This window comes from Bacillus spongiae (genome assembly GCF_037120725.1).
In the GTDB taxonomy this organism is placed as follows: domain Bacteria; phylum Bacillota; class Bacilli; order Bacillales; family Bacillaceae_K; genus Bacillus_CI; species Bacillus_CI spongiae.
Genome location: NZ_JBBAXC010000011.1, coordinates 62,757 through 120,427, shown reverse-complemented (window position 1 = coordinate 120,427; position 57,671 = coordinate 62,757). Strand labels below are relative to the sequence as shown.

Sequence of the window (57,671 nt, the reverse complement as noted above, 5' to 3'; positions counted from 1 at the left end):
GGAAGAAAAGCAATGGTTGAAGGTGAAATTATCGCTCCATCACCCATTCCCTTTCATGATAATATGCAAACACCAAAAGAAATGAGTTTGGAGGATATTTATTCAACGATCTCCGCTTTTAAAGAAGGAGCTCTTCGGGCGAAAAAAGCCCATTATGATGTAATTGAAATTCATGCCGCCCACGGATATTTAATTAATGAATTTTTATCTCCTCTAACGAATCATCGAACAGATGAATTCGGAGGCTCTCCTGAAGGAAGATACCTTTTTTTACGCAAAATAATTGAAGCCGTAAAAGAAGTATGGGAAGGACCCATATTCGTTCGTGTTTCGGCTCATGATTACCATCCAGATGGATTGCAGGCAGAAGACTACATAAACATAGGGGCCTGGATGAAGGAGCAAGGAGTAAGCGTAATTGACGTAAGTTCAGGAGCAGTCGTTCCCGCGAAAATCCCAGTATTCCCTGGTTATCAAGTCAAACTATCTGAAACAATTAAGCATGGAGCTGACGTTAAAACGGGAGCAGTCGGGCTGATCACAAATGGGTGGCAAGCAGAAGAAATCCTTCAAAATGATCGAGCTGACTTAATCTTTATTGGGAGAGAATTGTTAAGGGATCCATACTGGCCAAGAAGCGCAGCTAAGGACCTTGATGTTGAAATCGACGCACCTAAGCCATACGAACGAGGTTGGTGACGTTAATTAAAGTAGAGTAATTGTAGTGAAACGGCGAACTAAATCGAGTTCGCCGTTTCACTTTTTTGAACTTTTGCCCCGATTGCAGTGAGGGGTGGAAAAACTAAAGTAAAACAAGTTCCTTCTCCTAGTTGACTTTGAACGTATACTCTTCCTTTCATCAGTTGAAGGATTCGATATGTCACCATCATTCCTAATCCCGTACCATTCTGATCTTTAGTCGTAAAATAGGGCTCTCCAATACGTTGAATCTGGTCCGCGCTCATCCCTACTCCAGTATCACTGATAGAAATGACTACTCCTTTACTAGTTTGCTTTGCTTTGATCCTCAATACCCCACCACTAGGCATCGCTTCAATACTATTCTTCACAATATTTAAGAGCGCCTGTCTGAAAAGCTTTTCATCACCTAATACTTGAATATCGGAAAGGTCCGTTTGAATGTTTACGCTATTCATATTCGCCATCGGGGAAATAATTTCTAGCAATTTCTCGATATCCTTCTTTATATTTAAAGGGACAAAATGATGTAATGTTGGCTTTGCGAAAGTTAAAAAGCCATTAATAATACTTTCAGCTCTCTCTAGTTCAGCTAAAGACAACTCAAAATATTGTAGACGCGTTGCGTCCACTTCCGTTTCCTCAAGTAATTGTAAAAAGCCTTTCGTCGTTGTTAAAGGGTTGCGAATTTCATGACTGACGCTTGCAGCCATACTACTAACCATTTCTAATTTTTTGGCGTGTATAATTTTATCATTTACAATAAAGTGCTTGACCATAAATTCAATGATTAAGATCGTTAACAGCGCACAAGAAGCACTGAATATTATTCCAAAAAACATGAGATTCAAAGGAATATGAAAATTCCAAACTAGATAGGACACTATATAAACAAATAATGGTGACACAGAAACAAATATACTACCAACCAGTATTCGTTTTTTACTTGAATACAATATAAATCGATTCGACAACATTCCCGCAAAAATAAGGAATACACCAGTTGTAATAAACGTACTCATTATTCCATCTCCCTCAATAAAGGAGCGAGCCGTAACCGTTACAATATACAACCCTATACTAACTAGAGGACCGCCATATAATCCTCCTAAAATCATTGGAACCATTCGAAGGTCAAATTGAAAGTTAGATGTTAGTGAGATAGGAAAAAAGATGCAGAATAAAATGGAAAGGGAAGAACCGAAGAAAATAAAGATTCTTCTTTTCGGAAGACTAGAAAATAAGAGGACATTACGATCAAGAAGGAGTAAACTGGTTACCGTTACAATTAAAATAAATAGATAATTTAATAGTAATATTTGTAGCATAGACTCAACACTCATACAATTCCCCCTAAACCGCCGACTAATAATATCCTATAAACAAAATAACACATTTAAAAATAGTTTAATAGAAATGTTACAAGAACACAATTAGAAAATTTAGAAAATTTAATTTTTAGTTACATTTTCCTACATCCCCCCACAAAAATAAAATACCTATTTTAACAAACATTCAGTAAAAAAGACTGTGACGAAAGAAGATGGCTCCCATTCTTCTTTCGTCACAACTTTAATACCGTATACCTTTACTCTGTCTGTAAAGGAACCTTTACCTCCAAAAAATCAGAGGCAATCACACAATTGTCAAATAGCTGCTTTGCTTCTGCCTCTAATTGACGACCGTCCTCCTCTGTATAACGAGAGCTAATATGAGTGAGCAAAAGCAGCTTCGCGTTGGATTTTTTTGCGATATCAACAGCTTGAGAAATCGTTGAATGATAATACTCCCAAGCCATCTCTTCATTCCCATCTGCAAATGTAGCTTCATGAACGAGAACATCTGCATCTTCTGCTAATTGAAGGGCTGCAGTACATGGTCTTGTATCACCCAATATCGTTACAACCCTTCCCTTTTGACTGTCACCTAAATAATCAACCCCGTTGATGACGGACCCATTTTCTAAAACCACTTTTTTTCCTTCTTTAAGCTCACGGTAATACGGTCCAGGCATCATGCCTTGCTCTTTTAGTTTTTCTACAAGCAACGGTCCTGGTCGCTCTTTTTCTTGAATGCGATAACCATACGAGTCAATGCCATGGTCTAGCTTTTTGGCTTCGACAATAAAATCCTTATCTTCAAATAGAATGCCTTCTTCGATTTCCATTATATTTAAAGGGTATTGTAAATGCGTTTTGCTAACGGAGAGTGTCACCGTTATAAATTCTTTCAATCCTTTCGGTCCATAAACGGTGACTCCTTCTTTTCCTCCTTGGAAAGAGCGACTCCCGAGTAGCCCCGGCAATCCATAGATATGGTCACCATGTAAGTGAGTAATAAATATCTTTTCAATTCTTCTGGGTTTTAAACGAGTATGTAATATTTGATGCTGTGTCGCTTCTCCACAATCAAAAAGCCAAACAGCCCCGCGCTCTTGAAGAAGCTTTAAAGCTACAGCAGACACATTTCTCAACTTGGCTGGCACTCCTGCTCCTGTTCCTAAAAAAAGTAGTTCCATCTTTCTCACTCCTTCCTCGTCATCATACCATACCTTTTGATTTTTAACGTTTATCCCTACCTATTTTATAGCGTAATCTCCTCTACTATCAAAGATATCCATTCACATCTTCAATTTTCAATAGAACTAGAGAAAAACCACCTACTATATTTATGGAAAGCAATGCTAGAAACTCCGTGCCATACATGAATGCTTCTGCAGATCGTTATACTTCTCCTGCATTATATACACTACTTTCACACATATTATGAATGACTGGCCTACTAAATCAAGTAATACCGATAGGAGATCATATTATCTTTAAAATACTCTTCCGTACGAAATACGAGCATCTACAATTTTACACCTCGGTCATGACCCTTTCTCCTTTCACTATACTTCCTTTAGAATTCATAAAGGTCTGTTGCATATTGGTTGCATAGTACGTTCAAAATGGCTAAAATATTGAATCAGTAAAGTGATTTTATATAAGAAAAGTGCTATCCTATTTAAGGAGCGCAGATGTAATGAATGAATAAAAAGTGAGGTCCTAATTGTGAACAATAACGGTACACCTGCTAGTCTCATTATGATATTTGGTGCAACAGGAGACTTAGCCAAACGAAAGCTATTCCCTTCGTTATTTCATTTATTTAGAAAAGGTAGAATTTCTAAGAAATTTGCGGTCGTTGGCGTCGCACGAAGAGACTGGACACATGAAACGTTTCAATCACATGTGAGAGACTCTGTTTTAACATCGATTGGTCAAAGCGAAGATATTGAGGAATTTATTTCTCATTTCTACTATCAACCACATGATGTTTCGAACTCTGAATCATACATAAAGTTAAAAGAATTAGCTGACCAATTAGATACGAAATATGAACTTCAAGGAAATCGAATTTTCTATTTAGCTATGGCGCCTGAATTTTTTGGGACGATTACAGACCATTTAAAATCAGAAGGATTAAAGGACACAAATGGCTTCCATCGTTTAGTCATCGAAAAACCATTTGGACATAACTTACCTTCTGCCGAAAAGCTAAATACTCAAATTCGTGAAGCATTTATTGAAGATGACATCTATCGAATTGACCATTATTTAGGAAAAGATATGGTTCAAAATATAGAAGTTATTCGATTTGCCAATGCATTATTCGAACCACTTTGGAACAACCGCTATATTTCTAATATTCAAGTTACTTCTAGCGAAACACTAGGAGTAGAAGAACGTGGAAGATATTATGAAAAAAGTGGTGCATTACGAGATATGGTTCAAAACCATATGCTACAAATGGTTGCTCTTCTTGCTATGGAACCCCCAATACGTTTAACGACAGATGAAGTCCGTAGTGAAAAAGTAAAAGTGTTCCGTGCTCTTCGACCAATTGAAGGAGAAGAGATTGAAGACTACTTTGTTCGTGGACAATACGATAAAGGGAGCATCACCGAAGGGGATTTAACAGGATACCGAGATGAAGTCAATGTAGACCCAGAATCAAATACGGAAACGTATGTGGCTGGGAAACTAATGATTGATAATTTCCGCTGGGCTGGCGTACCTTTCTACATTCGTACTGGAAAACGTATGTCCTCTAAAGCCACAAAAATTGTCGTACAATTTAAAGACATTCCAATGAACTTGTATTACAATCCAGAAGAACCACTCGCTCCAAATTTACTAGTCATTCATATTCAACCAGAAGAAGGGATTACCCTTCACTTAAATGCAAAACATTCTGGCGATAAATTGAAAACAAAGACAGTAAAATTAAGCTATTCTAATACAGGTATTCATGGCATGAACACGCCAGAAGCATATGAAAAACTTCTTCATGATTGTATGCTAGGTGATGCAACAAACTTTACTCATTGGGATGAAGTAAAGCTTTCTTGGAGCTTTGTAGATAAAATTTCTGAATACTGGGAAAGAACGGAAGAAAAAAGCTTTCCTAACTATGCTTCAGGCTCTATGGGGCCTAAAGCAGCTGATGATTTACTAGAAAAAGACAACTTCTTCTGGTGGCCTATCCATAACCTAGAAGTAGATAAATGTTAAGGGAGAAAGGAACGAAAACAATGAAAATTTATGATATTACAGCACCAATTTATACTGGCATGCCAGTATGGAAGAACTACCCTAAAAAACAACCAGCTATTTCTACAGAAACTAACGGTCATGTGACGGAATCTCGTATTTCACTAGACGTACACACAGGAACACATGTCGATGCACCGTTACACATGATTAATGATGGTGAAACGATTGAAACGATTGGGATTGAAGAATTGGTTCGAAATATAAAAGTGTTAGATTTGACAAAAGCAGAAGGTAAAATCTCAAAACAAGATATCTCCTCATTAAATATAGAAAAAGATGATTTTATATTATTAAAAACGAAAAATTCTTTTGACAAAGAGTTTAACGTTGAATTTATTTATGTTGCAGAAGATGCTGCTCAATTTCTTGTTGAAAAAGGCATTTCTGGAGTAGGAATTGACTCTCTTGGCATCGAGCGTGCACAAGACGGCCACCCTACTCATCGAACATTAATGAGCAATAATATTATCATCGTTGAAGGACTACAGTTAGAAGATATCGAAGCAGGCGAATATTTTATGGTTGCTGCTCCTTTAAAAATCCAAGGAACAGATGCATCACCAGCGCGAATTTTACTAATGGACAAGATGTAAACGGTAAATGAACCTGCACGAGACTCGAACACACACAGTGACTGTCACTGTGTGTGTTTTTTGTATAAGTCGATTCCTTTCTTTTCAAGGATTCAGTACCTAAAAATTCTATTTTCAGATTAATTATTCTTTCCCTCAATACATTTTCACCATTATTATGCTTATTTAATATTTGCTATAACAAAAAATGCATATATTTAATAGAAGAATGCTTTCCTTCTATATATATGTGAAAAGCTACTCCCCCCTTTGTGGAATTGAAATAATGTTACACTGTTTTATGTTACCCTTTAGTCTAAAGGCTATTTTTCAGTTAGAACTATAAGGTCGAAAAAAGAACGGATAATTAATAAAAAGCCCTATTGTGGAGTAACGAAAATCACTTGTATGCTAATATAAGGAAGTTACTAGAACTATTCAGCATTATAGAAGGACTTGTTGTGAAATCGCACAAGAACTCTAAGGAGTGTTAATGAATGTTAGAAAAAAATAAAAGCATTACATATTCAGGCGAAAGAATAATTGATGCTCTAAAAGAGGTAGAGCTTATTTTAATTTCATTACATAAGATGGGTTCTTACTTCGGTGAGAAATTTTTAGAAGATGGAGAAGCACAGCATAGAGCTGAATACGAAAAAGAAACAACACACTTTATTGATGATTGGAAAGTGGCGAATAGACTAGCTACAATTAGAACGATATTATCAGAGAAATTTGATGATACACTTGGAGAAGATGATATGGATGATATTGAAAGGGCTATGGAAGGTATCAAATATTGATCTAAAACCAATGATAAACCGTAAATTAAGTACTAGGGACGTTAATAGAAAATCATATGACAAGTTCTTTCAACTTAAAAATTGATCCAAACTTTTATAAAGAGTTTAATCCATTCAATCAAAGTGGATTCTTTTTTGTTAGTGGGACAATAGTTAAATGTAAATAAAGCCGCGCCTAAAAAAGCTACACAAAATCAGTTTTTACTGAATTCGTGTAGCTTAAATTGACACCTAAGGAGAACAAAATGAACTTATTTCTCCATCCATTCAGTATGGAAAATCCCTTCTTTATCAACACGCTGATACGTATGGGCACCAAAGTAATCTCGTTGAGCTTGAATTAGATTCGCTGGTAACGTTTCAGCACGGTAGCTATCAAAGTAAGCCAATGCTGCTGAGAAAGATGGTACAGGAACACCATTTTGAATTGCGACGGCAATCACTTCGCGAAGGGCTGATTGATAGTTCTCAACGACACCTTTAAAGTATGGATCAAGCAATAAATTCGGTAGGTCAGCATCTCGATCATATGCTTCTTTAATCTTTTGTAGAAATTGGGCACGAATGATACAGCCTCCTCGGAAGATCATCGCAATCTCTCCGTAGCTTATATCCCAACCATGATCATCTGATGCTGCCTTCATTTGGGCAAAGCCTTGGGCATAGGAACAAATTTTACTCATGTAAAGTGCTTTTCTAATGGATTCAATGACAGCTTGCTTATCCCCCTGGAAGTTTTCCGCTTTAGGACCTTTCAACACTTGACTCGCTTTTACGCGCTCCTCTTTTATTGCAGATATAAATCTTGCAAAAACAGATTCTGTAATGATTGGGAGAGAAACCCCTAGGTCTAGAGCACTTTGACTTGTCCACTTTCCAGTTCCTTTTTGACCAGCTTTATCAAGGATCACATCAACAAGTGGCTTACCCGTTTCCTCATCTACTTTGGTGAAAATATCGGCGGTAATTTCGATTAAATAGGAGTCCAACTCTCCTTTATTCCAGTCTGAGAATACTTCATGAAGTTCCTCAGCTGATAAACCTAAAACATGTTTCATTATAGAATAGGATTCAGCAATTAATTGCATATCACCATACTCAATTCCGTTATGTACCATCTTCACATAATGCCCGGCACCATCAGGACCTATGTAGGTCGTACACGGCTCCCCATTCACTTTGGCTGCGATATCTTTTAATATAGGAGCAACTAAATCATATGCTTCTTTTTGACCACCTGGCATGATTGATGGACCTGTTAGTGCCCCTTCTTCTCCACCAGAAACACCTGTTCCTATAAAATGAAAGCCTAGTTCACTTAGCTTTTTATTTCGTCTAATTGTATCTTCAAAAAAGGTGTTTCCACCATCAATAATTATATCTCCTTTATCCAAGTGTGGAATAAGTTGTTCAATCGTCGCATCCGTCGCTCCTCCAGCTTTAACCATAAGAAGAATTTTTCTTGGTGTTTCTAAAGACTGAACAAATTCCTCGATACTATAAGTTGGGTGAATATTTTTCCCGTTTGATTCAAGCATCATTTGCTCGGTCTTTTCATTGGAACGATTGTATACAGATACTGAATACCCTCTACTTTCAATATTCCATGCTAAGTTTTTTCCCATTACTGCTAAACCGATGACACCGATTTGTTGTGTAGCCATTTAAAAACATTCCCTTCGTGAATAAAGATTGTTCAATGATGAACATGATTCTTATACTGTAACAAGGTTCAAACCAAGTTTCAAATAATACGCTGTGAAATGATCTACTTTCCTATTATGACCAGAGCTATTAATTATCTCTCAAAAAATCTTTATTAAAACTTGTTCCCTCTTCCTTTGATGTTGTTTCTTTATCACGAATTTTCATACCTTTTTGGACAATGTCGTTTCCAAATTTATTTCGCAAGTCATCCATCGCCTTAAAAAGGGGTTCAGCCTTTGCCTCTTTTTCATATGAAAATAAATCTAACTGTTTAATCGCTCCTTCTTTCTCTACTAAATCATTCGTTGTAATCCCTAGTAATCGAACAGCATTTCCATTCCAATGCTGTAAAAACAACTCTTTAGCAGCAGCAAGGATTTCCTCTTTCTTAGACAAATAATTTGTTTGCTTTTTACTCCTCGTTATCGATTCGCGATTTTTAAAACGAATTATAATGGTTATCGATTGCGCAACGAGGTCTTTCGATTGAAGACGGCTTGCCACTTTTCCTGCCAATTGATTTAAATGATGTAAAAGCTCTTGCTGATTACTAACGTCCCTCGGTAATGTCATAGAGTTCCCAACTGATTTAAAATCATTTATCGAATCTGGATCAACTGTTCGTTCATCCTCTCCGTTAGCACGTTTCTTTAAGCGCGGACCATTTATCCCTAATAATCCCTTAAGTTTAATATCATCCGCTTTAGCCATTTGTTTAATCGTCTCAATGTTAATCGTTTTTAATTTTTTTGCTGTCTTTTCACCCACACCATGCATTTCTTGCACTGGAAGGGGCCATAATTTCACAGGGATATCTCGTTTTCGTAGCACCGTAATACCTAACGGCTTTTTCATATCAGAAGCCATTTTCGCTAAAAACTTATTAGGAGCAATTCCAATACTACATGGTAAATCCAGCTGATCTTGCAGCCTCTTTTGAATCGAGTTAGCAATCTCAAGGGGGCTCCCTAATTCAAAGCTTTCTGTTATATCCATATAGCCTTCATCGATGGACACTGGTTCAACAAGTTTTGTATATTGTCGAAGTACATCGAACATAGCTTTCGAGGCTTTTTGGTAACGGTCAAAATTAGGACGTAAAAGAATCAAGTCAGGACAACGTTTTTGTGCCTCCCAAACAGACATCGTCGTTTTAACACCGAGTCTTCTTGCCTCATAGCTACACGTTACAATGATTCCTCTTCTTTCTTCAGGGTCCCCTGCTATTGCAATTGGCTTACCTTTTAAGGTAGGATCATATGCCATTTCAACAGAAGCATAAAAACTATTCATATCAACATGAAGAATAACCCTTCCGCTTTTCGGATAATATTGCTTCATCTTCTTTCTCACCTTATCTATCGTATATAATGGTAAATAGAAAAAGCATGTCTCATTCAGAGCATGCCCTTACACCTTTACAGTTTCTTCTAAATAAGCTTCGATTTCTTTCATTCCACCTAAGCTTTGTACCAAAATGTCGGCATCAACAAAGGTAATTAAACGATCTTCTAGATGCACAATTCCTGTAAAATACTTTGTTTGGGAATAAGCTAGTAAGCTGACTTGCTTAATTTGGTCTTTTAAAATATCAATGATTTCTTTTGCCTCTTTAACCATCACGCCAAAAGAGAAAAGTCCCTCTGTCTGTATAACAATGATTCGTGCATCTTCCACCTTTGCAGGTGACCCATACAGAATCTGCTCAAAATCAAGCACAGGGACCAACTCATTTCGAATATCAACCATTCCACGTACATAGGCTGGTAAATGTGGGATAGGATTGATAGTGGTTACTTTCTCAATTGACATGACATGCTCAATCGGAAAAGCGTACTCTTCACTCCCTGATTGAAAAACGACAATTTTTTGATCTTCACTCATGAGTAACCCTCCTATTATGACTTTCATTATTGCCTTCCTTTTCTATTATAAGAATACCATATTTTTCATCACATTGAATAAAAAATAGGAAGCGCTATGATCAGCCGATAAGCAATCGGAGCTTGCAACGCCCCTATTTTCTGGTAGTGCTTTGCATTCATTTTAGTAAGTATCAAACTAACTTATCTTAATCTTCTTCTACTTCCTCAATAAACATATCATACTGAATTACATTAGAAATATTACTTTGTGCTACTTGTTCATGATAATTCCAATCTTCATCAATATAAGAGATATCATCAATATTCCCATTATATACTTCTTCTTTATCTGCCTCCGCTAACTTTTCAAGTGCTTCTTCCTCTGTTTCTGCGTTAACTTCAACTTTTAAAACCGCAATGTACGGCAATTCAATATAATATTTTTTCATATTGTTCTTCTCCTCCATTCATTTAGTGAATCTTTGTAGATTTCTTTCCTTAATCACAAAATGAAAATTTACTAAGCGAATTCATTTCATCAGTTTTTTAGTCAATCTAAAATTACGTTTCCGTTCATTTGTTAAAGAGTTGCACTTTAATCGATATCACCTCGTTCAAATAAAGTTTCGGATAAATGTATTGGTAGAAATAGTTCTTACGTTCTTTCAAGAAGTTGGTTGAATACAGTAAGACTTTGCTGTTGAGGATTATAAGCGATTTAAAATCGGAGTTTGTATGATACGCATTGTGATTTTTTTGCTACAGAACTGAAATAATCATCCTATCCGTAAATGAAGGTCAAAAGTATTAATAAGATCCCATTTTCATTAGGCTGGCATACATCACCCCTCCAATACTTTTTAATAAGGTACATCATAATAGCTCTTCAGCCTCTATGCCATGATGTGAAATAAATTATATATAAAATCTAGATTTAGTTCTAATGGCAACCTCCTATGGATGTTTATGATTAAGGAAAGAACCTTCAGTTTATTGAAAAAAACTGCAAAAAAATGCTTAATTACGTATAAAAATGAAGCTTTACATGCTAGGAGATAGTAGATATAATAGGGACATTCAAAATATGAGTGACAAAGATTTACCGAAAGCCGACTATGTGGGTCTTACATGTAAGGCACCTTTTAACCGCTTCGCTTTCATTTACTCCAAACCATATCATTTTGTTTTAGGTACTCCCGTTTTGGTATGATTGATCTCTAATTACCTTAATAAATGTTTCTAATCTGTTAACTGCTGATCATCCCCCATTTCGCTATACATTCACATTCCTCATCAATATTTCATAGCAGTCACACAATTGCAGTATTTATTAATAGATTTATCTATGTATCGAGGTAAGTAACGATATAATTGCGCCTCATGAATTACTTTTTTTGCTTGCTCTAAAAACAATAAAACAGCATCGGCATATACCGATACTGTTTTGTAGTATCATTTGATACGATTATTTAGATTGTTTTTGAAAGGTTTTCAGCGCCTCTCCCTCAAGGAAAGCCAAATACTACTTTACACTAAGCACTAGTCACTTCTTCAACAATAGAAACAACCATCTCAGCAAGCTTTACTAATTCTTGAACAGGCATTCTTTCATTTGTTGTATGAATTTCTTCATATCCTACTGCTAAGTTTACAGTCGGAATCCCGAAGCCTGCAATGACGTTTGCATCGCTTCCGCCTCCACTTGTTTGAAGACTGCTTGGACGTCCAATTTTTTCAGCAGCCTTTTTCGCCACTTCCACTACTTCATCGCCGTCTGCAAATTTAAAACCTGGATACATGATGTCAACTTCAACAGAAGCACTTCCCCCCATTTCAGCTGCCGCTGAATGGAATGCCTCTTTCATTTTCTCTACTTGAGCTTCCATTTTACCAGGTATTAACGAGCGTGCTTCTGCTAAAATATCGACTTGATCACAAACGATATTCGTTGCTTGTCCACCTGCAAACCTGCCAATATTTGCTGTTGTTTCTTCATCGATCCTACCTAATGGCATTCGGCTAATGGCTTTTGATGCTATTGTAATAGCCGATACGCCCTTCTCAGGTGCTACTCCAGCATGTGCCGTTTTCCCATAAATGACAGCCTTAACTTTTGCTTGTGTTGGGGCAGCGACAATAATATTTCCAACTTTTCCATCACTATCTAAAGCAAAGCCATACTTCGCCGTTACATAAGATGGGTCTAATGCCTTTGCTCCTACTAATCCAGACTCTTCTCCGACTGTAATAATAAACTCAATTTTACCGTGAGCAATATTTTGTTCCTTTAATACACGAACCGCTTCTAACATTACGGCGAGACCAGCTTTATCATCCGCGCCTAATATCGTTGTTCCATCAGAATAAATATAGCCGTCTTCTTTTAAAATAGGCTTCACTGACTTAGCTGGTACGACCGTATCCATATGTGACGTAAAATAGATCGTATCGACCCCATCTTTTGTTGCTGGTAATGTGCAAATTAAATTACCCGCACCATGTCCTGTAATTTCCATGGTATCATCCTCAACGACTAGAACACCAAGACTTTCAAATTTTTCTTTTAACACTTTCGAAATATGTCCTTCATATCGAGTTTCTGAGTCAATTTGCACTAATTCTAAAAATTCATTTACGATTCGATCTTGATTAATCATCCTTATACCCTCCAGTTATGTATTCAACTCCCTTAGTATAGCCTGAAAAGCTATATGTCACAATGAATACACTTAAAGAGGGATATTTCCGTGTTTCTTTTTTGGTCGATCTTCTTTTTTATTCCGCATCATTTCAAGCCCTTGAATTAACTTAATTCTTGTTTCACGAGGGTCGATAACGTCATCCACCATTCCTCTGCTAGCAGCAACATATGGATTTGCAAACTTTTCTCGATATTCTTCAATTTTTTCAGCACGAAGTTGCTCAGGGTTATCACTCTGATTAATATCTCTCGCAAAAATTATATTGGCAGCCCCCTGTGGACCCATTACGGCGATTTCCGCATTTGGCCATGCAAAAACTAAATCAGCTCCAATTGCTTTGGAATTTAGTGCCACGTAGGCTCCACCATACGCTTTGCGCAATATGACCGTAATTTTCGGAACAGTTGCTTCTGAATAAGCATATAAAATTTTTGCTCCATGGCGAATGATACCGCCATGCTCTTGTTTAACACCTGGAAAGAAACCGGTTACATCTTCGAACGTAATGATTGGAATTTGAAAGGAATCACAGAAGCGAATAAAGCGGCTTGCTTTATCAGACGAATCAATATCCAGCCCCCCGGCCATAATTTTAGGCTGGTTACATACAAGGCCAACCACTTCACCGTTCATTCTCGCAAGGCCAATCACTATATTTTTAGCAAACCCACTTTGAATTTCTAAAAAACTACCCTCATCGACTACCTCTTCAATTACTTTTCTAACATCATAAGGTCTGACTGCATCAAAAGGAATAGTGTCCGCTAAATTTTCTCGATAGTGATTCTCTAATCCAGCTTCCTTTATTGGGGGTTTTTCTTCGTTATTTTGTGGTAAATAAGATAATAATAAACGAACCTGCTCTAAAACTTCTTCTTCAGACTCTCCGCGGAAATGCGCATTTCCACTTATGGTATTATGTACTTCTGAACCACCTAAATCCTCTGCACTAATCTTTTCTCCTGTTACGGTCTCAATAACTTTTGGCCCTGTAATAAACATCTGACTCGTTTTATCTACCATAAAAACAAAATCAGTTATAGCCGGCGAATAGACGGCTCCGCCGGCACATGGACCCATAATAACCGAAATTTGCGGTATCACTCCAGAATAGATTGAGTTTCGATAAAAAATATGCCCATAGCCGTCCAGTGAAACGACACCTTCTTGAATTCTTGCTCCACCTGAATCGTTTAATCCAACGAAAGGGGCACCATTTTTCACAGCCAAATCCATTACGTTGGCAATTTTTTGAGCATGCATTTCACCTAATGCTCCTCCAAAAACGGTGAAATCTTGTGAAAATAAATAAATCGGTCTTCCATTCACTTTTCCATATCCCGTGACAACCCCATCACCAGGACCCTCAGCTTTGTCTAAACCAAAGTCATTACTTCGATGCTCAATAAATGGATTTAATTCAACAAAGCTTCCTTTATCGACTAGTAGCTCTATCCTTTCTCTGGCCGTTAATTTTCCTTTTTCATGTTGCTTGTCGATGCGTTCATCTCCACCACCAAGCTCTACCTTACGCTTTCGATCATATAATTCATTTATTTTTTCGTAAATATCCATCCTTATTAAATTTCCTTTCCGACTGGTTTTTCACACAACTCATACAATACCTTTTGCGTTGATTTAGGGTGAAGAAAAGCGATGTTAGCGCCTCCTGCCCCTTTTTTAGATTGCTGATTGATCATGTCAATTCCCTTTGATTTCAATTCTAAAATGCGATTTTCTATATTTTCTACCCCAAAGGCGATATGATGAATACCTTGCCCTCGTTTTTCTATAAATTGTGCGATAGTACTTTTTGAAGATAAGGGCTCTAACAATTCTAGCTTTATATTACCTCCATCTAGAAATGCTACTTTCACATTTTCTAGAATAACCTCTTCAACCTTTATAAGTGTTAAACCAAAAATATCTGTATATAATGGTAGCGCTTCCTCAATTGAGGGTACAGCTATGCCGATATGATCTACTCTTTTCATCTTTTACCATCCCCCTTTACTATCGTATTCGATGGTTATTGTCGAATTTCCTGCAAAAGAACAAAAAATAGTAAGCGTTTTCAAAATATATTATCTTGTCAATCAGATGGACTAAGCGTACAATAGTAGTGAAAATGATAGAAATAAGGAGTGTGAACTCTATGGGAAAGAAGAAAATGCAAAAGACGATTATTTATTTAATGTTATTTGCTATGATCGCATCAACATTATTCGCAGGTTTAGCGATGATTTTATAAATGTGATTAAGGATAACTTACTTAAGTTATCCTCTTTATCCTGACTCGTATTTCGCTTAATTTAAGGGTACAATCCCCGCTCTTTGTCCTTTCCCATTTATCACTCTCTTATCCTTTACCCGCCGTTTCCCTTCCTATTACTTCCCTTCATTAACAGTAGCTCCCATTCAATCTACTTGATCAAAATACTCCATTTATGAACAAAATGAGTGAAAAGGTATTAACTAGTTAATGATGACGTTATTTGAATATAGATTCGTGATACATTAAGACAAGCAAAATAAGTGATTCATTCCTTTTATCCATCTTGTAAAAACAACTGGATATCATTAGTGATTTTTTCAGGGTGAGTCAGTGTCACCATATGATCTGCATCTTTAATGAGGGTAAAACGGATCGATGGAACTTCTTGAAAATGTTCAGCGATTCGAAACATATCCTTCCATTCCTTATCTCCTTGAATAAAAAGAGTATTTACTTTTATCTCATGTAATCGTTCAATGGCTGGTGGTTCAGGCCAGGTCATCTCAAAATTTTCCCATTCCGTAAAAACTTTTTTCATATGATGTCTCGTCATATCATAGAGAAAGTCTTGGTGTGGACTTGACATCGTAATACGATAATTTGGTCCACTTAGCGACAGCTCTACAAGTTTCTTAACGTCTGGTGCAACAGCATTTACGCTTTGCATCCACTGAATGAATTCACTGGAATAAGTATATCCCGTTAATGAAGGAGCTAATAATACTAATTTTCTCACTTTATCAGGGAATGTAAGAGTAAAATCAGTTGCAATTTGTCCCCCCATCGAATGACCTACAAGAGTGACCTTTTTTAAACCAAGATGATCGATCAACTTTAGCAAATCATCAACATAATCGGTTGGTTCAGACGGTGATGGTGACTTTCCAGCGCCTCGACCATCAAAAATAACCACTTGGTTTGTTTTGGCTAAATGAGGTACGATAAAAACCCACTCCCTCATATCTACTCCAGGGCTATGAATCATCACAATCGGATCACCAGAACCGTGTACTTCATAATGTAAATCCATTTTTCTCCTCTCCCTCGTAAGATTTTATACTTATTTTGAATGTCATGTTTTGCTATTACATCTCAAGTGTATTTATAGACTGCTAGTCCCGTCAATAGCAAAACAAAAGAAGCGAACATTACAATTCCTACAACTTTTCACAAAATTATTTTCATAAAAATAGACGTTCATGAAGGAATGAGAACACAATATTGAATGTAAGAAAGTGCCTCCAAAAAATGGTCCTTCTCGGCATTTCATCCTGAAGACGGATAGATTCTCCCACTATGGTTTGTAGGTTTCGCTATACAAGACGATATAATGGGAATATAAGACATTTCGAGGTCCAATTAGGAGAGAAAGGGGCATGCGTCATGTTATTGGGAAGTATTTTTAAAAGACCGATGGTGATGTTCGTTTTATTAAGTAATGTGATTTTTTGGGTATTTTTAGCGTTAATTGGTGTATGTATGATGATTAATGTGCCGATGATAATTACAAATACTTTAATCATTATGTCAGCATGGTCCTCAACCTTTTCTTTTATTATTTTATTTAAAATTATTTATCCTCGGTTGAATCTTATAGATTTTATAAAACAACAATTTGCAACCAAACTTAGCTTCAATGTACTTGGAATAGCCATTAGCATTCAAGCATTAATCTTTATATGTTCGCTCATACTTCTACCAAGTACTGATAATATTCAATATTTCTCGAAATCACTTTCAGGTGTCACATTATTCCTATTCTTATTTTTCAATATTCTAGTAAGTGGACCTTTAGGTGAAGAACTAGGGTGGAGAGGATATGCTCTGAATGAACTTCAGAAAAAGTACTCACCTTTAGTTACTGCTATTATAACAGGAGGACTATGGGGTTTTTGGCACACACCTCTATGGCTACTAACTTCGGGGTATACTGGAATGAATTTAATAAAGTATTGTGGACTTTTTATGGTCGGAATCATATCAGTTACGATTATTATGACGTTTTTTTATAATTTAAATAAGAACTTATTCGTCCCCATAATCATTCATCAACTATTTAATTTTTTCATTCTAATTACAAAGGGAGAATTATTGGACATTTTATTTTACCACTCGCTTCTCTATTTTAGTGTTGCCTTCATATTAATAGTAATCAACCCAAAGCGTATACTATATTACGATGAGAAAGCTCCTTTCCACAAACCCTTGAAATTTTAACAGTGAATAAGATTTTTCATTTCACATAGATATAAGCATGCGCTTATATCTATGTGAATGCTATGAATATCAGTACCACATTTTTTGTTAGTATATATTTGATGTACAACCAATAAACCGTATCTTCGTACAACCTTATATCCCACTTTAGTACTTTTTCGTTGTTTTTCTCCGCGTTCACTCGTATAAACAATTTGCACGAATTTCATTCTCTATGCGCCATCTAAGTAAGTATTACTGTGAAAGTAGCAATTAAAAACGTCAGAATTAAATATCTGACGAGATTTTGGTTTCAATAGGAAAATTACTTGAGGTTACTCCAGAAATCAGAAAATATATCTTCATTCATTTTAAAATATACATCCATATATCCGTAATATATATATCCACCGCTAAGAAGTGTAAGCCTAACCGTAGAACCGTCATTTAATATAATACTTAATTCCCTAAAATTCTCTTCGCTTCTTGACTGTCGAATTGGATCTGAATCTAGACTTCTAGGGAAAGGCTTCGCCTTGTTTAGTTCTACCACGAAGGTATTTAATGTTTTTAAATCTGTAATGGGTTGATAGTTTTTGATACTGTTATTCCAATCACTGAAGGTTCTAAACTGGGCAGAAGATATATTCTCATTCATATTTAGTTTACCAAACACATCTTTGCCGTTCTTTATTGTAATTCCATTAAGGTTCTCATAAAATTCGGCATATATCTCCCCATTTTCCTCTTTGTAAGTCATAATTCTAAAGTCTTTATCGTATCCTGTAACAGAATAAACATCTGTTTTTGCGACAGTCGATGCAAATTCTTCATCATAGGCTTTTTGCTCACTCCACTCGTCTATTGTTCCTTTCGTTGTTCCAAGCTTTTCATCTATCATCTTTTTCGCAGCATCAGCAGTTATCTCTGTCTTAGTTTGCGTGTAAATTTTCCCGTTATAGACAATTAAGCCAATCATATTAGCATTCATTGTTTCTTTTGGTAATTTTATAGCTGGTATATTCACTCCGCCATCTTCCAAAACAACAGGTGAATTTGAATTTGTTGTATTATTTAAATTGGTTTTCAATAAAGTAAATGCTCCGATTGAGACAAATAAAGCAACAGCAACACCTATGCCTCGGACAATATTTCTTTTATTATCGCTTATTATTTCTTTTTTCGCCTGAGAAACGCCCATTTTACTGCGCTGTCTCAATTCATTCGGTATTTTAATTTTATCCATCTCATTTTTTATCTTATTACTCATAAAAACTGTCTCCTTTCAATTCATTACGGAGCTTGTCTAACGCTCGATATAAAATGGTTTTAGCCGTTCCTAAAGGCATATCGAGCATTTCTGATATCTCTTTGAAAGTTAACCCTTCGTAAAATCTTAAAATAACTACACTTTTTTCTTCTTCATTTAAACGCTCAATTAGGTCTCGAACCGTCAATTCTAATTCAATTTCTTCATTTAAATCAACGGATAAATTCGCCTCGAATTCAGGCTTTAATTGAATTATTTTCTTTTGCTTTCGAAGTAAATCTACGGAGCAGTTTATCGCTATTCTTATTAACCAAGTTTTAAAATGGTGAGGTTCTTTTAAATGTTTGATTGTTTTGAATGAACGATAGGCTGTTTCTTGGATCACATCCAGTGCATCGTTTTGATTTTTCACGTATACTAAAGCGATTCGATAAATATCCTGTTCGTATTTCTGAAATAATGTTAAAAAAGCCTTATCATTTCCTTTTTGAGCTTTCCTTACTAAATGTAACAATCAGTTGCCGCCTCCTTCATGACCTATCGTTTATTAGACGAACAAATTATTGATTTGGCTTTATATTTTTGAAAATATTTACTACTTATATATATCTTGTTAACTTCCAGCCAACTACTTTAGATAAAGCTCGGCCTAGTAAACTTTTATTGCTTTTTTCAAATTTCAATCAATGATTATAAATACGGAAGCCCCTTCTCAAATTTCTTTGGACGTTTCAATTAAAAGAGCGCTACCCTTCTACCTATCATTAAACATCAAATGCTTTACACCAAAGTAGTGAGAATTACGGCAATTCCGTTAAATGCTCCATGAATAATAATAGCAGGTAAAATAGAACCGGACTTTTCATAGGTCCACGCAAATATCAAACCAGAAATAAGATTTACAGGCAAAGTATTGTAAGTTGGAATATGAACAAGCATAAAGATGAAAGAACTAAAAAATAAGCCTGCACCGACTCCCCATTTCATCCTAAACCATTTATAGAGAAAACCACGGTAAAAGATTTCCTCGTAAAGTGGAGAAATAATAGCTGCTGAGATAAATCCAATACTAAAAGTAAACCACGTTATATTTACCTTTAATGATTCTGTTTTCCTATTTTCCACGCCAACCTGAAGGAAGTCCATCAAGATAACGATGAGAATACTAGTCACTAGTAAAACAATCATCCAGACGATTATCCATATCCAATAACTTTTTGAAAAAGAACGAAACCCAACTACTTTCCATTTCAAATGCTGAGGCCTTAAGGCAATAAAATACACTCCTAACGTAAAAATAATTGCCATCACAAAGCCTGTTAGTGTTCCCGAATATAGATGGTTTGAAAAAACTAGTTGAAATAATTCATTTAATAATAACTCAACTCCTATAGGCACAATAACGAGAGTGAGCAAAAGCAATAAACAAAGTTCCTTATACGTCCGCTCCATCGAGTTAAATACATTTTTCTCCATCATCTGTTTCCCCCTACACTTTATATATGTTACATTTACAATAAATGGTGACGTAACGTAACCTGCAAGTATTTTTTAGGAGGAATTATTTCTATGACCCATTTTTCTACAGGAGAGGTTTCAAAGAAACTCAATATGTCCTTACGAACCCTACGCTATTATGACCAAATCGGACTAGTAGAGCCTGCATTGAAAGAAGAGAATGGAAAGCGATATTATAGCTCTGAAAATATATTATTACTAGAAAAGGTTCTTCTACTAAAAACCACTTCCATGTCGTTAGAGGATATCAAAAAAATTATTAGGCGCATTACTATTAGCGAAACTCTTGCTATCCATAAAGAGCAGCTTGAAATCGAAATCACGCAGCTACAGCAATCAATGAATTATACAAATACGCTATTAAACATTATAAAACTTGAAGGCGATATTCATTGGGATCAACTATTACCTCTCCTCTCAGAAGAAAAACAATCCTTGAAGCAGAAAAGAAAGAAGGAAATTATGGAAGAATTATTTACCGAAGAGGAAGAAGCTACGTTAGCTGAACAACTTCCAAAAATGGAGAGTAACGAAGATCAAACAACGAAATGGATTAATATCATTAAACGAATCGAGATATGTATAGAGGAAAAAAAAGAACCTCACTCTCGAGATGGTCAATTAATTGCTGAGGATACTCTCCTTTTATCCAATGAAACCTTTAAGGGAAATGACGAATTAGCAGATAAGTTTTGGAATGCTCGTAAATCTGAAGAGGATTCTGCAAATATGAATTTATACCCTATTAACAAGGAGATTTTGACCTTCATGGAAGAGGCCATCATATTTTATGAAAGAAAGGCTAACAATCAAAGTTCTGATTTTTTTAGCTAGTACACATCGCTAGATGAATACGTATGAACAGCTTTGAGGTGAAAAATTCATTTTGACACGGTTGATCAAAATCCAATTGTTTATGGGATTGAGGAAATAAAAGAGGAAAAGCTTTTCTTATTATCTCTATAACTCTATTTATTTTACCTAGAGATATTGAGTGGGAGAGTAGAAAAAGAGAAACCATTTCATGCAAGTGGAATGGGTAAAGTATTTTATTGGTCTAAAGTGAGCAAGACTACAGGGGATACCTTATTCTATTCGCACTCGGACAATAAAAAAAATAGATAGCCTTAAAAATGGAAAGGTAAGGTAAAGGTGAAAAAAAAGAAAGTAATTATTTTTACACTTTTATTAGTCGCAATAACAATAATGTTGATTGGTTGGTCAGCTTCAAAAGGAAAGCTGTATGATTATAACTACTCAGAAGTAGCTAAAAAATTGGAACTATCGCCATTAAACGCAAAAATCCCCACTAAAGTACCTTTTGATGAGATGCAACTTCAGAATTTTAGTTCTAATAGTCAGCAAGTTGAATTTACACTATTCAATGTAGACAAACAGTCTTTAACAATCAAAATAATAAAAGATGAGATTAAGTACCCAGAAACAATAAAAAAAGAGACTATTAAAATAGGAGATAATTCAAATGGTATCTATATACCAGAACACTCTGGCAAAAGAATTATTTTATGGAAGCACGGAGGACTCTCTTATGAAATAGCCTTTGGCTATAAATTAACTCCTATTGAGGTTAGTAAAAAGCAGTTAATTAAAATGGTAGAGTCATTTGAATAAAAACCATGTTTAAAGAGAGAGGTTTCTTGTATTATTCCTATTTAGCTTTAGAGGCATTTAATTGTAGATTTAATAGGAGTTATTTGAATTCAAGTCTTCGACTCTTGGGCACATTAATTGAATAAGCTCCCAAGAAAAATAACCAATAATATAATTTAAATAGGCGTATTGATAAATTAAATAGAGGATACGCCTATTTTTTACTCAATCGCAACAAGTTTTTTAAATAACAGCAAATTTGAAAAAAATCGACCACTTTTCACTTATGAATTTTGACAATTCCATCCCCTAATTAGAAACACTTAATCTCAAAATAAACTAACATTTCTCATCCAGAAAATATCCTTATTAGTAAGTCTAGAAAGAAAGCATTGCACCACGTTCATCAAATACAGATGCAGGGTTCCAAGCAACCTCCCAAAGATTGTTTTCAGGATCAGCGAAATACGCTGTTCTTCCTCCCCAAAAAGCATCGCTCGGCTCTCTTAAAATATTTCCCCCAACTCTTCTTATTTCTTCAATCGTTGCATCAACTTGTTCCCGTTTATCTACATTTATAGCAAGGGTTATTCCTTTAAATGTATCTTTATCATGGTTTATTTGAACTCCCGCATCTTTAGCTAATTCTTCGATTGGAAAAATAGATAGAATAACACCGGCTGTTTTGAATGCAGCGTAATGATCAGAGCTTATATCGTTTTCTTCCCACCCTAATTCTTGATAAAAAGTACGAAGCTTTGGTAAGTTAAAAGCTCCGATTGTTATTAAGCTGACTCTTTCTGGAACCATAATTAGATCCTCCCATTATTAATTCAATTAAAAGACACTGGTTTGATTTTATTTAACTATACTAATTTATTATTTCATCACATTCTTCCTTCACTTTTTTCGTAAATACTTAGCTTTCTTTAGAGGCTTTGTTCAAGTCAATGGACCATTTGCTCAATATTAAAATCCTTTATTATCAACACAAGAATCTTAATCAGCCTTTATTTTAGCTGTTTTAGTATGGATGGTTGCTTTCTATACCACGAGGGCAAATTAAAATTATTGGTCAGATAATTTTCCGCTAGTAAGTATCTCAAATAGTTCCGCTGACTCATCCTTGCCTAATTGAATATATTGGCTTGCAGCGCCTATAACAAGTTCCACTTGCTCATTGTTAGGACTTATCCAAAGTTCATATAACACTACTTTTACTTGTATATCGGGATTTTTATATATAAATACAAATTTGTAATCAGCAGGGCGTACCATATTTACTTTTGCGGTTTCCCAAACAATATCATCTACTATCTTTTTCACATTTTGAACTTGCTCATTATCAGTGATTTCTCTAAGGTCTTCATATTTATTCTCATCACCAATACGTTTTTGGATTTCTATATATTGTTCTTCTGTTTCTATTCCGTTTGAACAACCTCCAATAATGATTGCAATGAAAACAATAAAGTATTGAAAGCTTTTCAATGTTATCTCCCCCTTTTTTCATTAGACGTCTTAAATTTCAAAAAGTCTCCATTTTTCCCTTTAATTATAACATTCCTTAAATGTAACAATTTTTTTAGGAAAAAGCCTATTCTAAAACGACAGATTGATGAACTATTTTAGAAATCTAAAGGACTATAGCTTTTTTGAGTTTATAAAAATGGATTTCATTCAACTACTGCAACTTTTGAGTGCAATGAATTCATTTGTATGCATGGAAGAGCTTTCACTTCTCACTTTCCATTACGGTACTAGACTAAAAAGAAAAGAAAGATTAATATGATTTAAATAATGGCACTATGTTCAGTGACAAATTGTAGAGAGAACAATAACGTTACGTTACACTGATATAAGCCATTCAGGTTAACAAGGTTACATTCACTTGAATCCTTTGCTCAAACAACCAAAGATCAAATCGATTTTAGTCTAATATTTATTGTACTTAAAAGGATTAATACGTTATAAAAGGAAAGAACTGAATATATAAACAATAGTGATTAGCAATACAATAGCCTCTTCATAAATCATATGACCGTATGAAATGAATACTGACTAACAGAGCAATGCGCTATCACGAAAGAAAAACATTCAAAGAAACAGTAACATTCATTAGGAGATGAACCCATGAAACCTATATCAATTTTAATAGCAGATGATGAAGAAGAAATTGCCGACCTTATTGCCATCCATTTAGAAAAAGAAGGATACAAGGTCATAAAAGTGTTGGATGGAGAAAAAGCGATTGAAGTGATTCAAACTCAGCCGATTGATTTATTAGTTTTAGATATTATGATGCCAAAAATGGATGGATATGAAGTTACCAGGCACGTTCGGCAGCAACATAATATGCCCATTATTTTTTTAAGTGCAAAAACATCTGATTTTGATAAAGTCCAAGGGCTAGTAATTGGAGCGGATGATTATATGACGAAGCCCTTTGCCCCCATTGAACTTGTAGCCCGTGTAAATGCTCAATTACGACGATTTATGAAGCTGAACCATCAACTACCCATAGAGGATCACGCTAGTTTAGAATTTGGTGGATTAGTCATTTCTTCCGAGCAACGCACCGTTATGCTTTACGGTGAAAAGATTGACTTAACTCCGAAAGAGTTTGACATCTTACTATTACTAGCGAGTAACCCGAAAAAAGTATATAGTGTTGAAAATATTTTTCAACACGTGTGGGGCGAAGCATACTTCGAAGGAGCCAATACAGTCATGGTCCACATCCGTACGTTAAGAAAAAAACTAAAAGATGATCAAAAGAAGGACAAATTGATTAAAACGGTATGGGGGGTTGGATATGCATTTAATGGCTAAAATCAGACGTAGTTTTCGGGCAAAAATAGCCGTGTTAGTTAGTTTAAGTATGATCTCATCTGGAATCGTAACTTATACAATGTATAAAGTACTGCAAATCCTTTATCGTATGATGGCGTGGGCTCAATTTGAGAATTTCTCATTGGTCCCACTGCGCATTTTTTTCGAGGAAATTGAATATTTTTTTGTTTTATTTATCTTTTTCTCGTTTTCTATTTTGTTTTTCTTTCTCTTTTCGAAGCCTTATGCAAATTATTTCAACGAGATATCAATGGGCATCACTCACCTTGCCGAAGGAAATTTTAACCATCGTGTTCAAATCGTTTCAAATGATGAGTTTGGAGAATTAGCTAAAGAAATTAATCTAGCAAGTCAAAAGTTTGAAGAAGCTACCGAAAGAGGAGAATTCTCAGAAAGCAGTAAAAATCAATTGGTGGTTAATTTGGCCCATGATTTACGTACACCACTTACGTCTGTTTTAGGTTACTTGGATTTAATTCTTAAAAATAATGATTTAACAGCAGAGCAGGTTCATCATTATTTAACAATTGCCTTTACAAAATCTCAGCGATTAGAAAGGCTTATCGATGAATTATTTGAAATTACTAGAATGAATTACGGTATGCTACCGATAAAGAAAATGGACATTAATATAAGCGATCTCCTAATTCAACTTAGTGAAGAAATGTATCCTGTTTTGGAAAAAAAGCATTTACAAGTCCGAATGAATGTTGTCCCTCATTTGCCTACTTATAGTGATGGCGATTTATTAGCCCGTGTTTTTGAAAATCTACTAACCAACGCCAGCCGTTATGGGTACGAGGGAGAATATGTAGACATTAATGGATTTATTGAATCTGATGACGTCGTTGTTCAAGTTGTGAACTATGGTGATCGAATTCCTCCTGATGAACTTCCACACCTTTTTGATATGTTTTATACAGGTGACAAAGCTCGAACTCAGCAAAAAAAGAGCACAGGTCTTGGCTTGTTCATTGCGAAGAATATAGTAGAGCAGCATAATGGCACCATTAAGGCTGAAAGTAGTATTATACGTACGATGTTCGAAGTTCGATTACCTCTTGAAAACAAGCCAGATGACGAAATTATTCCGGCCGAAAATGATTTAAGAAAAATTTAAATATTACCCTACTCTCTTTTTAAACATTTTTTCCTATCCTAGTTTTAAGAAACAACAGGGAGGGGAAAAACACATGAAGAAGTGGGGATTTTTTTTATCTCTTATCATTTTTATCATAGTCAATACGGAGCTGATGTCTCAAAATTCTGTCGAAATCCTAGAAACTGATCTAAATTATACTGAAACGACTGAAATTGACATTACAAAAAAAGAGATTTACCAAGGAAACCTCCTGCTAGCTAATCATGACTATCCTGCTCGAGAAGAGAGCATTAAATCAGATATTGTCACATTAATGGCAAATGATGAATTGACAATAGGTTACGGGCTGCTTAATAGCAACATTAATTTGTCGACAGAAGTTGCACAAGCATTTTCTAAAATGGTCACTAGTGCTGAAAACGAAGGGGTTAATCATTTTTTAATTAGTAGTGGATTTCGCAATTTTCAAGAACAGAATAAGCTTTATCAAGAAATGGGGGCTAATTACGCCTTACCAGCTGGTTATAGTGAGCATAATCTAGGTTTATCGCTCGATGTAGGGTCTACTCTAATGGAAATGAGCAAAGCACCCGAAGGAAAGTGGATAGAAAAAAATTCTTGGAGATACGGCTTTATCTTACGCTACCCCGAAGATAAAATAGATGTTACCAAAATTCAATATGAGCCGTGGCATATCCGCTATGTTGGATTACCTCATAGTGCCATTATGTACGAAAAGAATTTTGCTCTTGAGGAGTATATAGCTTATCTCAGAGAAGAAAAAAATCTTTCTGTCATAATAGACAATAAAACCTACACGTTGTCGTACTATCCTATTTCTGAAAGTACAAGCATTAAAATACCTAATAATCAACAATATGACATTTCAGGAAATAATGTTGATGGAGTCATCATAACGATAAGCGAATAATTGATGAATTTACCTTTGTCGGTGTTACAATAGTTTTTAATATAAATAGTGATTGTAAATCTGCATCGGCAAATTTACAGGAAAATGTACTTGGATATGAGAAAATTACAGCACTCATATAATAGAGAAGTCGTGTTTATATAAGGGCTAGGAGTGATCTCCTTGCCCAGTATCCGTTAAATCGATACAGAACCGAGCTATTCATAAAGGAACTTACCTGCCATAAAGTGCAGTGATGCATGAAGATCCAATTTACACGTTGAGATGGTTCCATCAAGGTATTCTTCATAAGGTATTGATTAATGAAACGAGTTCGATCATTTATACAAAATCGCTGTCAAATAGTTTTGTCTAAAGTAAATCCTGCTAACGATCCCATACAGAAAGTCATCCAATAACTCTTATTTGCAAATTTATTTTGTACACCCTTTTTGATACAAATTATATAGTTCACTTAATGAGAGCTGAAATAAATGGCGCCCATCCTCTGCTTTAAAAATTCCTTTTTGAATAAATAAATCGATTAATTCATCTTTATCTAAAACTGCCAGCTCTTGATTCATCCTGTTTCTCCTTCTTATTTGGTATTTCCCCTCACCTTCCCTTTCAATAAAGCAAAAAACGCCTAACAAGATGTTGGCGCTTTACTTATGCAACAACATCTCCTTAATAGCCCAACACAAACTTTTTTGCCTGTGACAGTGCCACACCTGTTAAGTGTAACCCCAGTGAATCATTCTGTGGAAATTTCTTCACTTCGGCATGAGTGCCTTTAGCTTATGTTCCTAGATGCCACACATCTCCCATAAGTTACTGATCAACCATGCACCTCTATTTTCAGAGAGGAGTAATTATTCTTTTTTTATTGTGTATAGTTTTATCAAACATCGTACCTACTTGTCAATACCTTTATAAAAAGACAAAATATTTTAATTTAAAAAATTTATTATTTAAGCAAAAAACGGATAATAAAATAAAAATCTAGTAGTTACGATAACGAATGTTTGAAAAAACATTCATAATCCACTATGATTAAAGTACATCTCAGTATGTATTAAAGGAGAGAAGAACATTGAGTATGGATTTTAATTTATTTATGAATGATGTTGTCAAACAGGCTAGAGAAGAGATTGAAGCGGCCGGTTATACACAATTAACTACTCCGGAAGCTGTTGAAGAAATTTTAGCAAAAGACGGTACAACGCTCGTTATGATTAATTCTGTCTGTGGTTGTGCTGGCGGAATCGCTCGCCCTGCTGCATCTCATGCCGTTCATTATGATAAGCGTCCAGATCATTTAGTGACTGTATTTGCAGGACAGGATAAAGAAGCAACTGCTAAAGCACGTAGTTATTTCACTGGCTATCCTCCGTCCTCACCATCCTTTGCATTAATAAAAGATGGAAAGATTTGCACAATGGTAGAGCGACATGAAATTGAAGGACACCATCCTATGTCTGTCGTCAACCAACTACAAGAAGCTTTTGACAAGTATTGCGAGGAAGTATAACGCTTACACACCTGACATTTAATGAATGTCAGGTTTTTTGTATGGCTAAAATGAGGAAATAGACTTGATGATAGGAGAATATCCATGTTTAAAATAGGGTATCGAACCATTAAAACCGCAATCGGAACGACAATAGCCATATTGCTCGCGCAGTGGCTCCAACTAGATAATTTTGCATCCGCTGGTATTATCGTAATTCTTTGTGTGCAAAACACTCGCAAAAAATCCTTATCTGCATCGTGGAGTCGCTTTTTAGCTGGTATCATTGCAATGGGTTTTTCTTATGTATTTTTTGAAGGGATTGCCTATTCCCCTATCACTATAGGATTAATGCTCTTATTTTTTATTCCGACTACCGTGGCTGTTAAAGCAAAAGAAGGCATTGTTACAAGCTCCGTTATTATTCTGCACTTATATTCTGCTAAACAGATCGATTTCGAGTTAATACTAAATGAGGTTGGAATCATTGTCATTGGAATTGGCATTGCATTAATTATGAATTTATACATGCCAAGCTTAGATCAAAAACTTGTTTATTATCAAAAAGAGATTGAAGGGAACTTCCAAATTATCTTTAAAGAGATTTCCCACTTTTTACGTTGCCAACATAGTGAGTGGCAAGGAAAGGAAATTACATCAACAGCACAATTAATCCACGATGCCAAATCTATCGCTTTTCGAAATGTAGAAAATCATTTCTTACGTCATGAAGATGAGTATTACCTTTATTTTAAAATGAGAGAAAAGCAGTTTGACATTCTAGAACGGATTTTACCAAATGTGACTTCGATTTCCCTTACAGTTGAACAAGGACAAATTTTGGCTAAATTCATGGACAAATTAAGCGAACAAATACACCCCGGAAATACAGCACTCGTTTATTTACAAGAGTTATATGATATAAAACTGGATTTTGAAGGCATGCCCTTACCACAAACGAGAGAAGAATTTGAAGCAAGAGCCGCTCTTTTCCAATTTATGAAGGACATGGAACAGTATTTACTACTCAAAAGCTCTTTTAAAGGCATTAATATTGAAAAAAAGAATGGAAATTTAAAAAGAGAAGCAAACTACTCTTAACCTTTTATGAAAGGATGACAGAGATGCCGTTGCTTCTCTCTTTATTTTTAGTATTCTCTCCTATATGGCCACTTGGTAAAAACCCACTTCCTGGTGATCCATTATTGATTGTAAATAAACAGACAAATGAACTTGCCTTTATAAATAGAGAAAAGCTCATCTATCGTTTTCCTGTGGCAACGGGAAAACGAGCAGAAATGACACCTGAAGGAATTTTCACGGTTACCATAAAGGCAGAGAATCCCTATTATCGAAAGAAAAACATCGAAGGTGGATCTACTAAAAATCCGCTCGGGACACGGTGGATAGGATTTGATGCAAAAGGCACTGATGGAAGAATCTATGGATTACATGGAACGAACTCACCTGAAAGTATTGGTCACTACGTTTCAAATGGATGTATTCGACTTAAAAATGATTCCGTAGAAAGCCTGTATGAACAAGTCCCACTCGGAACGAAAGTGTATATTCTAAAGTCTTCTCTTTCATTTGAGCAAATAGCCAAAAAAATTGGCGCTATCTCATCTCCTTAGTAAGCAATTACTCACTAATTCGTCACCTTCGTTTTAGTCTTTTGATAAGGAATAAACAGAATCCTCATCACCTTTATACTTGCCAGTGAAATTTAATTATTTTCAATTTCTATCTAAAAATATACTAACTGGCTATTAAAAAGCGCTTTCAATCACTCACTACCGTTACCATCGTTCCTAAATTAGAACATGGTGGAAAACACTTTTATCCTCATATTAAAACAAAGGCGGAGAGCCATTCAAATAACGTTAACATACTATATAGGAGTAAATTAAAGGGAGAAACGGTTTGGAGTTTGCTTTCGCCCTGCTAAATTTATTCTTTTTAACCATCTTTTTATTCTCTGCCAAATTCGCTATCATTTTTCTATTCACTAGTAAGAAATGCGACAAAAAAGACAATTGTATATGCTTTCTCGGACCATTTTTGGCGATTTCTGCTATGGCACTTGCTTTAGGGCTAATTATTGCTCGTTAGAAGTTGTTGATCCTTCCATTCTATAATCTAAACATTCAACTGAAAAACCAATGGAGAGGAAAATTCCTCTTTTCTTGTTTTACCACATCGGTTCAAATAATTGAGAAGACTCTTTCATAGTATTAGAGCAGGAGGTAGTTGCTAGTATCGTTTTTCTTCATTGGCCATTGGTTCTTTTCACCAATTACATAGTTAATGGATACTTTGGTAACAACCTTCTTAATACCTTTTATGCACAATTTTCTTTTTATTTTGTACAAGACCCTATAGGAGGTAATATATTTTATATTCTCCATATACTTGCCAACGAAAAAGCGAATACGAACAGAATTCACCCACTCTATCAAATTCTTATAATGTTAAAGAGGCTGGGACAATACTTAATGTACCATTCTCTAAGCCGAATAATTTCTTATATAACAAGAGTTATAATTAAAAAAACCGAACTATAATGGAACTCTATATTAGAGTTTTTCATTATAGTTCGGTTTTTCCTTTGGCTGGAATACTTCTGTCCCAGCCTCTTTTAGCGATACAATTGAAATAATTTTGAAATAGCCGTTTGCACACTGATTTTTTCATTTTCAACTTCTAATTGGATAGAGGGTATTTCTTTACTTATTTTCTCATGATCATAAAAAGATTGTAATAATTGGTCTGTAATGGATGACTCTAACCATTGCAAATTTTGCTGTTTTCTTCTTTTCTCAAACTGATTTGTAGCGACAACATGTTGTTCAAACTCTTTAACGACATCCCAAACTTCCGCCACTCCAATCTCCTTTAACGCTGAACAAGTGTACGCTTTAGTGCTCCAGCCCGGAGTAGATGGCGATAAGAAATGGAGAATCTGATTGTATTCAGCTTTTGTTTTTTCCGCTTGTTTCTTATTCATCCCGTCCGCTTTGTTTACAACAATTGCATCCGTTAATTCCATAATCCCTTTTTTCATCCCTTGAAGCTCATCACCTGCACCTGTAAGCACTAACAGCATAAAAAAGTCTACCATGCTTCTCACAGTGTATTCACTTTGACCTACCCCTACGGTTTCAATTAAAATCGTATCGAAACCAGCTGCTTCACATAAGTACATCGTTTCTCTCGTTTTTCGATGAACTCCGCCTAGTGTTCCAGCAGTGGGCGAAGGTCGTATAAAAGCATTCGGATGTCTTGAAAGTTGTTCCATTCTTGTTTTATCACCAAGAATACTCCCCCCTGATAATGAAGAGGAAGGGTCGACAGCTAAAACCGCAACTTTATGACCTCTTTCACACAAGTAGAGTCCAAAAGCTTCAATAAAGGTACTCTTACCCACACCAGGCACTCCAGTAATGCCTATTCTAATGGAAGCACCTGTCTTTGGCAGAACCTTGTTGATCAGGTCCTGTGCTTGTTCCTGATGACGTTGAGCTTTGCTTTCAATTAATGTAATCCCTCTAGCAAGCCAAGCACGGTCACGCTTTATTATTCCATCGTATACCTCATTTACAGTCGGTTCATTACTCGATTGTTTTACTTTACGAGAAAAGTGTTTCCCCATTATTCTGCCACTTCCTCATAACCTAACTTCTCATAAATTTTATCTAGTACGATTTCTGCACAAACGGGTATTACTGTACCTGGGCCAAAGATGGCTGCCGCTCCATTTTCTTTTAGAAATTCATAGTCCTTATATGGAATAACACCACCTATAAATACAACAATATCCTCTCTTCCTTGCAGCTTCAATTCATGTACTAAAGCAGGAAGCAATGTTTTATGACCAGCAGCTAGTGAACTTACACCGATAGCATGAACATCATTTTCAATGGCTTGTTGGGCCGTTTCCGCTGGCGTTTGAAACAGTGGACCGATATCTACATCAAATCCTAAATCAGCAAATCCTGTCGATACGACTTTCGCTCCTCTATCATGACCATCTTGGCCCATTTTGGCCACTAAAATTCGTGGTCGACGTCCCTCGTTTTGTAAAAACTCACCTGTTAGCTCTTGTACTCGATGAATTTCTTCTTCGTTCGAATAATTCGAGCTGTACACTCCACTTACTGAGCGAATGACAGCCTTATGTCTTCCACTAACGTTTTCAATACTTGTGGAAATCTCACCGAGCGTCGCTCTGGAACGTGCGGCTTCAACTGCTAAAGCAAGAAGGTTTCCTTTGCCCGACGACGCGGCTTCTGACAAGGCTTTCAGACCAATCCGTACATCCTCTTCATTTCGTTCCTTACGCAATGTTTCAAGTCGCTCAATTTGTTTTCTACGCACTTCGGTATTATCAATATCCAGTATTTCCATTTCATCTTCTTGTTGAAGTGGATAAGCATTCACCCCAATGATTTTTTCTTCCCCTGAATCAATTAGCGCTTGCCTGCGAGCAGCTGCTTCTTCAATTTTCATTTTTGGCAAGCCTGTTTCGATTGCTTTTGTCATTCCACCCAATTCTTCAACTTCTTCTATGTGAGACCAAGCTCTTTCCATTAGCTCATTCGTTAAGGACTCTACGTAATAAGAGCCTCCCCAAGGGTCAATAACATTAGTAATCCCTGTTTCTTCTTGTAAATAAAGCTGTGTATTCCGAGCGATTCGAGCAGAAAAATCTGTTGGTAAAGCAATGGCTTCATCTAATGCATTTGTATGAAGTGATTGCGTATGCCCCATTGCTGCAGCATGAGCTTCAATTAACGTTCGAATAACATTATTGTACGGATCTTGTTCTGTTAAACTCCATCCTGACGTTTGTGAATGAGTGCGAAGTGCGAGTGATTTCGGGTTATTAGGCTTGAATGATTTCATAAGCTGAGCCCAAATCCGCCTTCCTGCTCTCATTTTTGCTACTTCCATAAAATAATTTTTTCCGACTCCCCAGAAAAATGATAGTCTAGGGGCAAAGGAATCGATATCAATTCCTGCTTGTAAACCAGTTCGTACATATTCGAGCCCATCAGCAAGTGTGTAAGCTAATTCAACATCTGCCGGCGCACCTGCTTCCTGCATATGATAGCCAGATATACTAATGGAGTTGAATTTTGGCATATATTTTGCTGTGTATTCAAATATATCTGCGATAATTTTCATCGACATTTCTGGGGGATAAATATACGTATTTCTTACCATATATTCTTTTAAAATATCATTTTGAATGGTCCCAGAAAGCTTTTCCTTTTCAACCCCTTGTTCCTCTGCAGTGACAATATAGAAGGCCAAAATTGGCAGTACTGCACCATTCATCGTCATCGAAACAGACATTTGGTCAAGTGGGATTCCATCAAACAAAATTTTCATATCCAAGATGGAGTCAATTGCTACTCCTGCTTTTCCTACATCTCCCTCTACGCGAGGATGGTCAGAATCATAGCCACGGTGGGTAGCCAAGTCAAATGCAACAGACAATCCCTTTTGACCCATTGCTAAATTCCTACGATAAAACTGGTTACTCTCTTCAGCTGTTGAAAAGCCGGCATATTGACGAACCGTCCACGGTCGTGAGGTATACATTGTTGGATAAGGACCTCTTGTATAAGGGGCAATACCAGGTAGATCATCTAAATGGTGAAAAGATTGTAGATCGGTATTCGTGTACAAGCTTTTCACATTAATTCCCTCATTTGTAGAAAAAGTATCTACGTCCGGTTTCATTGTTTCACCAATAGAATGGAACGGGTTGATTGTTGTAAAGTCTGGCTTCTTTGTCATCCTCTCGCCTCCCATATTGTTAGAAGTTGACTCATTTTCTCTAAAATATTTTGTTTTGCATGGATACTTCCAGAAATTCCGGCTTCCTTTAATCGTTGAAACGATGTTTCATTTAATAACCCTGCAATATCGATAGGCGTAGGAGTAGCTTCTTTTAATAAGGCTAGGCTTGGTAAAAGGATGTTTTCATAATCTTCATCTTGCCCACACACACAATAATAATCTAATCCTGATTTCTCAATATATTGAACGATTTGTTCTGGTTGATTGCAAGGATCACTAATACTCGATTTAATACCCGCCAAGGCTAAAACACCCGTTACATAATCTACACGTGCTTTATGTTTTTTTAATGACGAGAGGGCTATCACACCTACTTTTGGTGGATGACCTGCTTCTGCTAACTTATACCCTCGAATTTTTAATTGTTCGAACTCTTCTGCAAACCTCGTTCTTTTTATTGGAGCAACTCGTTCACCGGTATACGTTTCAATTGTTGTCGGCACCTCTTCATTGGGATAATCCTCTAATAAACTGGCATAGATATTCGTCCCAATCATTGATTGTTTACGAGTCTGAATATGCTGTTTCTTTTCATTTAGATTTTCATGTAATGTTTGTTGGATTTCACCAGATTTCATACAATGGAGAAGACCACCTTGTCCTTCTATCTGTTGAAAGTATTTCCAACTACGATCAATTAAAGAATGGGTGAAACTTTCTATATAAAAAGAACCTCCAGATGGATCGAGTACCCTTCCTAATTGAACTTCATCTCTTAAAATCAACTGTGTATTTCTAGCTAAACGATCCGCCAATGCTTTTTGATCCCGTTTACTTGTAAATGGACTAATGGTTAAATAATCTACTCCTGCAACAACAGCAGCAAACGCCTCATTTCCTGCACGTAAAATATTCACATGTTCATCCAACTTACTTTTATTAATTCTTGATGTTTCTCCACTTATGGTCACCTTTTGAGGAGGAACGTCATAAGCAGATAATAAAGTGGTCAAAAGCGCACGAAACGCCCTAATTTTACTCACTTCCGTAAAAAAATCACTGGAGAAAGAAAAATGAAAAACAAGCTTTGAAATAATTTTTTCCACACTCCACCCTTCAGCTTGAAGGAGATCAAGATAATTTACTGCAACGCCTAAAGCAATACCTAATTGCTGGACAGCTGATGCGCCGCTTTCTTCATATAACGTTACATCTACTAAAAGCGTTTGAAGCTGAGGATGTGTTCGGTCTAACTTTTGAACCGATCTTACCCATCTTTTCTTTTCAGCGTCGCTCCAAAATTGACCACTTTCTAACCCATTGGCAACAGGATCTGTTGCGACAATTCCCGTCACTGGTTGATCAACATCCTCCAACGCACTAGATAAAGCTGGAAGAGAAATATGGAGTACGTGAAGAGCATAGTCATGTACCGGTAAAGACTGAAAGAGCTCCATTTGTTGAACATGTGATAATGATGCAAGCGAACTTGCCTCGATTGAAATGGTAGATTGTCCTCTCGAAAGAGCTTCCATCATATTTTCGTAGATTTGCTGCTTATGTGCACCTGAAATTCTTTGAGATATATGCCATGGGCTTTTCGTGCTTTCAAACCCCCTAGTATGGAGACCACCTGCAGGTGCTTTATCAATTGATAGCTCTTTTACATCTTCTTTTGTGTATAGAGGCTTTATTAAAATATTTTCATACGTTTTACGTGAAAGAGTCGGCAATGGCCTTCCTTTAAGTGATGCGGTAGCTGTTTCTTCCCATTTTTGTAAAGTTGGCTTTTGAAATTGCTGAAATTTCCCTCTCGATATATCCCCCATCATTACACCCCCGTATGTAATCGGTTACATTTTTCTGAAATAATATACTTTTCGAATTGTTCTCTATAGTTATTGTAGTATATATATGGAATTGGGCAAAGTGTTTTACGACAATTAATTCACTTTTGTCCCAATAACCGTTTTCACTATGCAAAGTTTTATTAAACAAAATAAAACCCCCTCTTAAGAAAGAGAAGGAATCTGATAAGTGATTCGCTATGTCATGTATGGAGAGAAGCGTTGCAAATTTTTTTTAAGTTATTTTTTCTCTTGGCTCTTTTCTACTACCCTAAAAAGTTGTTAAAATTACTCTTTCAGGAAGGGTTTTGTATGTTGAAAGACATTTAGCTAATTTATTTGATTCACTAAAACTGGGTTCGTTTTCTTTAGCAACGATAGTCTAATGTCTGCTTCGTCTATTCTTAACATGAGGACATTTCTTTCTGAAAAAATACAGCTTGTCCTGTCCCCATTCATTGAAATTAGCATTATAGATTTTCATACTATTTAGCTTTGTGCATAAAACGAGCATACCAAATGATCTACTAGTTAATCTGTATATTTCAGTTCAATCTTCACACAAAAAATATTTTTTTATAAACTTTTATTCAACGATAACAGCAGTTCCATATGCTATCACTTCGGATGCACCTGTCATAACATTGGACGTTTCTAGTCGGAGACAAATGATTGCATTGGCCTCTTTATTTTCAGCGTCCTTAACCATCCTTCCAATGGCACGTTGCCTCGCTTCATCCATCACTTCAGTGTACTCTTCAATTTCCCCACCAACGAGCGTTTTTAACCCTGCCATAATATCTTTTCCTATATGCTTCGTTTGCACCGTATTTCCTCTCACAAACCCTTTCAATTCCTTAATCTCTTTTCCGGGTACGAAGTCAGTAGTTACTATAATCATCATCTTCCTCCTTCTTTTTCTTAGAACGTTCAATCATTAATATAATCAATAAGAACACTAAAACAAAAAAACCAAATAATAAAAACAGTATACCCATTTCTTTGCGGCTGAATAATAGAGCGTATCCAGTGAGTTGAAAACTAACTACAAGGATTAGTAAGAAATATTTCAATTTCTCCATAAAGGACCATCCTTTCCAGTGAAATATATTCATTTTTTTATTCAAAAGGGAAGGAGGTTAACAATAAGAATATTTTATTATTTGTCAACTTGTTTGACATTTTCCTCCTGCCTTTTTCCATACAAATTGTATAGAAATCGTGTTCGTTTTTTGACAACCTCAGGCATCATGTAAGCTTTATTAATAGGACTTCAGCGTAATTTTGTTCCTTTCAATGAGGTGGATGAGTATAGTAAGACAAATTGACGGGAAGAAGGATTCTACTTTGTTAATGCACATGAAAAAGAAATACCCCATATATCATTCAGTAATTTGGGACTATCGTCATTTGAAAACATGGATGACAAGAAGAATAAATCATATATTTATACTATTCTTTTATAAACTAGAAATATACCGCAATTCTCCCATTTTATATTGTAAGATATGTCTTTATCCGCTTCTTTTAAGAACATATTCCACCTTCATTTCTCATAACGTGTAAGAGCGTTATTTTTTTCAAAAAATGAGGTGAGATTGCGTGGTCTTTAAAACGTAACCAATTTGTGTTGGTTATTATGGTAATCACTACACTCTTCTTTTTAACAATCTCCACGATAATTGGCATTGTCATTTTAAATGAAAAAACTATTGTTGTACCGAATGACGTAGAAACGATATCAGATGCGATGAATATAGCTCGGGACGGCGACATTATTTTAGTAAAAACGAATGAAGACGGCACTCCTTATAATGAAGCCGTTACCATTGAAGAAAACAATATTAAACTGATTGGGGTAGGGAAGGAAAAACCGGTGTTAGATGGTACTGGGTGCCTAACTAGAGGCATATCCCTCAGTGGAAAATCAGGAGTAGTAGTGGAGGGTTTTAAGATTCAAAACTTTAGTGCGGAAGGGATTTTATTAGAAAATACAACCTCCAACATGATTAAAAAGAATACTGTTAGTGAGAATGGTGATGATGGGATAGACTTAGACGATTCCTTAAAGAATTTGATTGAAAGGAATACTGTTATTGAGAATGAGAGTGACGGCATTGACCTAGACGGTTCAATTAGGAACATTATAAAAGGGAATATCGTTACTAGTAATAACGGTACGGAAGATAGTGATGGGATTGAACTAGATAGTTCTGATTCTAATATGATTATAGAAAATACCATTAGTGATAGTGGTAGTGATGGGATTGACTTTAACAATTCAAAAAACAACATCATTAAAAGGAATATCATTACTGATAATATGGATGATGGAATTGACTTTGACAATTCCGATGATAACGTTATTGCAAGGAATACAATTAATATGAATGAAGATTTTGGTATTTTATTCAGAAACCTCACTAACGGAAATAATGTTCTCTTTAATCGTGTGTTCGATAATGATTTAGGGATTAACGATTTAAATATCGTACCTCCTCTTAACAACTTTATAGGGAATCAATGTGATACGAGTAATCCAGATGGGCTATGTAACTAATTCAAAGTCAGTATTCTTTCGAGGTTACTTTTTTCATTTTTAATGAATGAATACATCATTATTTTTTTACTTCAACATAAAATTTATCAAAAAGGAGTGAGAAAACAATGCCTATAGATACAGAAGATTTGATATTTACAATAGCGCTTATTGTGATTGTAATCGGTGTCTTCATTGCTGCAATAGCCTTAGTAATATCCTTCAAGAAAGATGATCGCCTCTGTTGCCTAGGCGGAGGGATGGCACTTGGCGTCTTATCTTCTTCATTAGGTTATTTGGTTTGGACGGCTGTTCAAGAGTCTGGTAGCGACTTTGAAGATATATTTACTGTGATATCGATACTTATCTTGATTATCATTACAGTCTTTGCTTCTGCCTTTACATTAATCTCTACTATAAAGAAAAAGGAGTTTTGTTGTTTAGGAGGCGGGGTTGCCTTAGCTGGGATAGGATTAGGAACAGGGGTAATCCTATCAATATTCCTTGAATTAGATGTAACGAACTTTGATCAAATATTAATCATAGTATTAGGAATTCTTCTTTTAATAATCTTGATTACTTCTTTCTTCGTCATTGTCATTTCGCTAAAGAAAAGTCAAAGCTTGTGTTGTTTTGCCGGGGCACTTGCACTAGTAGGAGTTGGACTTGGGATTAGTACACTTATCCTTTTCAATGATCAATTCATAGTAGGGGTTCTCATTTTAATCATTAGTATCATATTATTAGGGGGATTAGCATTAATTTCAACTTTTGTAAAAAACGATAAAAAGTAAATTTATTAAGCACTCTTTCAAGGGTGCTTTTTTGTTATACCTCTTAACGTTAATAGCACTGTGGAACCTCTCAAAAAATACGCTTAGTTTTTTTGAGGTTTCTTACTCTTAAATTATAGGAAGTTTTCTCAAGGTTGTCTTCTAAAAGATTGTTGCTATCGATTAAATAGTTACATTTTGGAAATTTTTTGATAAATTTAAGGGTAATAGTATAAATAGATAAGAATGGAGATTGAATACGGTGAATACCAAGACGTTTATCCTCGGTTTTTTCGTTGTATATTTATTGATTAGCCTTCCTGCGATGTTAGGGATTGGGTATGTGATTGATTGGATTCCAGAAACAACTTTTCTGCAAAAGTTTAAGGGAAATGTGATTGAAGGACTTACAAATAACTATCTTATCAAAATAGTCATTTCAGTGATTGGCAGTGCTATCTTTAGCCTATTTCTATCTAAAAGCAAATGAATTCGACCTTTTATTATGAGGTCTATTCTTATAGTGCCATTTGCTCCGATTTGTTTAAATCACTAATTTCTTCATATACATACTTCCACACTCTATTCCCTCCTCCTAAATCTTGATTATAGCAAGCTATTAATAGGGTGTGTAAAAAAACAACAATTTATACGAAAACAGCCTTCCGCAAAGATTGTTGCTTTTACACACGGAAGTAGTCCATTACATCTACTCTTGTGTGATATCAGAATAATAACGTATTACTTTACCTTTACTTTTTGCATACTCTATTTCTTTTCTTGTGCTGTTTCCAATATATCCGTTAAAATCAATTACAAATATTTCATCCGACATATTAATTTTACGATAATGTAGTTCCTCAAATAATTTTTCTTGCTCTTTAGTAATTTTTATACCTTCACTTTGCTCGAAAAAGCCAAGACTTAACACAATATTCCCTTGTAATGTAAGGGTTGCTTCCATTTCCCGAAACTGTTTCTTGAATTTTGTTGAACCACATAGTGTAATCACTTGCATTTTATTCTCAACCTCCCCTATATTTAGATACTTCTTACCATTTCTACTGTTTTATGATTAAATTTTTGACACGTTGAAATAAGCATTTATTCAACTCAATTTTTACCAAATTTAAGCCAGCAGAACCAGTTGAGGTAGTTGTCCAGATATTTCGTTGCACTATTCCTTGTAGTTGATTAAAACCAAGACTTCCTAAAGGTGTTCAACGATTTTCAGTAGGGTATAGCCTTCTACTATTAGTTCAATGTACTTCACCCACTTTTCAAGGTAACGAGAGCCTGCCGTTGACGTGTACGATATTTGCCATTACGCGTTTAACAGATGTGCTTTCACAATGAACACAAGCCATACCCGAAGAAAATCGTGCTTCACCAATAGTTTTAAGTAGTTTTGTTTACCTACTTATTTTTATAATGAATATAATACGTATCATATGAATCTTCCAAAGTGTATCCAAGTTTTTGTGCTAATTTTGCAGATTCAAGGTTAGCTGCATCCCAACTAGGGTACATCCCGTTGTCAAGACATTCTAAGATCAATGCAGATGATGCTATTGAAGCCAAGCCTTTTCTTCTATGCAATGGATGGGTAGCAACTTCAATCTCAATTCCTTGATTATAAATACTATAGGATGATACTCCACATACAACTTGTCCCTCATTTAAAATCGCATACCCTATACCTCTATTTATAAAATCATCTATCGAATCAAACTGACTTGTTAAATCAGGTGAAATTTCATGCAGGGATGATTCTTTTGCCAACGTTGAATCTATTTTTTGTAGTCTATACCCTTCTGGTAAGTTGGATAAAATAGCATGTATGTGACTCCTCTTCAAATCTTCAGGATTTTTTTTGAATTTATATCGTTGAAATTTTTCGAAAGCTTCTTTATGAACAGTCTCTATAGCATTTTTCCATTCGTCACTATTTACGATCACATAAATATGTTCTGGAAGATTGTGAAGTAACTCCTCAGCCCCTTTTGAATATGGGTTACCAGCATAGTATACAAAAATACCTACCATAATTTGTGCAGTCGTTGGGTTCTCAAGGTCATCAACCCATGCTGTTCCCATATGACCTTGAAGACACGAAAGAACCATGGTATTATCCATATCTTTAAACATAGGTAACAACTTTTTTCTTACATAGATATCTGCTTCATGTATCATTAAAATTCCTTCTTTCTTTTAATTACTAGAAATTAATAAAAAATCAGTCTTGTATTTCTCAAGCCAATGGTTTGAAATCTTAAACTCGCCCATTCATATAATTTATTTGACTAATGTGTGTAAGGAATAACAGGAAATTAAATGATAAGTATTTAATATATAATCGTTATTAATCATTAAAAAATTAAAAAAGCCACAAGGTTACATAAATTAACCTTGTGACTCCCATAACGTTCTTTTTCAAAAATATACTTACACCATGCCCTTTTCATGGAGGCTTACTTTCTTAATCCGCATGAGTGAGAAGCAAAACATTTAATTCCCAAGGTTATCCTCATTAAATTAGTCATGTTTACTCTCACCCCTTTCCACAATAAGACAACTATACCAAATCTATTTGTGTAAATCAATAGTTTAAGCTATCTCCACTTACTATTACTATCTACAATAAACCATGCTGTTCATAAGATAAATCATGTCCTGATTGCTGATTCTAAGTTAGCTACTTTCTTTCCAATACTTCTCTTTCCAGCTCTATAATTTGGCGACAGCACGATGTACACGAGGTCACAAGGCTCGTTCCACTGCAATTGCTAAACCTTAATACACTACCACCCTACCAGATAGCAACACGATTCCTTTTTTTACTTCTTCCTATGTTTTATATAATATTATGTTCGTGGTGTATTTTTTTACGAGTGTTTCCAGCTGTCTCAATAGTGCCCATAAAGGGTTATATGTTACAGCTGATTTATTTGAGACATGAGAAAACCTTTTCATCTCCTCTATCAGCCAGTTGTAAAGCGTTCGCCTTCCACAATTGGCCACGGAATAACGTATTTAGGTTGCTTCTCTTCTGTTTTCATTAGAACGAGGATAATGCAAAATGCACTGCGACAATTAGTGAGAGAGAGGGAACAAAATTGACCGGTAGTAAAGAAATCTGGAATAAGAAATATTCAGAGGTGAATCAACTATGGGGATTAAAGCCAAAAGCGACACTGACCCAATATGTAAACCTTATTTCCAAAGAGGGAAAAGTTCTTGATTTGGGAATGGGTGAAGGAAGAAATGCTCTTTATTTGGCTAGCTTAGGGTTTGAAGTACAAGGGGTAGATATATCAGATAAAGCGATTCAACGCTGTAATCGTTTCGCGAAAGAAAAAGGATTATTGATTGATAGCCATGTAAGGGATTTAAGAGAATTTAAAATTGAAAAGCAATCATACTCATTAATCATATTATCCAATGTACTGAATTTTTTTAATGACATGGAAATAAGCGAAATTCTTCATAAGGCTAAAAATGGGTTAATTGCAGGGGGATTAATTTACATAAATACTTTTGATATTTCTGACCCAGGGTATGAAAAACATAAAGAAAAATACAAAGAAATATCAACTAATACTTTCTTGAACCCAATAACAAAAAACTCCATGCATTATTTCACCAAATCTGAGTTAGAGGATCATTTTAATGGCTACAAACCGATTACATCATCCCAAACCTTTTCATTAGATTTAGGACATGGGGAGCCTCACTACCATGGAATTATAGAATTACTTCTTCAAAAACAATAGTCGGAGTATTCCTATAAATAATAAAATCCATGAAAAAAACTGAAAACCAAGTGGTTTTCAGTTTTTCTACTTAATAGACAGATGTATTTTCTTTTGAAATGGTTTCTAAGTTATGTTTGATGCTTTGTAAGAATCGACCACATACCAAACCATCTAGTACTCGGTGATCTAATGACATACACAAGTTTACCATGTCGCGTACTGCAATCATTCCATTATCCATTACTACCGGACGTTTTACAATGGATTCTACTTGAAGGATTGCTGCTTGAGGATGATTGATAATACCCATTGACTGAACGGAACCAAAGGAACCTGTATTATTCACAGTGAACGTACCACCTTGCATGTCCTCTGATTTCAATTTCCCTGCGCGAACTTTTCCAGCAAGCTCAGCAATTTCACGCCCTATCCCTTTAATGGTCTTTTCGTCAGCATTTTTGATAACAGGAACAAACAGAGCATCATCAGTTGCGACGGCAATGGAAATATTAATATCTTTCTTTTGAACAATTTTATCTCCAGCCCACATGGAATTAATTTGTGGGAATTCTTTTAACGCTTGAGCTACAGCTTTGACGAAGAACGCAAAATAAGTTAAATTGAACCCTTCACGTTGCTTGAATTCAGCTTTCAAAGAATCACGATACGATACAAGGTTTGTAACATCTATCTCCATCATCGTCCAAGCATGAGGCGCTTCGTGCTTGCTACGTAGCATGTTAGCTGCAATGGCTTTACGAACACCTGTTACAGGAATTTCGATGTCACCAGGGGCAACTGGCACTGATGGTGATGGTGCTGCCGTAGTCGTTGCTTTTGGTACGACTGGCTCTGTTACATTTGAAACTGTCGGAGCAGTTTCTTTCGTTACAGTTTCTACCACTGGCTGTTTTTCCTTAGGAATGTTGCCTGATTCTATTATTTTCATTAAATCTTTCCTAGTAATCCTGCCTTCTTTTCCACTTCCCTCTACAAGCGATAAATCGATATCATGTTCTTGGGAAAGCTTTAACACGGCTGGTGAATAACGAGCCTTTCCTTTTGCTTGTTTCTTCGGTGCTTTCGCTGGAGCTGAGGAAGTATTCGTAGATGGTTCTTGTTTTTCCTCAACCGTTTCAGTTGAAGTAGTCGCTGCGCCACCTTCCACTTCTATTGAACAAATGACTTCACCTACCGCTAATGTATCCCCTTCTTCAGCAATAAGTTCAACAATTTTACCTGTAAAAGAAGATGGTACTTCTGCATTTACTTTGTCTGTCATGACCTCTGCTAATGGATCGTATTTATTTACAGTATCTCCTGGAGAAACTAACCATTTACTGATTGTTCCTTCCGTTACACTTTCTCCAAGCTGAGGCATTGTAATTTTTTCAATAGCCAACAAGGACCCTCCTTACGTTTTTCTCTTTAAAATTCTGCTAGTTCACGAATAGCTTTTTCTACTTTATCTGGATTCACCATAAAGTACTTCTCCATTGTCGGTGCATATGGCATCGCAGGAATATCTGGTCCAGCCAAACGTTGGACAGGTGCATCTAAATCGAATAAGCAATTTTCAGCAATAATGGCTGCCACTTCTCCCATAATACTTCCTTCTTTATTGTCTTCTGTTAATAGAAGAACTTTCCCTGTTTTTGAAGCGGCTTCAACAATCGCTTCTTTATCAAGCGGGTAGATTGTACGTAAATCTAAAATATGTGTCTCAATACCATCTTGCGCTAAGCGCTCGGCAGCTTGCTGAGCAAAATGTACACAGAGGCCGTACGTAATAACCGTTACGTCTTCCCCTTCACGTTTCACATCTGCTTTACCAATCGGTAGCGTATAATCCTCGTCCGGTACTTCTCCTTTAATTAAGCGGTATGCACGCTTATGCTCAAAGAACAAGACTGGGTCTTCATCACGAACGGCCGCTTTTAATAAGCCTTTCACATCGTATGGGGTTGAAGGCATAACGATTTTCAATCCAGGCTGATTAGCGAATACAGCTTCTACAGATTGTGAATGATACAAAGCACCGTGTACTCCTCCGCCGTATGGCGCTCTAATAACCATTGGACAAGTCCAATCATTATTTGAACGATAACGAACACGAGCTGCTTCGGAAATAATTTGATTTACCGCTGGCATGATGAAATCAGCAAATTGCATCTCTGCAATTGGGCGCATCCCATACATGGCAGCCCCAATACCAACTCCTGCAATAGCGGATTCAGCTAGAGGGGTATCGAGGACACGATCTTCTCCAAATTGTTCATAGAGGCCGTTTGTCGCTTTAAAAACCCCTCCCTTTTTACCAACGTCTTCACCTAGAACGAAAACTTTCTCATCACGTTCCATTTCTTCACGGATTGCCATTGTTACTGCATCGATATAAGAAATTACTGCCATACCGTCGTTCCTCCTTACTTCTCTTCAGCATATACGAACTTCATTGCACTCTCTGGCGTAGCATATGCTGCATTTTCTGCATAGTCTGTTGCTTCATTTACTTGTTTCATAACACGATCATTTATTTGTTTTTCAAGCTCATCATTCATCACACCGACTTCTTTTAAATAAGCGCCATAAGTGATAATTGGGTCATTACTCTTTGCTTTAGCTACTTCATCAGGAGAACGATAGCTACGATCATCATCATCTGAAGAGTGCGGTGTTAATCGATAAGATACCGTCTCAATTAGCGTTGGGCCTTCGCCACGTCTTCCTCGATCAGCTGCTTCTTTTACGGCTTTATACACTTCTAACGGATCGTTGCCATCGACAGTAACACCTGGCATTCCATAACCAATAGCACGGTCAGATACATTCTCACATGCTAATTGTTTTTCAATTGGAACCGAGATTGCGTATTTATTGTTTTCACACATGAAGATAACTGGGAGTTTGTGAACGCCTGCAAAGTTTGCTCCCTCATGAAAGTCCCCTTGGTTGGAAGAGCCTTCACCAAATGTAACAAATGTAACGAGGTCTTTTTTCTCCATTTTTCCTGCAAGTGCAATTCCAACAGCATGAGGAACTTGAGTCGTTACAGGAGAAGAACCTGTCACGATATTATTTTTCTTTTGTCCGAAATGACCAGGCATCTGGCGTCCACCAGAGTTCGGGTCTTCTGCTTTGGCAAAGCCTGAAAGCATTAACTCAGTTGGTGTCATTCCAAAAGTTAATACGACTCCCATATCACGATAGTACGGAAGAGCATAATCATTTTTCGGATTCAGAGCAAATGCTGCTCCTACTTGTGCTGCCTCTTGACCTTGACAAGAAATAACAAAAGGAATTTTCCCTGAACGATTTAATAACCACATGCGTTCATCAATCCGACGCGCAAGAAGCATCGTTTCATACATTTCCACTACTTTTTCATCACTTAAACCAAGTGCTTTATGACGATTATCTGCCATACTGAAACCTCCTACTCTTTATGTAGAAGAGCTTTGTCGCTCTTCAAAAAATTATGAATGAATAGCCTTTCCATCCACTGCTAATGCCGCCTCACCAATTGCTTCACTTAACGTTGGATGCGGGTGAATCGTTTGACCTATTTCCCAAGGAGTTGCATCCAGAACTCGAGCAAGCCCCGCTTCAGAAATCATATCTGTTACATGAGGGCCAATCATATGAACACCTAATAAATCATTTGTTTCTTCGTCAGCTATTATTTTCACAAATCCGTCAGATTCACCAAATACTAAGGCTTTACCGATGTTACGGAATGAGAACTTTCCTACCTTCGTTTTAAAACCTTTTTCTTCAGCTTCTTTTTGTGTATAACCTACGCTAGCGATTTCAGGGGAACTGTAAATACATTTTGAAACAAGCGAATAATCAATTGGGCTTGGGTTTTCATTCGCAATATGTTCAACCGCTACAATCCCTTCACTAGAAGCGACATGAGCAAGCTGTAAACCACCAATTACATCGCCAATTGCGTAAATATGAGATTCTTTTGTTTGGAAGTATTCATTTACAGTGATGAATCCTTTATCGACAACAATATCCGTATTATCGAGACCGATATCTTCCACATTTGCCTGTCTTCCGACTGATACAAGAATCTTTTCTGCTGTAAACGTTTTTTGATCTCCTTTATACTCTGCAGAAATGGAGACTGTTCCTTCGCTCTTTTGTAAAGATTCAGGTAATACTTTTGCACCTGTTACAATGTTTAACCCTTTTTTCTTCATTAGACGCTGCATTTCTTTGGAAATCTCGTGATCTTCAGTTGGGACAATTCGATCCGCGTATTCCAATACCGTTACTTCTACCCCAAAATCTGATAGCATTGACGCCCACTCAATTCCAATCACTCCGCCTCCTACAATGATGATGGAGCTTGGTAGAGCTTCCAAATCAAGGGCTTCTTCAGAGGATATTACGAATTCTCCATCGATTTCTAAGCCTGGGAGACTTCGTGGACGAGAGCCTGTCGCCACGATAACATTTTTAGGAATCAACATCATATTATCTTCTCCATTAGCCATTTCAACTGAAATAGTACCAGGCATTGGCGAGAAAATAGAAGGACCTAAAATACGTCCTGTTCCTTCATAAACATCGATTTTCCCTTGCTTCATTAAATGCTGCACACCTTTATGAAGTCGATCAATAATCCCTTGTTTACGTTCTTGGACTTTAGGAAAATTAACAGACACTCCATTTAGCTCAATACCGAATTCATCGCTTCGTTTTGCTGTCGCATAAACTTCTGCGCTACGAAGAAGTGCTTTACTTGGAATACATCCTTTATGTAAGCATGTTCCTCCTAGCTTTCCCTTTTCAACCACTGCTGTTTTTAATCCTAACTGAGACGCCCGAATAGCGGCAATATAGCCACCTGTTCCTCCACCTAGGATTACCAGATCATATTCTTCAGCCAACGTTCGTTCCTCCTCTATTAAATTGTTGCTTTTGCTGATTTTGTTCCAGGATAGGTCTTTTCCTTCTCTTCACCAATTAATACGCGAAGGGCTCCTTCAGCTAAAGCTTGAAGTTCATTTTCACCCGGTTGTACAATGACGTCAGCAATCCAACTAATTCGTTTCGTTATATTTTTTACAAACTCTTTACCGTAAGCAAGTCCACCCGTCAAAATGATTGCATCCACTTTACCAGATAAGACGGCACTTGCTGCACCAATTTCTTTTGCAATTTGATAACTCATCGCATCGTATACGAGGGCTGCCTTCTCATCGCCATTTTCAATCATTTTCTCAACTTTTACCGCATCGTTCGTCCCAAGATAACCAACAAGTCCCCCTTGGCCAACTAGCTTTTTCATTACTTCATCACGATAATATTCTCCTGAGAAGCATAAATCCACAAGATCTCCTGCTGGAACTGTACCAGCACGTTCAGGGCTGAACGGGCCATCACCGTGCAAACCATTATTTACATCAATTACTCGACCGTCCTTATGAACTCCTACAGTTATTCCTCCACCCATATGAGTGACAATCAAATTTAATTGATCGTATGATTTCCCCATCTCTTTTGCTACTCTTCTAGCCACTGCTTTTTGGTTTAGCGCATGAAAAATACTTTTTCTTTCAATTAGAGAAAAGCCTGAAATTCTACCGATTGGACTTAACTCATCGACAACGACTGGGTCGACAATAAAAGAAGGAATATTTAAACCACTAGCAATTTCATAAGCAAGAATTCCGCCAAGGTTTGAAGCGTGTTGACCTGAATATCCTTCTCTTAAATCATTTAGCATGGCATCATTTACAGAGTAAGTTCCCCCTTCGATAGGGCGAAGTAGACCGCCTCTCCCACAAACGGCACTAAGTTTTGAAAGGTTCATGCCTTCTTCATCGAGGGTTTCCAAAATGGTTGTTTTTCGAAATTCATATTGGTCTATAATGTTCTCAAACGTGTTAATAACGGTTGTGTCATGTCTAAGCGTTTTCTCAAATATAGATACATTATTTTCAAATACGCCTATTTTGGTCGATGTGGAACCAGGATTAATTACCAGTATACGATGATCAATTCCTTGCAATGTTGTAACCTCCAATAAACATAGCTCAATAAAGAGCTTCATCCTTTTTATATAGAAATAAAGGGGGAAACGCCTTGCTATGGCAAAGCGTTCTCCCTTTTTATTATCGACGACTTAAAATATGATGTCCATTTTGTAAGAATTGACTTCTTGAAGCACGTATTCTTTCAATTCGTTCTTCCGCCATTCTATCAGCAGCAACATAAGTCGGGATATTATCACGTTTTGCAATTTCAAATACTCGTTCTACGTTGTTATAAATCTGCTCTACCTTCTTCATCGCACGGTCGCGATCATATCCATATAATTCGTCCGCTACATTAATTACACCACCAGCGTTAATGACATAGTCAGGCGTATACACAAGACCCATTTCATGAATAGCATCACCGTGACGTGTTTCTTTTAATTGGTTGTTCGCTGCACCAGCAATGACTTTAGCTTTTAATTGTGGAATCGTTTCATCATTGATAACAGCCCCTAATGCACATGGAGCAAAAATGTCACAGTCCACTCCATAAATTTCATCTGGTTCAACCGCAACGGCTCCAAATTCTTGAACTGCACGTTGCACCGCTTCTTTATTAATATCTGTTACAACTAAATTTGCTCCTTCTTCATGCAAGTGACGACATAAAGTAAAGGCAACATTCCCTACACCTTGTACAGCTACCGTTAATCCTTCTAGCGAATCAGTTCCAAATGCTTCTTTAGCTGCTGCCTTCATACCACGGTACACACCAAATGCTGTAACAGGAGATGGGTTTCCTGAAGAACCAAATGCAGGAGAAATACCAGTTACATAATCTGTTTCTTCATGAATAAGATCCATATCTGCTACAGTTGTACCAACATCCTCAGCTGTAATATATCGCCCATTTAGCCCTTGAATATATCGGCCAAACGCTCGGAACATCTCTTCATTTTTATCTTGACGTGGGTCACCAATAATAACCGTTTTTCCTCCACCAAGATTTAAGCCAGCTGCAGCATTTTTGTATGTCATCCCTTTTGCTAAACGGAGAGCATCTTCAATAGCCGCTTCTTCAGATGCATATGTCCACATCCGTGTACCGCCAAGTGCAGGACCTAATGTCGTATCATGAATAGCAATGATTGCTTTTAAACCTGATTTCTCATCTTGACAAAACACTAATTGTTCGTAATCATATTTTTCCATATAAGTAAAAATTTCCATTGATAAATCCTCCCCTAATCTAAATACATTAATTTATATTAAAGAGCTGAACATATAGCGAGCGCTAATGAATACAGCTTACTTTCTGAACTATCTGCTCGCGATGTTAACACGATAGGTGCTTTTGCACCTGCAATGACTGCTCCTACCTTCGCATTAGCAAAATAAACGAGTGATTTATAGAGCGCATTGCCTGTTTCAATGTTTGGTACAAGTAATATATCTGCTTGACCAGCCACTTCACTTTGAATTCCTTTATGTCGAGCAGCCTGCATTGAAATCGCATTGTCAAGAGCAAGTGGACCATCGACTATACAGTCCTTCAATTGACCACGAGCATTCATTTGAGTTAACGCCGCGGCGTCTAAAGTCGCTTCCATTGCTGGGTTTACTACTTCTACTGCTGCAATCGGAGCGAGTTTTGGTTGATCAATCCCGATTGAGCGTGCCACTTTCACCGCATTTTGAGAAATTTGAGCCTTTTGTTCAAGTGTTGGGTGAATATTCATTGCCGCATCCGTTAGAATGGTTAAACGGTCAAAGCCTGGCACTTCAAAGACAGCCACGTGGGATAAAACATTTCCCGTTCGCAAACCAAATTCCTTATTAAGAACAGCCTTTAAAATAACTGCGGTCGCAATATTTCCTTTCATTAGAGCTGTAGCTTCATTCGTTGCTACAGCCTTAACGGCTTCCTCTGCTGCAGCTTTTGCTGAAGATACATCTTTAATTGTAATGTCTTCATGTGTTATTAAATGAGGAACATGTTCCTTCATAAGTGTTTCCACTTCATCCTTGTGACCAAAAAGCAAAAATTTCGCTAGCTTTTGTTCAACAGCCATAGATACAGCCTCAAGGACTTCTTTATCTGCCGCCGCTGCAACAGCAACTGTTGCTTCAGAAACTCGGGTTGCTTGGTCTAATAAGCTTTGTAGTTTCATTCTCTATTATCAACCCTTTCCAAGGAAAATATTGTTGACAACTTGGATGTATAAATGACTATCCACCTGTGTCAATTCCATATTTTTCTAGTTTGTAATATAAATTACGAACAGATATATTTAATGCTCTGGCTGTAGCTGTTTTATTGCCATCGTGTTTACATAATGTATAAGCGATCACATCTTTTTCAAAGCCATCAACAAGCTTAGTTAAATCTCTCTGTTCACTATCTTCTCTTTCTTTATTGGCATGGTGACTATCTAGCTTGAGGTTAGGTAAATGCTCTAGTTTAATAATGGTCTCTTGATAATCCATAAAGATCATTGCTCGACTAAGTACATTCTCTAGCTCCCGCAAATTCCCCGGCCAATCATGATCCTTTATATGGTTAAGTGCTTCTTCTGTTATCCCTTCGACATTCCGACCATAGTCTTGATTTATTTTTTGGATAAAATGGTTACAAAGACTTGGAAGGTCCTCTATACGTTTTCTAATAGGTGGGATTTGAATGGGCATTCGATTTAAACGATAATACAAATCTTCCCTAAAATCACCAGAAGCAATAGCACGCTCTAAATTCATATTCGTCGCCGCAATAACACGTACATCAATTGGAATAGGTTTCGTTGTTCCTACTCGAATTAGTTCACGATCTTGTAGTATCCTTAAAAGTTTAGATTGAATATTAGGCGGTAGGTCTCCGATATCGTCTAAAAAAATACTTCCATTTTGTGCTTCTTCAAAAAGTCCTTTTTTTCTATTAATAGTGTGCCCATTTTTCTCCTCTTCTACTTGTCCAAATAGTTCAATTTCTAATTTGTCATATGGTATGGAGGCGATTTGCACTCTTAAAAATTTGTTGAACTTTCGTTTACTCGTATTATGTATTGCGTGAGCAAAAAGTTCTTTTCCCGTTCCAATTTCTCCTCTTAAAAGAACAGGAGCTGGGGTTTTACTGCCAAGCTTTGCTTGCTCTACTGCTAAAGTTAATTCTTCTGAATTTCCGATAATATCTTCAAAAGTATACCTTGCCTCTAGTGTTCGAATAATGCGACGAGCTCTGTCTAGGTCTCTCGTTAATGATTGAATTTCGGACATGTCGTGAATAACACCAACACTTCCCTTCAGCTGACCATTCACAATGATTGGTGCGACATTCACAATGACCTCTTTTTCATTCGGCCCAACGCTTAATTTTTGACCGCGAATGGATCGACGTGTTTGAAGCACCTTCAAATGGATGCTCTCTCCTTCAGAAATATCAGCTGTTGCTGGCTTTCCGACAACTTCCTCTTCTGTTAAACCGGTAATTCGCGTATAAGCAGGATTAATCAGCAGTCCACGCCCTTCTTCATCTACTACTGAAATGGCATCATCACTCGACTGTATGATTGCTGAAAGCAATGTACGAATTTCTTGTAAATTTGTCACTTCTTCAGCTAAGTGGAGAATGTCTGTTTTTTCTTTGAAAACAGCAAAAGCTCCAATTACCCTTCCACTTTCATCCTGCAATGGAATTCTACTTGTTATAATTTTAATTCCGTTTGTCAAGGTCAGTTCTTGATTTATTTCTGCCCGTCTTGATTCAAACATTGTCATTAGACGACTTTCAGGGATGATGTCTGCAATTTTTTTCCCCATTGCATATTTGGTCTGAACTCCCGTTATTTTTTCTGCACTTGCATTAAAGAAGATGACTTCCCCATTAGGATCAATCCCAATCATGCCTTCTTCAATGGAGTTAAAAATCAAATCCCTTTTCTTTGATTCAGATTCCAATTGTTGGATGAGCCCCTCTTTTTCCCCTAATAATTTCGTAATTAGGTTAGCTACACTTCCAGGGACTAAAACGGTATTTTTACTTCGGCTTTCCCGAATTTCTTCAAATACTTTCTGTTTACCAGTAACTTCAATGACAATATCAATGCTATCTGATAAAAAATCACGCCAGTTTTCACCATGAGGGAGATCATGTTGCTTTGCATACTGGATTCCAGGCGATTGCTCATCTATATCAACTACTCCACATACGTGGAAGACGCTCGATTCAGCCAACGTTTTCAAAATGGCTAATCCGCCTTTACCGCCTCCAACTAGTAGCACCTTCTGCAAAATTATTCCCCCTCTTTACTCATTTTTATCTGCAAATTCCTTCACACAATATCTATTGTATATGAAAGCCTTTTCCTTGACAAATATTTTCTTTCGTTTATGATTTTTTTGTAAGAACTTATAAGGAGAATCATGAAATGACTCGAATAATTGCTCTTGTTATTATGCTGATTCCAGGCATATTTGCTGCTATAGGGATTAAATTAATGAGAGATGTGCTTTTTGGACTTTTAATAAGCCCCTTCCCTTATTTATGGTTGCAATTTCTAGCAGGCTTATTTCTCTTTATTATTGGTTTAACCTTTGTAGCTGGCTTTATTTTTTATCGTGATCGAAAACACAATAAAGTACAACCACGATTTAAGTCCAATAAAAAAAAGCATGAAGGACAATGAAAATTCCTTCATGCTTTTTTCATTTCTTCCACTAATACTTTCGCTCTTTTAGGATAATCCGTAAAAAAAGCTGAACAATTTAATTTAATAAGCTTTCTCATATCCCTTTCCTTATTCACTGTATAAGGTCTTACTTCAATCCCTTCTTCCATCGCCGCTTTAATAATTTCAGGTGGTGCTGCTCTTAGCTTCGGGTGAATCCCTTTCGCTCGAATAGATTTCGCATAAACCCACGGCATATATAGCCTCATATTATAGAGTGGGGCAATTTCAATCGATGGGGCAAGGGAATAGCATTTTACTATGGAATAATGGTTAAAGGAAGAAATGATGATTCGATCCTGCAGTGAATATCTTTGCACAAGCTCAATCACTTTTTCTTCTAATTGAGGATAAAGAATTACCCCATTTTTTAACTCGATATTACAAATTAAAGAGTTACTTGTTAACCATTCAAGTAATTCCTGAAGAGATGGTAAAGGGGCTTTCATTCTTCTGTATTTTGCATTCGCATTAAGACGGGATAATTGCTGAAATGTATGGTCCTTTACCCATCCTGAACCGTTTGTTGTTCGGTTTAACGTTTCATCATGGATAATCACTACTTCGCCATCTTTTGAAAGCTGGACATCTAGTTCAATTCCATCTGCCCCCGCTTCTTCTGCCGCTTGAAAAGCAAGCATACTATTTTCAGGGTACTCCCCTGATGCTCCTCGGTGAGCAAAAATCTTTGTCAATATCTTCACTCCTTATTTTTTATTCATTTGTCCCTTCCATAAATAATATTTTCCACACATTCCTTTACGTAACATTTTTACGTGATTTTGCATTCTTAATTCTACATTTGGAAAAGCAAGCTTAGTAATGTCTATTAAACCTTCAGTTTTAGTATCCAGCCACTTTTGAATTTCCGTGCGTTTATCATCAAGAATAGCTAAACTTTGTAAGTTGTCATCTAAGCTAACTTGAATGTTCTCTCTTTCCCGTAGTTCGTTCGTATTTTGCCCTTTTGAGTAAAGCTGTGATAATTTCTTTTGTTTTTCTTCAATGGTGCTCAAGTACTGCTTGTATTTTATGAGAATTTCCTTCCTATCATACTCAAGTTGACTGAAATTGAAGCCATGAACAATCAACTCCGTTTTTTTCTCCATTCGGTTCCCAACAACGGCTGCTGAAATAATTCCCTTTGCTTCAGCTACTCCACCAATTAATTGCCCTCTCACTTTATCTATGAAAATATTATTGCTATTAATCTTACAACCTTTTGCATATGTGCCAATATGAACATCACCTATTGCACGTATTTTACATTCATTTGCATGCTTTAAATATATGTCTTTTCCAGCACCAATGGTCGTACCATTTTGACCAAAGACCCCACCTTTAATGAATACGCTACCAAAAAGAGATTCAATTTCCCTACAGCCACTGACACCCATTTCACCTTGAATAATAATGTCCTTTGTGGCCTTTACGGTAAATCTAGGTTGAACGGTTCCTCTAATGGTTATATTTCCTTCAAAGTCAATATTCCCCGTTTCAACGCCTACATCCCCGTCAATAACTAAATGGTTCCCTATAGATATTTCTCCACCCTTAAACTCTACTATCCCTTGATGTTTAGCTTTTAGAATGATCCTTTCTTTCCCATGATGTACTTCAATGGATTTTCGATCATAAGACAAATCTCTATCTTTTCCTAACCTCGCAGGAATAATATGACCTGTAACGGTTTTTCCTGATTCTCCTTCTTGTGAGAAGACTTTCTCTCCGACCCAATCCCCTTTTCCTACTTCTACGAAAAAATTCATATCATAATAATCCGCATTACCATTTGCTCGTATCGTAGGTTTTCGATCTGAATTTTCAATATATACAATCTTAGCTTGTTCTCCATCAACAGGTAGCTTTCCTTCAGCAATCGTAAATAATTCCCTTGCTTTCAAAGAGGAGGACAATACTTCTTCTTTTACTCCGAAAATGACTTTATGCTCATCAAGGCATTGATTTACTTGTTTAATGTATACGTCAAGATTTTTCTGTAATTCTTCATCTGTAGCATTAATTTTTATTTGGGCTTTCATTTCATCCTTTGACAGATAACACTCTACCATTTCTTTCCATTTACCAATAAGAATTTCTTTTGCTTCGTTGTCCAGAGCATTTTTTAACGCACTAAATTCAGTGATAACCATTCGTGGTTGGTCTCTAAGAAAATCATTAAATTGTCGAATCGGAAATCCTTTTTTAAATGTGTTAATGTACAAATTGCCATCTTTTATTAGTAATTGAAGAAAATCATTTCTGATAATTTCCATTATATAACTCACCTTTCTTCAACTTTCTCTTTCTACATATACCAGTATAAGAAAAAAACAACATTTCTGGTAGACCGTAATACAAATAGTAATTATCTTTCATGATAAAAAAGTATACTAACATATGAACGCTACTATTCTCCTCCCTTAAACAAAAAGATCTCATTAAAATACGCTTAGGTTGGATTTGAGCATACAAAAAAGCAGGCATAATAATGCCTGCTTTTTTGTCTTAACTTAATAATACCATAAACTGAAAGAATAATTATTTAAGGATGAATAGTATCCATACCCTCTAGGTTGAGACCAACCAAAATGCGTTCCATGATTTCTTACTGGTTTGTTCCATCTGTAAGAGTTATTTCTATTACCAGTGACTAATGCACCATCATTCGCCAAGTAATGCCATTCTCCATGATCCTTTACCCAGCCTGTTTGCATTGTCCCATCATTCGCTAGGAAATACCAATCTCCTCTGTATTTCACCCAGCCTGTTTGCATAACACCATTTTTTCCAAGATAATACCAATCACCATTATCTTTGATCCAACCTGTTTGCATTGCACCATCGCTAGCTAGGAAGTACCATTCTCCGCCGTCATTAATCCAGCCTGTTTCCATTTCACCATTCTCATTATAGAAGTACCAATCGCCTTTTACTTTAACCCAGCCAGTTATAGTTGGTTCTGTTGGCTCTGTTGGTTCTTCTGTTTGTACTTCTTCAATAATTCTACCTTCGACTGTTGGAGCGACAGGGTTATTCGCACCTAAATACTCCTGGAATAATTCCCAGTCAACGATGAATAGATCATTCATACGTCCATCATCTTTTGCTTGCTTCAGTACTTCAAATCCGTCTCCACCGTCTGCTGTGAAGGCATTTGTAGCTACTGTGTACGTCTTATCAAGCTCAAGAGTTTCAAAGCCATTATCTGTTTTCACTTCAACAGACCATACTCTTTCACCTACTGGCTTGTTTACGTCGTACTTAAATTCAATACCTGAAACTTGAAGGAATCTTCCTTCTCCTGATTCAACTCCACTTACACCGTGTTCTAATGCATCCCATAATTCTTGACCTGTTAAATCAAGTGTTACAAGTTGGTTTCCAAACGGCATAACCGTTAGCACTTCACCTAATGTGATGTCACCTTCATCAATCGATGCGCGGATTCCGCCACCGTTTTGAATCGCAATATGAGTGTTCACTCCTACATCATTTGCTTTTGCTACCATCGCGTCTGTGATCAAGTTTCCAAGGTTCGTTTCTTTCGAACGAACATCATCACGTAAACCGTTTAATTCAACTTCTGTGTTTCCTACTACTGTGTTACGAATTTCTTCAAGTGGTTCTTTGTATTCTGCCACTTTCGCTTCTGCTTCTGCATTTTTCTCATAATCACTTACCGTTAAAACTTGACGGTTAAAGTCAGAGATAACACCATTCTCATCGAAAGTTACATCTAGTAAACCTAAATATTTCAGGTTGTCACCAGCTTGAACGATTAATGTTGGCTCGTCCTTCTCTACTTTAACAGCTTCTTCTAGAAGTGTATGAGAGTGTCCACCTACGATGACATCAATTCCATCGACAGCTTCTGCTAACTCGATATCAGACGTATTTCCTAAGTGAGATAGCGCAATAACCTTATCGATGCCTGCATCCTCAAACTTAGCAATCGCTTCTGTTGCAGATTCAATCATATCTTCAAATACGATATCCTCACTTGGGCTTGAAAGGTTTGCTGTCTCTTCTGTTGTTAAACCG

At 36.5% G+C, this 57,671-nt stretch carries 54 protein-coding genes, 1 pseudogene and 1 riboswitch (1 of these 56 only partly in view); of the genes and pseudogenes, 20 read left to right on the top strand and 35 right to left on the bottom strand.

What is annotated here, in order from left to right:
• Positions 1 to 699, top strand: the 3' portion of a protein-coding gene (gene namA, locus WAK64_RS14185; RefSeq protein ID WP_336587642.1) for an NADPH dehydrogenase NamA. 318 nt of this gene lie to the left of the window's left edge; 699 of the gene's 1,017 nt are visible here — the last part of the coding sequence; its start codon lies off the left edge, out of view; its stop codon occupies positions 697 to 699.
• 38 nt (positions 700 to 737) lie between these two features.
• On the opposite strand, the gene WAK64_RS14180 is transcribed toward namA, so the two are convergent.
• Positions 738 to 2,042 carry an ATP-binding protein gene (locus WAK64_RS14180; protein ID WP_336587641.1) on the bottom strand — a complete coding sequence of 435 codons (1,305 nt, stop codon included), beginning with the start codon at positions 2,040 to 2,042 and terminating at the stop codon, positions 738 to 740.
• A 245-nt stretch (positions 2,043 to 2,287) separates the two neighbouring features.
• Positions 2,288 to 3,217: a ribonuclease Z gene (rnz, locus tag WAK64_RS14175; protein ID WP_336587640.1), complete on the bottom strand. Its 930-nt coding sequence runs from the start codon at positions 3,215 to 3,217 to the stop codon at positions 2,288 to 2,290.
• Between the two features lie 535 nt (positions 3,218 to 3,752).
• Between rnz and zwf the strand changes: the two genes are divergently transcribed.
• The 3 genes from zwf to WAK64_RS14160 all read left to right on the top strand — a co-directional run bounded on the left by zwf (position 3,753) and on the right by WAK64_RS14160 (position 6,672).
• Complete coding sequence (gene zwf, locus WAK64_RS14170; protein ID WP_419465954.1) at positions 3,753 to 5,255, top strand: glucose-6-phosphate dehydrogenase; 1,503 nt, start codon at positions 3,753 to 3,755, stop codon at positions 5,253 to 5,255.
• A gap of 20 nt (positions 5,256 to 5,275) precedes the next feature.
• Positions 5,276 to 5,890 carry a cyclase family protein gene (locus WAK64_RS14165; RefSeq protein WP_336587639.1) on the top strand — a complete coding sequence of 205 codons (615 nt, stop codon included), beginning with the start codon at positions 5,276 to 5,278 and terminating at the stop codon, positions 5,888 to 5,890.
• Between the two features lie 476 nt (positions 5,891 to 6,366).
• Positions 6,367 to 6,672 (top strand): hypothetical protein, encoded by a 306-nt coding sequence (locus tag WAK64_RS14160; protein ID WP_336587638.1) that lies wholly within the window; start codon positions 6,367 to 6,369, stop codon positions 6,670 to 6,672.
• Between the two features lie 251 nt (positions 6,673 to 6,923).
• On the opposite strand, the gene gndA is transcribed toward WAK64_RS14160, so the two are convergent.
• The 7 genes from gndA to mce all read right to left on the bottom strand — a co-directional run bounded on the left by gndA (position 6,924) and on the right by mce (position 14,940).
• The gene (gene gndA / locus WAK64_RS14155) at positions 6,924 to 8,336 is read right to left on the bottom strand and encodes an NADP-dependent phosphogluconate dehydrogenase (RefSeq protein ID WP_336587637.1); all 1,413 of its coding nucleotides are present in this window, start codon (positions 8,334 to 8,336) and stop codon (positions 6,924 to 6,926) included.
• A 130-nt stretch (positions 8,337 to 8,466) separates the two neighbouring features.
• A complete protein-coding gene (locus tag WAK64_RS14150) occupies positions 8,467 to 9,720 on the bottom strand; it encodes a DNA polymerase IV (RefSeq protein ID WP_336587636.1) in 1,254 nt (417 codons plus the stop codon).
• A 69-nt stretch (positions 9,721 to 9,789) separates the two neighbouring features.
• Positions 9,790 to 10,263, bottom strand: coding sequence for a chemotaxis protein CheW (locus tag WAK64_RS14145; protein WP_336587635.1), 474 nt, complete (start codon positions 10,261 to 10,263; stop codon positions 9,790 to 9,792).
• 187 nt (positions 10,264 to 10,450) lie between these two features.
• Positions 10,451 to 10,693, bottom strand: coding sequence for a hypothetical protein (locus tag WAK64_RS14140; RefSeq protein WP_336587634.1), 243 nt, complete (start codon positions 10,691 to 10,693; stop codon positions 10,451 to 10,453).
• Positions 10,694 to 11,776: 1,083 nt separating this feature from the next.
• The gene (locus WAK64_RS14135) at positions 11,777 to 12,901 is read right to left on the bottom strand and encodes a tripeptidase T (protein WP_336587633.1); all 1,125 of its coding nucleotides are present in this window, start codon (positions 12,899 to 12,901) and stop codon (positions 11,777 to 11,779) included.
• Positions 12,902 to 12,973: 72 nt separating this feature from the next.
• The gene (locus WAK64_RS14130) at positions 12,974 to 14,521 is read right to left on the bottom strand and encodes an acyl-CoA carboxylase subunit beta (protein ID WP_336587632.1); all 1,548 of its coding nucleotides are present in this window, start codon (positions 14,519 to 14,521) and stop codon (positions 12,974 to 12,976) included.
• Positions 14,522 to 14,526: 5 nt separating this feature from the next.
• Positions 14,527 to 14,940 (bottom strand): methylmalonyl-CoA epimerase, encoded by a 414-nt coding sequence (mce, locus tag WAK64_RS14125; protein WP_336587631.1) that lies wholly within the window; start codon positions 14,938 to 14,940, stop codon positions 14,527 to 14,529.
• A gap of 161 nt (positions 14,941 to 15,101) precedes the next feature.
• On the opposite strand from mce, the gene prli42 reads away from it, so the two are divergent.
• A complete protein-coding gene (gene prli42, locus WAK64_RS14120; RefSeq protein ID WP_336587630.1) occupies positions 15,102 to 15,197 on the top strand; it encodes a stressosome-associated protein Prli42 in 96 nt (31 codons plus the stop codon).
• A gap of 298 nt (positions 15,198 to 15,495) precedes the next feature.
• Here prli42 and WAK64_RS14115 read toward each other — a convergent pair whose 3' ends face one another.
• Positions 15,496 to 16,251: an alpha/beta fold hydrolase gene (locus tag WAK64_RS14115; protein ID WP_336587629.1), complete on the bottom strand. Its 756-nt coding sequence runs from the start codon at positions 16,249 to 16,251 to the stop codon at positions 15,496 to 15,498.
• A 353-nt stretch (positions 16,252 to 16,604) separates the two neighbouring features.
• Here WAK64_RS14115 and WAK64_RS14110 point away from each other — a divergent pair, with 353 nt between their 5' ends.
• Entirely contained in the window at positions 16,605 to 17,438 is an 834-nt protein-coding gene (locus WAK64_RS14110; RefSeq protein WP_336587628.1) for a CPBP family intramembrane glutamic endopeptidase, read from the top strand.
• 304 nt (positions 17,439 to 17,742) lie between these two features.
• On the opposite strand, the gene WAK64_RS14105 is transcribed toward WAK64_RS14110, so the two are convergent.
• The 3 genes from WAK64_RS14105 to WAK64_RS14095 form a co-directional block, all read right to left on the bottom strand.
• Positions 17,743 to 18,687, bottom strand: coding sequence for a hypothetical protein (locus WAK64_RS14105; protein ID WP_336587627.1), 945 nt, complete (start codon positions 18,685 to 18,687; stop codon positions 17,743 to 17,745).
• Positions 18,680 to 19,201, bottom strand: a complete 522-nt coding sequence (locus tag WAK64_RS14100; RefSeq protein WP_336587626.1) for an RNA polymerase sigma factor — start codon at positions 19,199 to 19,201, stop codon at positions 18,680 to 18,682. The genes WAK64_RS14105 and WAK64_RS14100 overlap by 8 nt, the downstream gene beginning before the upstream one ends.
• A 266-nt stretch (positions 19,202 to 19,467) precedes the next feature.
• The gene (locus tag WAK64_RS14095; RefSeq protein ID WP_336587625.1) at positions 19,468 to 20,166 is read right to left on the bottom strand and encodes a CPBP family intramembrane glutamic endopeptidase; all 699 of its coding nucleotides are present in this window, start codon (positions 20,164 to 20,166) and stop codon (positions 19,468 to 19,470) included.
• A 90-nt stretch (positions 20,167 to 20,256) separates the two neighbouring features.
• Here WAK64_RS14095 and WAK64_RS14090 point away from each other — a divergent pair, with 90 nt between their 5' ends.
• Both WAK64_RS14090 and WAK64_RS14085 read left to right on the top strand, forming a co-directional pair.
• The gene (locus tag WAK64_RS14090; RefSeq protein ID WP_336587624.1) at positions 20,257 to 21,039 is read left to right on the top strand and encodes a MerR family transcriptional regulator; all 783 of its coding nucleotides are present in this window, start codon (positions 20,257 to 20,259) and stop codon (positions 21,037 to 21,039) included.
• A 318-nt stretch (positions 21,040 to 21,357) separates the two neighbouring features.
• Positions 21,358 to 21,837: a hypothetical protein gene (locus tag WAK64_RS14085; RefSeq protein WP_336587623.1), complete on the top strand. Its 480-nt coding sequence runs from the start codon at positions 21,358 to 21,360 to the stop codon at positions 21,835 to 21,837.
• 357 nt (positions 21,838 to 22,194) lie between these two features.
• Here the strand turns inward: WAK64_RS14085 and WAK64_RS14080 are convergent, their stop codons facing one another.
• Positions 22,195 to 22,626 carry a VOC family protein gene (locus tag WAK64_RS14080; RefSeq protein ID WP_336587622.1) on the bottom strand — a complete coding sequence of 144 codons (432 nt, stop codon included), beginning with the start codon at positions 22,624 to 22,626 and terminating at the stop codon, positions 22,195 to 22,197.
• Positions 22,627 to 22,884: 258 nt separating this feature from the next.
• Complete coding sequence (locus WAK64_RS14075) at positions 22,885 to 23,307, bottom strand: YhfM domain-containing protein (RefSeq protein ID WP_336587621.1); 423 nt, start codon at positions 23,305 to 23,307, stop codon at positions 22,885 to 22,887.
• A gap of 642 nt (positions 23,308 to 23,949) precedes the next feature.
• On the opposite strand from WAK64_RS14075, the gene WAK64_RS14070 reads away from it, so the two are divergent.
• From WAK64_RS14070 to WAK64_RS14060, 3 genes are all read left to right on the top strand, one after another.
• Entirely contained in the window at positions 23,950 to 24,648 is a 699-nt protein-coding gene (locus WAK64_RS14070) for a response regulator transcription factor (RefSeq protein WP_336587620.1), read from the top strand.
• Entirely contained in the window at positions 24,641 to 25,789 is a 1,149-nt protein-coding gene (locus tag WAK64_RS14065) for a HAMP domain-containing sensor histidine kinase (protein ID WP_336587706.1), read from the top strand. Before WAK64_RS14070 ends, WAK64_RS14065 begins: the two co-directional genes overlap by 8 nt.
• Positions 25,790 to 25,862: 73 nt before the next feature.
• Positions 25,863 to 26,702 (top strand): M15 family metallopeptidase, encoded by an 840-nt coding sequence (locus tag WAK64_RS14060; RefSeq protein WP_336587619.1) that lies wholly within the window; start codon positions 25,863 to 25,865, stop codon positions 26,700 to 26,702.
• A 413-nt stretch (positions 26,703 to 27,115) separates the two neighbouring features.
• Here WAK64_RS14060 and WAK64_RS14055 read toward each other — a convergent pair whose 3' ends face one another.
• A complete protein-coding gene (locus tag WAK64_RS14055; protein ID WP_336587618.1) occupies positions 27,116 to 27,265 on the bottom strand; it encodes a Fur-regulated basic protein FbpA in 150 nt (49 codons plus the stop codon).
• Positions 27,266 to 27,364: 99 nt separating this feature from the next.
• Positions 27,365 to 27,544, bottom strand: a riboswitch (Lysine riboswitch).
• 230 nt (positions 27,545 to 27,774) lie between these two features.
• Between WAK64_RS14055 and WAK64_RS14050 the strand changes: the two genes are divergently transcribed.
• The 4 genes from WAK64_RS14050 (at position 27,775) to WAK64_RS14035 (ending at position 30,303) form a co-directional block, all read left to right on the top strand.
• Complete coding sequence (locus WAK64_RS14050) at positions 27,775 to 28,212, top strand: BrxA/BrxB family bacilliredoxin (protein ID WP_336587617.1); 438 nt, start codon at positions 27,775 to 27,777, stop codon at positions 28,210 to 28,212.
• A gap of 84 nt (positions 28,213 to 28,296) precedes the next feature.
• Positions 28,297 to 29,292, top strand: a complete 996-nt coding sequence (locus WAK64_RS14045; RefSeq protein ID WP_336587616.1) for an aromatic acid exporter family protein — start codon at positions 28,297 to 28,299, stop codon at positions 29,290 to 29,292.
• A gap of 23 nt (positions 29,293 to 29,315) precedes the next feature.
• Positions 29,316 to 29,825 (top strand): L,D-transpeptidase, encoded by a 510-nt coding sequence (locus WAK64_RS14040; protein WP_336587615.1) that lies wholly within the window; start codon positions 29,316 to 29,318, stop codon positions 29,823 to 29,825.
• Positions 29,826 to 30,114: 289 nt separating this feature from the next.
• On the top strand, positions 30,115 to 30,303 hold the full coding sequence (locus tag WAK64_RS14035) for a hypothetical protein (protein WP_336587614.1): 189 nt from the start codon (positions 30,115 to 30,117) through the stop codon (positions 30,301 to 30,303).
• 526 nt (positions 30,304 to 30,829) lie between these two features.
• On the opposite strand, the gene meaB is transcribed toward WAK64_RS14035, so the two are convergent.
• The 5 genes from meaB to WAK64_RS14010 all read right to left on the bottom strand — a co-directional run bounded on the left by meaB (position 30,830) and on the right by WAK64_RS14010 (position 36,928).
• Positions 30,830 to 31,843, bottom strand: coding sequence for a methylmalonyl Co-A mutase-associated GTPase MeaB (gene meaB, locus WAK64_RS14030; protein WP_336587613.1), 1,014 nt, complete (start codon positions 31,841 to 31,843; stop codon positions 30,830 to 30,832).
• Entirely contained in the window at positions 31,843 to 33,939 is a 2,097-nt protein-coding gene (gene scpA, locus WAK64_RS14025) for a methylmalonyl-CoA mutase (protein ID WP_419465955.1), read from the bottom strand. The genes meaB and scpA overlap by 1 nt, the downstream gene beginning before the upstream one ends.
• 53 nt (positions 33,940 to 33,992) lie before the next feature.
• Positions 33,993 to 35,831, bottom strand: a complete 1,839-nt coding sequence (locus WAK64_RS14020) for a methylmalonyl-CoA mutase family protein (protein WP_336587611.1) — start codon at positions 35,829 to 35,831, stop codon at positions 33,993 to 33,995.
• Positions 35,832 to 36,432: 601 nt separating this feature from the next.
• The gene (locus tag WAK64_RS14015) at positions 36,433 to 36,747 is read right to left on the bottom strand and encodes a YbjQ family protein (RefSeq protein ID WP_336587705.1); all 315 of its coding nucleotides are present in this window, start codon (positions 36,745 to 36,747) and stop codon (positions 36,433 to 36,435) included.
• Entirely contained in the window at positions 36,728 to 36,928 is a 201-nt protein-coding gene (locus WAK64_RS14010) for a hypothetical protein (RefSeq protein WP_336587610.1), read from the bottom strand. The genes WAK64_RS14015 and WAK64_RS14010 overlap by 20 nt, the downstream gene beginning before the upstream one ends.
• 557 nt (positions 36,929 to 37,485) lie before the next feature.
• Here WAK64_RS14010 and WAK64_RS14005 point away from each other — a divergent pair.
• The 3 genes from WAK64_RS14005 to WAK64_RS13995 all read left to right on the top strand — a co-directional run bounded on the left by WAK64_RS14005 (position 37,486) and on the right by WAK64_RS13995 (position 39,648).
• Positions 37,486 to 38,406: a right-handed parallel beta-helix repeat-containing protein gene (locus WAK64_RS14005; protein ID WP_336587609.1), complete on the top strand. Its 921-nt coding sequence runs from the start codon at positions 37,486 to 37,488 to the stop codon at positions 38,404 to 38,406.
• A 107-nt stretch (positions 38,407 to 38,513) separates the two neighbouring features.
• Positions 38,514 to 39,179 carry a hypothetical protein gene (locus WAK64_RS14000; protein WP_336587608.1) on the top strand — a complete coding sequence of 222 codons (666 nt, stop codon included), beginning with the start codon at positions 38,514 to 38,516 and terminating at the stop codon, positions 39,177 to 39,179.
• A gap of 241 nt (positions 39,180 to 39,420) precedes the next feature.
• Positions 39,421 to 39,648, top strand: a complete 228-nt coding sequence (locus WAK64_RS13995; protein ID WP_336587607.1) for a hypothetical protein — start codon at positions 39,421 to 39,423, stop codon at positions 39,646 to 39,648.
• A 219-nt stretch (positions 39,649 to 39,867) separates the two neighbouring features.
• On the opposite strand, the gene WAK64_RS13990 is transcribed toward WAK64_RS13995, so the two are convergent.
• The 3 genes and pseudogenes from WAK64_RS13990 to WAK64_RS13980 form a co-directional block, all read right to left on the bottom strand.
• Positions 39,868 to 40,176 carry a hypothetical protein gene (locus WAK64_RS13990; protein ID WP_336587606.1) on the bottom strand — a complete coding sequence of 103 codons (309 nt, stop codon included), beginning with the start codon at positions 40,174 to 40,176 and terminating at the stop codon, positions 39,868 to 39,870.
• A gap of 154 nt (positions 40,177 to 40,330) precedes the next feature.
• Positions 40,331 to 40,570 (bottom strand): annotated as a pseudogene (locus WAK64_RS13985) (IS1595 family transposase); the annotation flags it as partial.
• Between the two features lie 4 nt (positions 40,571 to 40,574).
• Positions 40,575 to 41,351, bottom strand: coding sequence for a GNAT family N-acetyltransferase (locus WAK64_RS13980; protein ID WP_336587605.1), 777 nt, complete (start codon positions 41,349 to 41,351; stop codon positions 40,575 to 40,577).
• Positions 41,352 to 42,274: 923 nt separating this feature from the next.
• On the opposite strand from WAK64_RS13980, the gene WAK64_RS13975 reads away from it, so the two are divergent.
• Complete coding sequence (locus WAK64_RS13975; RefSeq protein ID WP_336587604.1) at positions 42,275 to 42,931, top strand: class I SAM-dependent methyltransferase; 657 nt, start codon at positions 42,275 to 42,277, stop codon at positions 42,929 to 42,931.
• Between the two features lie 70 nt (positions 42,932 to 43,001).
• Here the strand turns inward: WAK64_RS13975 and WAK64_RS13970 are convergent, their stop codons facing one another.
• The 8 genes from WAK64_RS13970 to WAK64_RS13935 form a co-directional block, all read right to left on the bottom strand.
• Entirely contained in the window at positions 43,002 to 44,315 is a 1,314-nt protein-coding gene (locus WAK64_RS13970; protein ID WP_336587603.1) for a dihydrolipoamide acetyltransferase family protein, read from the bottom strand.
• Between the two features lie 26 nt (positions 44,316 to 44,341).
• Positions 44,342 to 45,325 carry an alpha-ketoacid dehydrogenase subunit beta gene (locus WAK64_RS13965; RefSeq protein WP_336587602.1) on the bottom strand — a complete coding sequence of 328 codons (984 nt, stop codon included), beginning with the start codon at positions 45,323 to 45,325 and terminating at the stop codon, positions 44,342 to 44,344.
• A 14-nt stretch (positions 45,326 to 45,339) separates the two neighbouring features.
• Positions 45,340 to 46,338 carry a thiamine pyrophosphate-dependent dehydrogenase E1 component subunit alpha gene (locus tag WAK64_RS13960; protein WP_336587601.1) on the bottom strand — a complete coding sequence of 333 codons (999 nt, stop codon included), beginning with the start codon at positions 46,336 to 46,338 and terminating at the stop codon, positions 45,340 to 45,342.
• Between the two features lie 51 nt (positions 46,339 to 46,389).
• On the bottom strand, positions 46,390 to 47,814 hold the full coding sequence (lpdA, locus tag WAK64_RS13955) for a dihydrolipoyl dehydrogenase (RefSeq protein ID WP_336587600.1): 1,425 nt from the start codon (positions 47,812 to 47,814) through the stop codon (positions 46,390 to 46,392).
• A gap of 17 nt (positions 47,815 to 47,831) precedes the next feature.
• Positions 47,832 to 48,980, bottom strand: a complete 1,149-nt coding sequence (gene buk / locus WAK64_RS13950; RefSeq protein ID WP_336587599.1) for a butyrate kinase — start codon at positions 48,978 to 48,980, stop codon at positions 47,832 to 47,834.
• A 61-nt stretch (positions 48,981 to 49,041) separates the two neighbouring features.
• A complete protein-coding gene (gene bcd, locus WAK64_RS13945) occupies positions 49,042 to 50,136 on the bottom strand; it encodes a branched-chain amino acid dehydrogenase (protein ID WP_336587598.1) in 1,095 nt (364 codons plus the stop codon).
• A gap of 38 nt (positions 50,137 to 50,174) precedes the next feature.
• Positions 50,175 to 51,077, bottom strand: a complete 903-nt coding sequence (yqiS, locus tag WAK64_RS13940; protein WP_336587597.1) for a phosphate butyryltransferase — start codon at positions 51,075 to 51,077, stop codon at positions 50,175 to 50,177.
• A gap of 58 nt (positions 51,078 to 51,135) precedes the next feature.
• Positions 51,136 to 53,190 carry a sigma-54 interaction domain-containing protein gene (locus WAK64_RS13935; protein WP_336587596.1) on the bottom strand — a complete coding sequence of 685 codons (2,055 nt, stop codon included), beginning with the start codon at positions 53,188 to 53,190 and terminating at the stop codon, positions 51,136 to 51,138.
• Positions 53,191 to 53,327: 137 nt separating this feature from the next.
• Between WAK64_RS13935 and WAK64_RS13930 the strand changes: the two genes are divergently transcribed.
• Positions 53,328 to 53,585, top strand: coding sequence for a DUF2627 domain-containing protein (locus tag WAK64_RS13930; protein WP_336587595.1), 258 nt, complete (start codon positions 53,328 to 53,330; stop codon positions 53,583 to 53,585).
• An 8-nt stretch (positions 53,586 to 53,593) separates the two neighbouring features.
• On the opposite strand, the gene WAK64_RS13925 is transcribed toward WAK64_RS13930, so the two are convergent.
• The 3 genes from WAK64_RS13925 to WAK64_RS13915 form a co-directional block, all read right to left on the bottom strand.
• Positions 53,594 to 54,322 carry a glycerophosphodiester phosphodiesterase gene (locus WAK64_RS13925; protein WP_419465953.1) on the bottom strand — a complete coding sequence of 243 codons (729 nt, stop codon included), beginning with the start codon at positions 54,320 to 54,322 and terminating at the stop codon, positions 53,594 to 53,596.
• A gap of 12 nt (positions 54,323 to 54,334) precedes the next feature.
• Entirely contained in the window at positions 54,335 to 55,903 is a 1,569-nt protein-coding gene (locus tag WAK64_RS13920) for a DUF342 domain-containing protein (protein WP_336587593.1), read from the bottom strand.
• 237 nt (positions 55,904 to 56,140) lie between these two features.
• Positions 56,141 to 57,671 (bottom strand): 5'-nucleotidase C-terminal domain-containing protein (locus tag WAK64_RS13915; RefSeq protein ID WP_336587592.1); only part of this gene is annotated, 1,531 nt, incomplete at its 5' end.

What these genes read in the sequence shown, in the direction of transcription:
- WAK64_RS14080 (WP_336587622.1), bottom strand. Translation starts at nt 22,626, where the DNA reads ATGGTTCCAGAAAGAGTCAGCTTAATAACAATCGGAGCTTTTAACTTA.
- yqiS (WP_336587597.1), bottom strand. Translation starts at nt 51,077, where the DNA reads ATGAAACTACAAAGCTTATTAGACCAAGCAACCCGAGTTTCTGAAGCA.
- WAK64_RS14140 (WP_336587634.1), bottom strand. Translation starts at nt 10,693, where the DNA reads ATGAAAAAATATTATATTGAATTGCCGTACATTGCGGTTTTAAAAGTT.
- gndA (WP_336587637.1), bottom strand. Translation starts at nt 8,336, where the DNA reads ATGGCTACACAACAAATCGGTGTCATCGGTTTAGCAGTAATGGGAAAA.
- WAK64_RS14110 (WP_336587628.1), top strand. Translation starts at nt 16,605, where the DNA reads ATGTTATTGGGAAGTATTTTTAAAAGACCGATGGTGATGTTCGTTTTA.
- WAK64_RS14045 (WP_336587616.1), top strand. Translation starts at nt 28,297, where the DNA reads ATGTTTAAAATAGGGTATCGAACCATTAAAACCGCAATCGGAACGACA.
- WAK64_RS14020 (WP_336587611.1), bottom strand. Translation starts at nt 35,831, where the DNA reads ATGATGGGGGATATATCGAGAGGGAAATTTCAGCAATTTCAAAAGCCA.
- WAK64_RS14070 (WP_336587620.1), top strand. Translation starts at nt 23,950, where the DNA reads ATGAAACCTATATCAATTTTAATAGCAGATGATGAAGAAGAAATTGCC.
- WAK64_RS14005 (WP_336587609.1), top strand. Translation starts at nt 37,486, where the DNA reads ATGGTAATCACTACACTCTTCTTTTTAACAATCTCCACGATAATTGGC.
- WAK64_RS13960 (WP_336587601.1), bottom strand. Translation starts at nt 46,338, where the DNA reads ATGGCAGATAATCGTCATAAAGCACTTGGTTTAAGTGATGAAAAAGTA.
- WAK64_RS14150 (WP_336587636.1), bottom strand. Translation starts at nt 9,720, where the DNA reads ATGAAGCAATATTATCCGAAAAGCGGAAGGGTTATTCTTCATGTTGAT.
- WAK64_RS14105 (WP_336587627.1), bottom strand. Translation starts at nt 18,687, where the DNA reads ATGAGTAATAAGATAAAAAATGAGATGGATAAAATTAAAATACCGAAT.
- WAK64_RS14115 (WP_336587629.1), bottom strand. Translation starts at nt 16,251, where the DNA reads ATGGATTTACATTATGAAGTACACGGTTCTGGTGATCCGATTGTGATG.
- WAK64_RS14095 (WP_336587625.1), bottom strand. Translation starts at nt 20,166, where the DNA reads ATGATGGAGAAAAATGTATTTAACTCGATGGAGCGGACGTATAAGGAA.
- WAK64_RS13920 (WP_336587593.1), bottom strand. Translation starts at nt 55,903, where the DNA reads ATGGAAATTATCAGAAATGATTTTCTTCAATTACTAATAAAAGATGGC.
- WAK64_RS14130 (WP_336587632.1), bottom strand. Translation starts at nt 14,521, where the DNA reads ATGGATATTTACGAAAAAATAAATGAATTATATGATCGAAAGCGTAAG.
- WAK64_RS13965 (WP_336587602.1), bottom strand. Translation starts at nt 45,325, where the DNA reads ATGGCAGTAATTTCTTATATCGATGCAGTAACAATGGCAATCCGTGAA.
- rnz (WP_336587640.1), bottom strand. Translation starts at nt 3,217, where the DNA reads ATGGAACTACTTTTTTTAGGAACAGGAGCAGGAGTGCCAGCCAAGTTG.
- WAK64_RS14010 (WP_336587610.1), bottom strand. Translation starts at nt 36,928, where the DNA reads ATGGAGAAATTGAAATATTTCTTACTAATCCTTGTAGTTAGTTTTCAA.
- WAK64_RS14135 (WP_336587633.1), bottom strand. Translation starts at nt 12,901, where the DNA reads ATGATTAATCAAGATCGAATCGTAAATGAATTTTTAGAATTAGTGCAA.
- WAK64_RS14000 (WP_336587608.1), top strand. Translation starts at nt 38,514, where the DNA reads ATGCCTATAGATACAGAAGATTTGATATTTACAATAGCGCTTATTGTG.
- WAK64_RS14065 (WP_336587706.1), top strand. Translation starts at nt 24,641, where the DNA reads ATGGCTAAAATCAGACGTAGTTTTCGGGCAAAAATAGCCGTGTTAGTT.
- WAK64_RS14180 (WP_336587641.1), bottom strand. Translation starts at nt 2,042, where the DNA reads ATGAGTGTTGAGTCTATGCTACAAATATTACTATTAAATTATCTATTT.
- WAK64_RS13930 (WP_336587595.1), top strand. Translation starts at nt 53,328, where the DNA reads ATGACTCGAATAATTGCTCTTGTTATTATGCTGATTCCAGGCATATTT.
- prli42 (WP_336587630.1), top strand. Translation starts at nt 15,102, where the DNA reads ATGGGAAAGAAGAAAATGCAAAAGACGATTATTTATTTAATGTTATTT.
- buk (WP_336587599.1), bottom strand. Translation starts at nt 48,980, where the DNA reads ATGAAGCTCTTTATTGAGCTATGTTTATTGGAGGTTACAACATTGCAA.
- bcd (WP_336587598.1), bottom strand. Translation starts at nt 50,136, where the DNA reads ATGGAAATTTTTACTTATATGGAAAAATATGATTACGAACAATTAGTG.
- WAK64_RS14055 (WP_336587618.1), bottom strand. Translation starts at nt 27,265, where the DNA reads ATGAATCAAGAGCTGGCAGTTTTAGATAAAGATGAATTAATCGATTTA.
- WAK64_RS14060 (WP_336587619.1), top strand. Translation starts at nt 25,863, where the DNA reads ATGAAGAAGTGGGGATTTTTTTTATCTCTTATCATTTTTATCATAGTC.
- WAK64_RS14165 (WP_336587639.1), top strand. Translation starts at nt 5,276, where the DNA reads ATGAAAATTTATGATATTACAGCACCAATTTATACTGGCATGCCAGTA.
- WAK64_RS13990 (WP_336587606.1), bottom strand. Translation starts at nt 40,176, where the DNA reads ATGCAAGTGATTACACTATGTGGTTCAACAAAATTCAAGAAACAGTTT.
- scpA (WP_419465955.1), bottom strand. Translation starts at nt 33,939, where the DNA reads ATGAAACCGGACGTAGATACTTTTTCTACAAATGAGGGAATTAATGTG.
- WAK64_RS14015 (WP_336587705.1), bottom strand. Translation starts at nt 36,747, where the DNA reads ATGATTATAGTAACTACTGACTTCGTACCCGGAAAAGAGATTAAGGAA.
- WAK64_RS14090 (WP_336587624.1), top strand. Translation starts at nt 20,257, where the DNA reads ATGACCCATTTTTCTACAGGAGAGGTTTCAAAGAAACTCAATATGTCC.
- meaB (WP_336587613.1), bottom strand. Translation starts at nt 31,843, where the DNA reads ATGGGGAAACACTTTTCTCGTAAAGTAAAACAATCGAGTAATGAACCG.
- WAK64_RS13980 (WP_336587605.1), bottom strand. Translation starts at nt 41,351, where the DNA reads ATGATACATGAAGCAGATATCTATGTAAGAAAAAAGTTGTTACCTATG.
- mce (WP_336587631.1), bottom strand. Translation starts at nt 14,940, where the DNA reads ATGAAAAGAGTAGATCATATCGGCATAGCTGTACCCTCAATTGAGGAA.
- WAK64_RS14040 (WP_336587615.1), top strand. Translation starts at nt 29,316, where the DNA reads ATGCCGTTGCTTCTCTCTTTATTTTTAGTATTCTCTCCTATATGGCCA.
- WAK64_RS14145 (WP_336587635.1), bottom strand. Translation starts at nt 10,263, where the DNA reads ATGAGTGAAGATCAAAAAATTGTCGTTTTTCAATCAGGGAGTGAAGAG.
- WAK64_RS14160 (WP_336587638.1), top strand. Translation starts at nt 6,367, where the DNA reads ATGTTAGAAAAAAATAAAAGCATTACATATTCAGGCGAAAGAATAATT.